Source organism: Arthrobacter sp. NPDC055138, assembly GCF_053607305.1.
In genome coordinates, this window is sequence record NZ_JBSGTH010000002.1 from 365464 (window position 1) to 423134 (window position 57671).

The 57671-nt window shown below is 66.5% G+C and carries 50 protein-coding genes (2 of these 50 only partly in view); 20 read left to right on the forward strand and 30 right to left on the reverse strand.

The genetic code is table 11. From position 1 onward, the window contains the following. The 3 genes in view from zwf to pgl are tightly spaced (each overlapping or abutting the next) and all read left to right on the forward strand, a layout consistent with a single transcriptional unit that may run on beyond the window. Window positions 1-1527: the 3' portion of a glucose-6-phosphate dehydrogenase gene (gene zwf / locus ACWF5H_RS06860; protein ID WP_452035760.1), read on the forward strand. 33 nt of this gene lie to the left of the window's left edge; 1527 of the gene's 1560 nt are visible here — the last part of the coding sequence; its start codon lies off the left edge, out of view; its stop codon occupies window positions 1525-1527. Next, complete coding sequence (locus tag ACWF5H_RS06865; protein ID WP_364647841.1) at window positions 1524-2465, forward strand: glucose-6-phosphate dehydrogenase assembly protein OpcA; 942 nt, start codon at window positions 1524-1526, stop codon at window positions 2463-2465. The genes zwf and ACWF5H_RS06865 overlap by 4 nt, the downstream gene beginning before the upstream one ends. Beyond that, the gene (gene pgl / locus ACWF5H_RS06870) at window positions 2455-3246 is read left to right on the forward strand and encodes a 6-phosphogluconolactonase (protein ID WP_452035762.1); all 792 of its coding nucleotides are present in this window, start codon (window positions 2455-2457) and stop codon (window positions 3244-3246) included. Before ACWF5H_RS06865 ends, pgl begins: the two co-directional genes overlap by 11 nt. A gap of 9 nt (window positions 3247-3255) precedes the next feature. On the opposite strand, the gene ACWF5H_RS06875 is transcribed toward pgl, so the two are convergent. From ACWF5H_RS06875 to ACWF5H_RS06940, 14 genes are all read right to left on the reverse strand, one after another. Next, window positions 3256-3678 (reverse strand): RNA polymerase-binding protein RbpA, encoded by a 423-nt coding sequence (locus tag ACWF5H_RS06875; RefSeq protein WP_241912970.1) that lies wholly within the window; start codon window positions 3676-3678, stop codon window positions 3256-3258. 153 nt (window positions 3679-3831) lie between these two features. Next, the gene (secG, locus tag ACWF5H_RS06880) at window positions 3832-4083 is read right to left on the reverse strand and encodes a preprotein translocase subunit SecG (protein ID WP_127515609.1); all 252 of its coding nucleotides are present in this window, start codon (window positions 4081-4083) and stop codon (window positions 3832-3834) included. 46 nt (window positions 4084-4129) lie between these two features. Further along, complete coding sequence (gene tpiA, locus ACWF5H_RS06885) at window positions 4130-4945, reverse strand: triose-phosphate isomerase (RefSeq protein WP_452035764.1); 816 nt, start codon at window positions 4943-4945, stop codon at window positions 4130-4132. Window positions 4946-5052: 107 nt separating this feature from the next. Next, a complete protein-coding gene (locus ACWF5H_RS06890; protein ID WP_452035765.1) occupies window positions 5053-6291 on the reverse strand; it encodes a phosphoglycerate kinase in 1239 nt (412 codons plus the stop codon). Between the two features lie 35 nt (window positions 6292-6326). Beyond that, window positions 6327-7337 carry a type I glyceraldehyde-3-phosphate dehydrogenase gene (gap, locus tag ACWF5H_RS06895; protein WP_364647855.1) on the reverse strand — a complete coding sequence of 337 codons (1011 nt, stop codon included), beginning with the start codon at window positions 7335-7337 and terminating at the stop codon, window positions 6327-6329. Window positions 7338-7420: 83 nt separating this feature from the next. Beyond that, window positions 7421-8050, reverse strand: coding sequence for a superoxide dismutase (locus ACWF5H_RS06900; protein ID WP_452035767.1), 630 nt, complete (start codon window positions 8048-8050; stop codon window positions 7421-7423). 136 nt (window positions 8051-8186) lie between these two features. Continuing rightward, window positions 8187-9167, reverse strand: a complete 981-nt coding sequence (whiA, locus tag ACWF5H_RS06905) for a DNA-binding protein WhiA (RefSeq protein ID WP_353917920.1) — start codon at window positions 9165-9167, stop codon at window positions 8187-8189. Between the two features lie 15 nt (window positions 9168-9182). Next, entirely contained in the window at window positions 9183-10223 is a 1041-nt protein-coding gene (locus ACWF5H_RS06910; RefSeq protein ID WP_452035769.1) for a gluconeogenesis factor YvcK family protein, read from the reverse strand. Further along, window positions 10223-11122 carry an RNase adapter RapZ gene (gene rapZ / locus ACWF5H_RS06915; protein WP_364650196.1) on the reverse strand — a complete coding sequence of 300 codons (900 nt, stop codon included), beginning with the start codon at window positions 11120-11122 and terminating at the stop codon, window positions 10223-10225. The genes ACWF5H_RS06910 and rapZ overlap by 1 nt, the downstream gene beginning before the upstream one ends. 49 nt (window positions 11123-11171) lie before the next feature. Further along, complete coding sequence (gene uvrC / locus ACWF5H_RS06920) at window positions 11172-13304, reverse strand: excinuclease ABC subunit UvrC (protein ID WP_452035771.1); 2133 nt, start codon at window positions 13302-13304, stop codon at window positions 11172-11174. A 49-nt stretch (window positions 13305-13353) separates the two neighbouring features. Beyond that, window positions 13354-14019 carry a lysophospholipid acyltransferase family protein gene (locus tag ACWF5H_RS06925; RefSeq protein WP_364650163.1) on the reverse strand — a complete coding sequence of 222 codons (666 nt, stop codon included), beginning with the start codon at window positions 14017-14019 and terminating at the stop codon, window positions 13354-13356. Further along, the gene (locus ACWF5H_RS06930; protein ID WP_452035773.1) at window positions 14016-14732 is read right to left on the reverse strand and encodes an HAD hydrolase-like protein; all 717 of its coding nucleotides are present in this window, start codon (window positions 14730-14732) and stop codon (window positions 14016-14018) included. The genes ACWF5H_RS06925 and ACWF5H_RS06930 overlap by 4 nt, the downstream gene beginning before the upstream one ends. A gap of 74 nt (window positions 14733-14806) precedes the next feature. Then, the gene (gene uvrA / locus ACWF5H_RS06935) at window positions 14807-17653 is read right to left on the reverse strand and encodes an excinuclease ABC subunit UvrA (RefSeq protein WP_452036064.1); all 2847 of its coding nucleotides are present in this window, start codon (window positions 17651-17653) and stop codon (window positions 14807-14809) included. 302 nt (window positions 17654-17955) lie between these two features. Beyond that, window positions 17956-18312 carry a GntR family transcriptional regulator gene (locus tag ACWF5H_RS06940; RefSeq protein ID WP_452035775.1) on the reverse strand — a complete coding sequence of 119 codons (357 nt, stop codon included), beginning with the start codon at window positions 18310-18312 and terminating at the stop codon, window positions 17956-17958. 133 nt (window positions 18313-18445) lie between these two features. Between ACWF5H_RS06940 and ACWF5H_RS06945 the strand changes: the two genes are divergently transcribed. Continuing rightward, window positions 18446-19090 carry an MBL fold metallo-hydrolase gene (locus ACWF5H_RS06945; RefSeq protein WP_452035777.1) on the forward strand — a complete coding sequence of 215 codons (645 nt, stop codon included), beginning with the start codon at window positions 18446-18448 and terminating at the stop codon, window positions 19088-19090. Window positions 19091-19170: 80 nt separating this feature from the next. Here ACWF5H_RS06945 and ACWF5H_RS06950 read toward each other — a convergent pair whose 3' ends face one another. The 6 genes from ACWF5H_RS06950 to ACWF5H_RS06975 all read right to left on the reverse strand — a co-directional run bounded on the left by ACWF5H_RS06950 (window position 19171) and on the right by ACWF5H_RS06975 (window position 22708). Beyond that, a complete protein-coding gene (locus tag ACWF5H_RS06950) occupies window positions 19171-20181 on the reverse strand; it encodes a DNA topoisomerase IB (RefSeq protein WP_452035779.1) in 1011 nt (336 codons plus the stop codon). Continuing rightward, window positions 20145-20588 (reverse strand): hypothetical protein, encoded by a 444-nt coding sequence (locus ACWF5H_RS06955; RefSeq protein ID WP_452035780.1) that lies wholly within the window; start codon window positions 20586-20588, stop codon window positions 20145-20147. The genes ACWF5H_RS06950 and ACWF5H_RS06955 overlap by 37 nt, the downstream gene beginning before the upstream one ends. A gap of 176 nt (window positions 20589-20764) precedes the next feature. Further along, window positions 20765-21016, reverse strand: coding sequence for a hypothetical protein (locus tag ACWF5H_RS06960; RefSeq protein WP_452035781.1), 252 nt, complete (start codon window positions 21014-21016; stop codon window positions 20765-20767). A 287-nt stretch (window positions 21017-21303) separates the two neighbouring features. Further along, window positions 21304-21513: a hypothetical protein gene (locus ACWF5H_RS06965; protein ID WP_452035782.1), complete on the reverse strand. Its 210-nt coding sequence runs from the start codon at window positions 21511-21513 to the stop codon at window positions 21304-21306. A 146-nt stretch (window positions 21514-21659) separates the two neighbouring features. Beyond that, window positions 21660-21878: a CsbD family protein gene (locus ACWF5H_RS06970; RefSeq protein ID WP_364650136.1), complete on the reverse strand. Its 219-nt coding sequence runs from the start codon at window positions 21876-21878 to the stop codon at window positions 21660-21662. A 119-nt stretch (window positions 21879-21997) separates the two neighbouring features. After that, window positions 21998-22708, reverse strand: coding sequence for a PIG-L deacetylase family protein (locus tag ACWF5H_RS06975; protein ID WP_452035783.1), 711 nt, complete (start codon window positions 22706-22708; stop codon window positions 21998-22000). A 219-nt stretch (window positions 22709-22927) separates the two neighbouring features. Here ACWF5H_RS06975 and ACWF5H_RS06980 point away from each other — a divergent pair, with 219 nt between their 5' ends. Beyond that, window positions 22928-23824, forward strand: coding sequence for an SDR family oxidoreductase (locus ACWF5H_RS06980; protein WP_452035784.1), 897 nt, complete (start codon window positions 22928-22930; stop codon window positions 23822-23824). Between the two features lie 19 nt (window positions 23825-23843). On the opposite strand, the gene ACWF5H_RS06985 is transcribed toward ACWF5H_RS06980, so the two are convergent. Beyond that, the gene (locus tag ACWF5H_RS06985) at window positions 23844-24620 is read right to left on the reverse strand and encodes a trans-aconitate 2-methyltransferase (RefSeq protein ID WP_452035785.1); all 777 of its coding nucleotides are present in this window, start codon (window positions 24618-24620) and stop codon (window positions 23844-23846) included. A gap of 80 nt (window positions 24621-24700) precedes the next feature. Between ACWF5H_RS06985 and ACWF5H_RS06990 the strand changes: the two genes are divergently transcribed. From ACWF5H_RS06990 to ACWF5H_RS07010, 5 genes are all read left to right on the forward strand, one after another. After that, window positions 24701-27253 carry a DEAD/DEAH box helicase gene (locus ACWF5H_RS06990; protein WP_452035787.1) on the forward strand — a complete coding sequence of 851 codons (2553 nt, stop codon included), beginning with the start codon at window positions 24701-24703 and terminating at the stop codon, window positions 27251-27253. Between the two features lie 185 nt (window positions 27254-27438). Then, on the forward strand, window positions 27439-29658 hold the full coding sequence (locus ACWF5H_RS06995; protein WP_452035788.1) for a catalase: 2220 nt from the start codon (window positions 27439-27441) through the stop codon (window positions 29656-29658). 49 nt (window positions 29659-29707) lie between these two features. Then, complete coding sequence (locus ACWF5H_RS07000) at window positions 29708-30886, forward strand: zinc-dependent alcohol dehydrogenase (RefSeq protein WP_452035789.1); 1179 nt, start codon at window positions 29708-29710, stop codon at window positions 30884-30886. A 491-nt stretch (window positions 30887-31377) separates the two neighbouring features. Further along, a complete protein-coding gene (locus ACWF5H_RS07005) occupies window positions 31378-31869 on the forward strand; it encodes an N-acetyltransferase family protein (RefSeq protein WP_452035791.1) in 492 nt (163 codons plus the stop codon). Window positions 31870-31913: 44 nt separating this feature from the next. Then, complete coding sequence (locus tag ACWF5H_RS07010) at window positions 31914-33170, forward strand: alpha/beta fold hydrolase (protein WP_452036065.1); 1257 nt, start codon at window positions 31914-31916, stop codon at window positions 33168-33170. On the opposite strand, the gene ACWF5H_RS07015 is transcribed toward ACWF5H_RS07010, so the two are convergent. The 3 genes from ACWF5H_RS07015 to uvrB form a co-directional block, all read right to left on the reverse strand. Next, window positions 33167-34483 (reverse strand): MFS transporter, encoded by a 1317-nt coding sequence (locus tag ACWF5H_RS07015; RefSeq protein ID WP_452035792.1) that lies wholly within the window; start codon window positions 34481-34483, stop codon window positions 33167-33169. The two genes, ACWF5H_RS07010 and ACWF5H_RS07015, sit on opposite strands and share 4 nt — an antisense overlap. Window positions 34484-34522: 39 nt before the next feature. Next, entirely contained in the window at window positions 34523-35557 is a 1035-nt protein-coding gene (locus tag ACWF5H_RS07020) for a TerC family protein (RefSeq protein ID WP_452035794.1), read from the reverse strand. Window positions 35558-35814: 257 nt separating this feature from the next. Continuing rightward, window positions 35815-37911 (reverse strand): excinuclease ABC subunit UvrB, encoded by a 2097-nt coding sequence (gene uvrB / locus ACWF5H_RS07025; RefSeq protein ID WP_364650104.1) that lies wholly within the window; start codon window positions 37909-37911, stop codon window positions 35815-35817. Between the two features lie 127 nt (window positions 37912-38038). Here uvrB and ACWF5H_RS07030 point away from each other — a divergent pair, with 127 nt between their 5' ends. Further along, window positions 38039-38905: a VOC family protein gene (locus ACWF5H_RS07030; RefSeq protein ID WP_452035796.1), complete on the forward strand. Its 867-nt coding sequence runs from the start codon at window positions 38039-38041 to the stop codon at window positions 38903-38905. 44 nt (window positions 38906-38949) lie between these two features. Here ACWF5H_RS07030 and coaE read toward each other — a convergent pair whose 3' ends face one another. Both coaE and ACWF5H_RS07040 read right to left on the reverse strand, forming a co-directional pair. Beyond that, window positions 38950-40161 (reverse strand): dephospho-CoA kinase, encoded by a 1212-nt coding sequence (coaE, locus tag ACWF5H_RS07035; RefSeq protein ID WP_452035798.1) that lies wholly within the window; start codon window positions 40159-40161, stop codon window positions 38950-38952. Between the two features lie 57 nt (window positions 40162-40218). Next, window positions 40219-40449, reverse strand: coding sequence for a DUF6480 family protein (locus ACWF5H_RS07040; RefSeq protein ID WP_452035800.1), 231 nt, complete (start codon window positions 40447-40449; stop codon window positions 40219-40221). 152 nt (window positions 40450-40601) lie between these two features. Between ACWF5H_RS07040 and ACWF5H_RS07045 the strand changes: the two genes are divergently transcribed. Continuing rightward, entirely contained in the window at window positions 40602-41285 is a 684-nt protein-coding gene (locus ACWF5H_RS07045) for an IMPACT family protein (protein ID WP_452036066.1), read from the forward strand. After that, entirely contained in the window at window positions 41278-42444 is a 1167-nt protein-coding gene (locus ACWF5H_RS07050; RefSeq protein WP_452035801.1) for a class I SAM-dependent methyltransferase, read from the forward strand. The genes ACWF5H_RS07045 and ACWF5H_RS07050 overlap by 8 nt, the downstream gene beginning before the upstream one ends. 6 nt (window positions 42445-42450) lie before the next feature. Here ACWF5H_RS07050 and ACWF5H_RS07055 read toward each other — a convergent pair whose 3' ends face one another. After that, on the reverse strand, window positions 42451-42594 hold the full coding sequence (locus ACWF5H_RS07055; protein WP_452035802.1) for a hypothetical protein: 144 nt from the start codon (window positions 42592-42594) through the stop codon (window positions 42451-42453). Between the two features lie 337 nt (window positions 42595-42931). Between ACWF5H_RS07055 and sbnA the strand changes: the two genes are divergently transcribed. From sbnA to ACWF5H_RS07085, 6 genes are read left to right on the forward strand one after another with little or no spacing between them, the layout of a single operon-like run. Further along, window positions 42932-43999: a 2,3-diaminopropionate biosynthesis protein SbnA gene (gene sbnA / locus ACWF5H_RS07060; RefSeq protein ID WP_452035804.1), complete on the forward strand. Its 1068-nt coding sequence runs from the start codon at window positions 42932-42934 to the stop codon at window positions 43997-43999. Beyond that, the gene (locus ACWF5H_RS07065) at window positions 43996-47052 is read left to right on the forward strand and encodes a Pls/PosA family non-ribosomal peptide synthetase (protein WP_452035805.1); all 3057 of its coding nucleotides are present in this window, start codon (window positions 43996-43998) and stop codon (window positions 47050-47052) included. The genes sbnA and ACWF5H_RS07065 overlap by 4 nt, the downstream gene beginning before the upstream one ends. Continuing rightward, entirely contained in the window at window positions 47049-49664 is a 2616-nt protein-coding gene (locus ACWF5H_RS07070; protein WP_452035806.1) for a non-ribosomal peptide synthetase, read from the forward strand. The genes ACWF5H_RS07065 and ACWF5H_RS07070 overlap by 4 nt, the downstream gene beginning before the upstream one ends. Then, on the forward strand, window positions 49664-50671 hold the full coding sequence (locus ACWF5H_RS07075) for a TauD/TfdA family dioxygenase (RefSeq protein WP_452035807.1): 1008 nt from the start codon (window positions 49664-49666) through the stop codon (window positions 50669-50671). The genes ACWF5H_RS07070 and ACWF5H_RS07075 overlap by 1 nt, the downstream gene beginning before the upstream one ends. Further along, entirely contained in the window at window positions 50668-51735 is a 1068-nt protein-coding gene (gene sbnB, locus ACWF5H_RS07080) for a 2,3-diaminopropionate biosynthesis protein SbnB (RefSeq protein ID WP_452035809.1), read from the forward strand. Before ACWF5H_RS07075 ends, sbnB begins: the two co-directional genes overlap by 4 nt. 50 nt (window positions 51736-51785) lie before the next feature. Beyond that, on the forward strand, window positions 51786-52928 hold the full coding sequence (locus ACWF5H_RS07085; RefSeq protein ID WP_452035811.1) for a LuxE/PaaK family acyltransferase: 1143 nt from the start codon (window positions 51786-51788) through the stop codon (window positions 52926-52928). Window positions 52929-52940: 12 nt separating this feature from the next. Here the strand turns inward: ACWF5H_RS07085 and ACWF5H_RS07090 are convergent, their stop codons facing one another. From ACWF5H_RS07090 to ACWF5H_RS07100, 3 genes are all read right to left on the reverse strand, one after another. Continuing rightward, window positions 52941-53873 (reverse strand): M20/M25/M40 family metallo-hydrolase, encoded by a 933-nt coding sequence (locus ACWF5H_RS07090; RefSeq protein ID WP_452035812.1) that lies wholly within the window; start codon window positions 53871-53873, stop codon window positions 52941-52943. A 364-nt stretch (window positions 53874-54237) separates the two neighbouring features. After that, window positions 54238-55710, reverse strand: a complete 1473-nt coding sequence (gene rpsA / locus ACWF5H_RS07095; RefSeq protein WP_127514615.1) for a 30S ribosomal protein S1 — start codon at window positions 55708-55710, stop codon at window positions 54238-54240. A 227-nt stretch (window positions 55711-55937) separates the two neighbouring features. Next, window positions 55938-57248, reverse strand: a complete 1311-nt coding sequence (locus ACWF5H_RS07100) for a GNAT family N-acetyltransferase (protein ID WP_452035813.1) — start codon at window positions 57246-57248, stop codon at window positions 55938-55940. Between the two features lie 95 nt (window positions 57249-57343). On the opposite strand from ACWF5H_RS07100, the gene ACWF5H_RS07105 reads away from it, so the two are divergent. Next, window positions 57344-57671, forward strand: partial view of an ABC transporter permease gene (locus tag ACWF5H_RS07105; protein ID WP_452035814.1) — the start only. Its footprint extends 446 nt past the window's final position; only the first 328 of its 774 coding nucleotides appear in the window; it begins with the start codon at window positions 57344-57346; its stop codon lies beyond the right edge, outside the window.

Here is a 57671-nt window from a genome sequence, read left to right on the forward strand (position 1 = left end):
AATCCGCTGCGGGACCCCCGCGACCGCCGACTGGACCGCATTGCCGGCCCGTGTTCCCTGGTGCTGTTCGGCGTCACCGGAGACCTGGCGCGGAAGAAGCTGATGCCGGCGGTTTATGACCTGGCCAACCGCGGGCTACTGCCGCCCAGCTTCGCGCTGGTCGGCTTTGCCCGCCGGCCGTGGGACGACGCCGAATTCGCCGCGCAGGTGAAAGAGTCCGTGCAGCAGCACGCCCGCACTCCGTTCCGCGAGGACATCTGGACGCATCTGGCTGCCGGCATCCGGTTTATCGAAGGAGCATTCGACGACGACGACGCCTTCGAGCAGTTGGGCGCCACGTTGAAGGAGCTCGATGAACAGCGCGGGACCCAGGGAAACCACGCGTTCTACCTCTCAATCCCGCCCAAGGCCTTCGAGCAGGTGTGCCAAATGCTCTCATCGCACGGCCTCGCCCAGGCCACCGAAGATGCGCCGGGCACGCCGTGGCGCCGGGTGGTCATCGAAAAGCCCTTCGGCCATGATCTGCAGTCCGCGCGTGAGCTGAACAACATCGTTGAATCGGTTTTCCCGCCGGACGCGGTATTCCGGATCGACCACTATTTGGGCAAGGAGACCGTCCAGAACCTACTGGCGCTTCGCTTTGCCAATCAGTTGTTTGAACCGCTCTGGAACGCAAACTATGTGGACCATGTGCAGATCACCATGGCCGAAGACATAGGCATTGGCGGCCGTGCAGGCTATTACGACGGCGTCGGCGCGGCTCGCGACGTCATCCAGAACCACCTGCTCCAACTGCTGGCCCTGACCGCCATGGAGGAACCGATCTCCTTCAACGCGGAGGACCTGCGGGCGGAAAAGGAAAAGGTGCTGGCCGCCGTCAAGCTCCCCGAGGACCTCTCGACCCATTCGGCCCGGGGGCAGTACACCGGCGGCTGGCAGGGCGGGGAAAAGGTCACCGGCTATCTGGAGGAAGAAGGCTTCAACCCGGATTCGGTCACCGAGACCTATGCGGCGCTGCGGCTGGACATCCACACCCGGCGCTGGTCCGGTGTTCCGTTCTACCTACGCGCCGGCAAGCGGCTCGGCCGCCGGGTGACGGAGATCGCCGTCGTGTTCAAGCGGGCGCCGAATCTGCTGTTCCCGAACCACAGCGAGGACGACTTCGGCCAAAACGCAGTGGTGATCCGAGTGCAGCCGGACGAAGGGGTCACCATCCGCTTCGGTTCCAAGGTGCCCGGCACCCAGACGGAAGTCCGCGACGTCACGATGGACTTCGGCTACGGGCACGCGTTTACCGAGTCGAGTCCCGAGGCCTACGAGCGGCTGATCCTGGACGTACTGCTCGGTGAGCCGCCGCTGTTCCCGCGGCACCAGGAGGTCGAGCTCTCGTGGAAGATCCTGGACCCGTTCGAGGAATATTGGGCCGAGAGCCGGACCAGGCCGGAGCCGTACTCCCCCGGCAGCTGGGGGCCGGCGTCGGCCGATGAACTGCTGGCCCGCGACGGACGCACTTGGAGAAGGCCGTGATTAAAGACCTGAAAGACACCACCACGTCGAAGGTCTCGAAGGAGATCGTGGCCATGCGCGAGCAGGGCGGCGTTGTGGCGCTGGGCCGCGTGCTCACCCTGGTGGTGGTGACTCCGTTGGGCCATGAGGAGGAAGCCATCCTCGCTGCCAACGCAGCCAGCCGTGAGCATCCCTGCCGGATCATCGCGCTGGTGGATGCAGGTTCGAAGGAGAAGACCCGCCTCGATGCCCAGATCCGCGTCGGCGGCGACGCCGGAGCGGCCGAGGTCATCGTGCTGTACGGTTACGGCCAGCTGGCTGCCGAAAGCGAGTCCTTGGTGGCTGCCCTGCTGCTGCCCGATGCGCCGATCGTGGCCTGGTGGCCGCACGGCATGCCGAAGGATGCTTCGCGCACCTCGATCGGCCGGATCGCGCACCGCCGCATTACGGATTCCGGCAATGAGGCCGACCCGCAGCGGGCGCTGTTCAGCCTGCGCGACACCTACACTGCGGGCGATACGGACCTGGCCTGGACCCGGCTGACCAGCTGGCGCGTCCAGCTGGCTGCCGTCTTTGACCAACTGGAGCCAGCCCCGGTGACGGCCGTTGCGGTGGAGGGGGCGTCGGACTCCCCCAGCACCGTCCTGCTGGCGGCATGGCTGACGCTGGCCTTAAACGCGCCGGTCACCATCGTGGAGAACCTCGCGGGCACCGGCATCAGGGGTGTGGAGATCTCGCGCACCACCGGCGACATCCGCATCCTGCGTCCCGGCGCCAGTGTGGCCGAACTTCTGCTGCCCGGGCAACCGGTCCAGCGGATCTCGCTGCCGCGCCGGCCGCTGGAAGAATGCCTGGCCGAAGAGCTTCGCCGACTCGACCCGGATGATGTTTTCGGTGAAGTATTGACCGATGGATTGCCCCGGACCAATTTGAGGAGCGTGCGCCGCAGTGAACGCTGAACCACACGTCATAGTCCATTCCGACGTCGCCGCCGTCGCGGGCGCGACCGCCCAGAGGCTGGTGGAGCGGCTGGCCGCCGCCCAGGCCGAACGCGGCGAAGCCACCGTGGTGCTCACCGGCGGCAGCCTGGGCATCAACACCCTGAAGGCGGTCGCGGAGGTTGGACACCCTGCCGGCTTCGACTGGTCGAAAGTGAATATCTGGTGGGGTGACGAACGCTTCGTCGCGAAGGACAGCCCGGACCGCAACGAACGGCAGGCGCGCGAAGCGCTGCTGGACGGGCTTCCGCTAGACCCGGCCCGGGTGCATCCCTTCGGCGCCGCTGGCGAATACCCCGACCCGGACGCGGCCGCCGTTGCCTATTCCGCCGCCCTCCGACAGGCTGCGGCCGACGAGGGCACGAGTGGCCCGGTTCCGAAGCTGGATGTGCTGCTGCTGGGCGTCGGCCCTGACGCCCACATTGCCTCGCTGTTTCCCGAAATGGCCGGAATCCGGACGGAGGACCGCTCGGCCGTCGGAGAAAGCGATGCGCCGAAACCGCCGCCGGAGCGAGTGTCCCTCACGCTGCCCGCGATCAATGCGGCGGACGAGGTGTGGCTGGTGGTGGGCGGCAGCGACAAGGCCGGCGCGGTGGGGCTGGCCCTGGCCGGTGCCAGCCCGGTGCAGGTTCCCGCCGCCGGCGCACGCGGACGCAAGCGGACGGTATGGCTGCTAGATCAGGACGCAGCGTCCAAGCTGCCGGGGACGCTGCTCTCCCCGGCCGACAACGGCAACGACTAGTACGGGCCTCTAGTCGCCGCGGCGCTGGCGGCCTGACTCCGCCCGACGAAGTGCTTCCCGCCGGCGCCGCCGCAACTTCTCCAGGGCCTGTTCCACCACGGCCTCCGCCTCGTCCGGGCTGCGCCGTTCCTTGGCGTACTCCAGATGGCTCTTGTAAGGCTCGTCGCTGCTGCGGGCCTCGGCACCGCCTCCGCCAGGTTCCCTGGCCGCCGTCTGGCCGCAGTGCGGGCAGTCCCACGACGTGGGGATGTCAGCTTCGCTGAGATTGGCGAAAACCGGTGTGGTCTGGTGTCCCTTCGGGCACCAGTAGGTGACCGGGACTTTGGTGACCGGCACCACCGTCCGGCCGGTCACGGCCTGCCAACCGGCAAGCCCGGCGCCCGTTTCGGAACCGACCCGGACGGCCCGGAAGGAATTCGACGGATCAACCATGTTTGCCCCCGATTACCAGAATGGATGCCCCCTGCATCGGGCACCAGTCTACGGTGGGAACAGCGCAGGGTTAAGGGGTCGGGCCAAAGTCTCTAGGAATTCCGGCCCAGCCGAAACCGGTCCGGTGAGCGGCAGGGCCGGAAGAAAAGTCGCTTAGGATTCCGCGCTGAAACGCATCATCAGGCCCAGGGCCACGATGACCGTGCCCCAGACCAGTCCAAGAACCACCGTGAACCGGTTGAGGTTTCGCTCTGCGACGCCGGACGATCCCAGGCTGGTGGTCATGCCACCGCCGAACATGTCGGACATGCCGCCACCGCGCCCCTTGTGGAGCAGGATGAGCAGGGTCAGCAGCAGGCTGGTGATGCCGAGCAGGATTTGCAGAGTGATCTTCAGAGCTTCCACAGTGGCCTTTCGTCAGCTGTCGGGATATCCCAGTGGCGGGCAGACATCACTTTGTCAGCAGATGGTGTTCGAACCTGACAATATTAGCAAATTCGCCCGCGTCCAGGCTGGCCCCGCCAACCAACACGCCGTCCACGTCGCGTTCGTTCAGGATTGCCGCAGCGTTGCCCGCCTTTACGGATCCGCCGTAGAGCAGGCGGACGCCGGCTGCCACGCTCTCGTCGAACAACACGGCCATCTCGGCGCGGATGGCGGCGCACATCTCCTGAGCGTCTTCAGGGCCGGCCACCTCCCCGGTACCGATCGCCCAGACAGGCTCGTAGGCGATGACCAGTCGGGCCGCTTGCTCGGCATCGAGGCCGGCCACATCGGCACGCAACTGGCTGAGCGTGTGCTCCACGTGGTTTCCTGCTTGGCGCACGTCAAGCCCCTCGCCGACGCACAGAATGGGGGTCAGCTTGTGTCGGTAGGCAGCCTTCAGCTTCGCGTTCAGCAGGGCGTCGTTCTCGCCGTGGATTTCGCGCCGCTCGGAGTGGCCCACCAGCACATAGGTGCAGCCCAGCTTGGCGAGGAACTGTCCGGAGATGTCCCCGGTGTACGCGCCGGAGTCCTGCGGCGACAGATCCTGGGCGCCGTAAACAAGCTTAAGGTTGTCGCCGTTGACCAGCGTCTGCACGCCGCGCAGATCCGTGAACGGGGGGAAGACCGCGACCTCCACCCGGGTGTAGTCGTGCCGGGCATCGCTGAGCGTCCAGGCCAACTTCTGCAGCAAGGTGATGCCCTGGACGTGGTCCATGTTCATCTTCCAGTTGCCGGCGATCAGCGGTTTGCGGTCGAACTTGCCGTTGGTCGAAGTGGTCACTGCGGTCTCCATCTGTGGTGCTGGGCGTCGTTCTGCGCGGCCGGGCCGCGCTGTGGCTGGGCAATGCCGGAACCAACCGCCGTCTGGCGGCGAAGGTCCGGGCGGCGTCAGCGGTCCAGTGCGGTAAGGCCGGGCAATTCCTTGCCCTCAAGGTATTCCAGGCTGGCACCGCCGCCGGTTGAAATATGGCCGAAGGCGTCGTCGTCGAAGCCCAGCGTACGCACCGCAGCGGCGGAGTCGCCGCCGCCGACCACGGTGAAGCCGTCGCTTCCGGTTAGCGCCTTGGCCACGGTGCGGGTCCCGTTGGCGAAGGCATCAAATTCGAACACGCCCATCGGCCCGTTCCAGAAGACCGTATTGGCCGAATGGATCTGGTGCGCGAAGGCTTCGGCCGATTCCGGACCGATGTCCAAACCAATGCCGTCGGCGCCGAACGAGGCCGATTCGATGCCCTCGGCGGGCACCACTTCCCACGCCGCGTCGGCGGCGAACTTCTCCGCGACCAGGATGTCGGTCGGCAGGATGAACGTGCACCCCAGTTCCTTGGCTCGGGCGAGGTAGCCGCGCACCGTGTCCAGCTGGTCCTTTTCCAGCAGGCTGGCGCCGACCTTGTGCCCTTGCGCGGCGAGGAAGGTGAAGACCATTCCGCCGCCGACCAGCAGGTAGTCCGCCTTGCCCAGCAGGTTTTCGATCACGGCCAGCTTGTCCGAGACCTTGGAACCGCCCAGCACCACCACATACGGCCGCTGCGGGGCCTCGGTGAGGCGGTTCAGCACCTGGAGCTCCGTCCGCACCAGGTCGCCCTGGTAGGCGGGGAGCAGGCGGGCAATGTCGAAGACGGAAGCATGTTTGCGGTGCACGGCGCCGAAGGCATCGTCCACGTAGGCCCCGTCGCCGGCGGTGAGCCCGGCGAGTTCGGCGGCAAGAGCCTCACGCTCGGCGTCGTCCTTGCTGGTTTCGCGCGGATCGAAACGCACGTTCTCCAGCACCAGCACTTCGCCGTCCTGCAGGCCGGCAGCTGCCTCCCGTGCAGCCGGACCCACGGTGTCCTCGGCGAACTTGACCGTAACAGCGGCCAGCTCTTTCAGCCGGGCGACCGCGGGGCGCAGCGAGAACTTCTCCTCGGGCGCGCCCTTGGGCCGGCCGAGGTGTGCCGTCACGATGACCCGGGCCCCGGCCTCCGCCAGTTTGGTGATGACCGGCAGCGAGGCGCGGATGCGTCCGTCGTCGGACACCTTCAGCTGGGGCGATTCGCCTTCCAAGGGGACGTTCAGGTCCGAACGGACCAACACGTGGCGTCCGCGGACTCCGGCGGCCAACAGTTCATCGAGAGAATGTGCAGTCATTTCTACCTTCGTGCGGAGGACGGGTGGTGCCGTGCCTAGGACAGCTTTGAGGCGATCAGGACAGTCAGATCCAACAGACGGTTGGAGTAGCCCCACTCGTTGTCGTACCAGCCAACAACTTTCACCTGGTTACCCATAACCTTAGTCAGTCCCGAGTCGAAGATCGAAGACGCCGGGTCTGTGACGATATCGGACGACACGATGGGGTCCTCGGTATAAGTGAGGATTCCGGCCCAGTGCGGGTCCGCGGCGGCGTCCTTGAAGGCCTCGTTCACCTCTTCCACCGTCGCTTCGCGGGACAGCGTGACGGTCAGGTCCGTCATGGAGCCGGTGGGCACCGGCACCCGCACCGCGAATCCGTCCAACTTACCCTGCAACTCGGGGAGCACCCGCCCAATGGCCTTCGCCGCGCCGGTTGACGTCGGCACCAGGTTGATGGCCGCCGCCCGGGCGCGCCGCAGGTCCCGATGCGGGCCGTCCTGCAGGTTCTGGTCGGCGGTGTAGGCGTGAATGGTGGTCATGAGCCCGTGCTCGATGCCGAACTTCTCGTGCAGCACCTTGGCCAGCGGCGCCAGGCAGTTGGTGGTGCAGGAGGCGTTCGAAATCAGGTGGTGCGCATCGGCGTCGTACTCGCCGTCATTGACGCCCATCACGATGGTGATGTCCTCGTCCTTGGCGGGCGCGGAAACCAAGACCTTCCTGGCGCCGGCCTCCATGTGCTTGCGGGCGCCGCCGCTCTTGTTGAACCGCCCGGTGGATTCGATCACGATGTCCACGTCGAGTTCGCCCCACGGCAGGGCTGCCGGGTCCTTCTCGGACAGGACGCGGATCTTCCGGCCGCCGACGATCAGGTTGCCGGCGTCCACCTCCACCGTTTCCGGCAGGATTCCCAGCACGCTGTCGTATTTGAGCAGGTGGGCCAGAGTGTCCGCGTCGGTCAGGTCATTGATGGCCACGATTTCCAGATCCGGTTTCTGGGCCAGAGCTGCGCGGAAGTAGCTGCGGCCGATCCGGCCGAATCCGTTGATGCCAACTCGAGTTGTCATGTGCGTCGACCTCCTGGAGGAGATGGCGGCCGGTGCGGGGATTCCCATCTCCCCCGCCCGGCCGGTGCCAGATGGGTGCGGCCTTACCTGGCCGGGGTGATCAGTGCGGAAGCGCCGGTGCGGGCGGCGTCGAAGCGGGCGGCGACGTCGGCCCAGTTGACGATGTTCCAGAACGCCTTGACGTAGTCGGCCTTGACGTTGACGTAGTCCAGGTAGAAGGCGTGCTCCCACATGTCCAGCATCAGCAGCGGGATGGTGCCCACCGGGATGTTGCCCTGCTGGTCGTAGAGCTGCTCGATGACCAGATTGCCGCCCAGCGGTTCGTAGGCCAGCACGGCCCAGCCCGAGCCCTGCAGGCTCAGCGCTGCGGCGCCGAAGTGGCCGCGGAACGCGTCGAAGGAACCGAAGTACTCATCGATCGCCGAGGCCAGCTCGCCGGTGGGCTTGTCGCCGCCTTCCGGGGAGAGGTTCTTCCAGAAGATCGAGTGGTTGGTGTGCCCGCCGAGGTGGAAGGCCAGGTCCTTGGACAGCTTCGGCACGTTGCCGAACTCGCCCTTGGAACGGGCGTCGGCCAGCTGCTCCAGTGCGGTGTTCGCGCCGGCCACGTAGGTGGCGTGGTGCTTGGAGTGGTGCAGCTCCATGATCCGGGCCGAGATATGCGGCTCCAGGGCTGCGTAATCATAGTCGAGCTCGGGCAGTTCGTACGTGCTCATGGTTTCCTCCGTCTTCTCCCGGCCGCGGTCCGCGGCTGGGTCGGATTGTCCAACCGGACGGAGGTTTCCGTCCGGCAGCTCTCAAACCGGTCTTCGTTGACCGTACCGCCGGACCCGGCGGCTGCCCATCCCGTATCTAGTCGTCCAGCATCTCCGGCGTGACATTGGCTTCGGTCCCCGGGATGCGCAACTCTGCCGCCCGTTTGTCGGCCATGGCCAGCAGCCGGCGGATCCGGCCGGCGATGGCGTCCTTTGTCATCGCCGGGTCCGCAAGACGGCCGAGTTCGTCCAACGAGGCTTGCTTGTGCGCCACCCGCAGTTCGCCGGCGTAGCGCAAGTGCTCGGGCACATCCTCACCGAGGATCTCCAAGGCCCGCTCGACGCGGGCACCCGCCGCCACCGCGGCCTGGGCCGAGCGCCGCAGGTTGGCGTCGTCGAAGTTGGCCAACCGGTTGGCCGTGGCCCGCACTTCCTTGCGCATCCGGCGTTCTTCCCACACCATCAGCGCATCATGGGCGCCCATCCGGGTCAAGAGCGCCGCGATGCTGTCACCGTCCCGGATCACCACCCGGTCCACTCCCCGGACCTCGCGTGCCTTGGCCGCAATGCCCAATCGGCGGGCCGCGCCGACCAATGCCAGCGCCGCTTCCGGGCCGGGGCAGGTGACTTCGAGCGCGGACGAGCGGCCGGGTTCGGTCAGCGATCCGTGGGCCAGGAAAGCGCCTCGCCAGACTGCCTCGGCGTCGGCGGCGGAGCCGTTGACCACCACGGACGGCAGCCCGCGGACCGGACGGCCGCGGCCATCCAGCAGGCCGGTCTGCCGGGCCAGCGACTCCCCGTCCCTGACCACGCGCACCACGTAGCGGTTCCCGCGGCGCAGGGCGCCGCCGGAGACCACGATGATGTCGCCGCTGTGACCGTACACTTCCGCGATGGCAGTACGCAGCCGGCGGGCCGTCGCAGCCAGATCAACTTCCGCCTCAATAACGATGCGGCCGGAAATGATGTGAAGTCCGCCGGCGAACCGGAGCGTCGCGGAGACCTCCGCCTTCCGAACCTGGGACTTCTTGATGTCGAGGCGAGCAAGCTCATCCTTGACTGCTGCGGTCAGCGCCATGCACCTTGTCCTTACCTAATCCTTGCTGTCCCCGAAAATGTCGTGGTAGGCACTCGCCAGTCTCAACGGATCGTGTACGGGGCGTCCGCCTGAGCTACCTACTCTACCGAAGACCACACGCGCACCGAGCTCCCCGGCGGCTTCCTCGAAACGCTCCCGGTTTTCGATCACCCGCGGATCGGCCAGCACCACGTCGAAACGCATATCGGGGGCGCAACGTTTCACGGCCGCCAGGTGGTCCGCCGCCGTCATGCCTGACGTTTCCTTAGTATCCACCGAGAGGTTCATGGTCAGGCATCGCCTCGCCGGAGTGTTGCACAGCGCCTCGCGCATCTCCTTGAGCATCAGATGCGGCAGCACGGACGTATACCAGGAACCAGGCCCCAAAATCACCCAGTCGGCAAGTTCGATGGCGTTGAGCGCCTCGACGCAGGCCGGGGCGTCGTCGGGCAGCAGCCGCACGTCATTGACGTGGCTGTTCCGTCCGGCCGCGGCGAGCCTGGACTGGCCGGAGATCAGCGCACTTCGCAGCCGCCCGTCCTCGCCCTCGACCAGTACGTCGCCCTCGATGGTCAGCGGCACGGTGGCCATCGGCAGTACCTCGCCGCGTGCCCCCAGCAGCGCGCCGGCCCACTTGAGTCCGGCCACCGGGTCTCCCAGCAACTCCCACAACGTGACAATCAGCAAGTTCCCCAGCGCATGATTGTCCAGCGACTGCTCGGACCCCGGGGACGACTTGAAGCGGTGCTGCATCACGTCGCGCCAGGTCCGGCCCCAGTCGGTGTCGTCGCACAGGGCGGCCAGCGCCATCCGCAGGTCCCCGGGCGGCAGCACGCCGAACTCCTCGCGCAGGCGGCCGGAGGAACCGCCGTCGTCGGCCACCGTGACAATGGCGGTCAGCTCGGTGGTCAGCAGGCGCAGCGCACCCAGCGAGGCAGACAGCCCGTGGCCGCCGCCCAACGCGACGACCGACGGCGGTGCCCCGCCCTCCCCGGTCCGGTTGCGGGAGGTACCCGGGACCGGAACCAGCGGCAGCGGTCCGGTCAGGATTGCCACTATTCGCGCCCCAGGTCACGGTGCTGGACGGTCACCTTGACGCTGGGCAGCTGGGCCAACCGCTTGCCGATTTCCTCGGCCACCGCGACCGACCGGTGCTTGCCGCCGGTACATCCGATGGCGATGGTGCCGTAGTGCTTGTTTTCGCGGCGGTAGCCCTCCATCACCGGCTCCAGCGCATCCACGTAGCGGTTGACGAACTCTTCGGCGCCGGAATCCACCAGCACGTAGTCACGGACCTTCTCGTCCAGCCCGGTGTAGGGGCGCAGCGCGGGCACCCAGTGCGGGTTCGGAATGAAGCGCACGTCGGCCACGAAGTTGGCGTCCACCGGCAGCCCGTACTTGAAGCCGAAGCTGATCACGTTGATGCGCAGCACGATGGGACCGGAGTCGGTAAAGAGTTCCGTGACCGCCGTGGCGAGGGCATGCACGTTCATATCGGTGGTCTCCACCACCAGGTCGGCCGATTCCTTCAGGCTGCTGAGCAGGTCGCGTTCGGCGGTGATGCCGTCGGAAATGCGGCCGTCGCCCTGCAGCGGGTGCGGACGCCGGCCCTGTTCAAAGCGGCGGACCAGCACTTCGTCCGCGGCGTCCAGGAAGAGCACCCGGTAGTGGACCCCGCTGGCGGCCAGAGCGTGCAGAGCCTCGCGGATATCGCGGAACAGGCTCTGGCTGCGCACGTCCACCACAACGGCCAGCTTGGGCAGCGACTGCGGCATCCGCGAGACCAGCTCGGCCAGCGTGCCGAGCATTTGCGGCGGCAGGTTGTCCACCACGTACCAGCCATGGTCTTCCAACGCGTGGGCCGCCGTGGTCCGGCCGGCTCCTGACATGCCGGTGACGACCAGGAGTTCGGATTCCACCGGCTTCTCCGGCGTCAGGTCCTCGTCCACCGTCATCGTCATCCCATCCATCCCGACCACACCCCTCAATTCAGCTCTAGCCTAACTAAGATTCGATGATTTCGCCGGTTGCCATATTCACTGCCGGCGCGGCGTCATCCGCGGCACCGGGCGCCAACTGCCGTCTCAGCGAGGCCGCCATCGCAGGCCCGATACCCGGCACCTGCTGCAGCTCTTCGACGCTGGCCGCCTTCAGCTTCTTCGCGGAACCGAAATGTTTCAGCAGTGCCTTCCGCTTCGCCGGCCCCAATCCCTGAATGCCGTCCAGCACGGAGACCGTCATGGCCTTGCCGCGCTTCTGCCGGTGGTAGGCGATCGCGAAGCGGTGGGCCTCGTCGCGGATACGCTGCAGCAGGAACAGCCCCTCGGACGTGCGCGGGAGGATCACCGGGAAATCGTCGTCGGGCAGCCACACCTCTTCCAGCCGCTTGGCCAGGCCCACCACGTACACGTCGGTGATGCCCAGATCGGCCAGTGCCCGGGAGGCCGCGGCCACCTGCGGCGGCCCGCCGTCGACCACCACCAGATTCGGCGGATAGGCGAACTTGGTTCTCGGCGCCGGCGTCAACGTCTCTGCCAGCACGGTGTCCTGCGGCACTGTCTCCTGCGGCGCTGTCTCCTGCGGCGCTGTCTCTTTCGCCATGGTCTCCTGCGGCACTACTTCTTCCGGCACGACGGCGGTGTCCCCGCCATTCGCGGGGGGCTGCGGCTGCGCTGCGGCTGGTTCGGCGACGGCCCCGGCTGCCGCCTCGGCGGCCTCAGGGGCTGCTAGGCGACCCTGGTCAACCAGATAGTTACGGAACCGCCGGCTGATGACGTCATACATGGCGGAGGTGTCGTCGCGGGCGGCGTCGCCGGTGATCGCAAAGCGGCGGTAATCGGATTTCTTCGCCAGCCCGTCTTCCACCACCACCATGGAGGCCACCACGTTGGTGCCTTGGACATGGGAGATGTCATAGCACTCGATCCGGAGCAGCGCGACCGGAAGGTCCAACGCCTCCTGCAGCTGCTGCAGGCCGGCCGAACGCGTGGTGATGTCGCCGGCCCGCCGGCTCTTGTGCAGCGCCAGGGCCTGTTCGGCGTTCTCCCGCACGGTGGAGATCAAGGCGGCCTTGTCGCCGCGTTTGGGCACGTGGATCTGCACCTTGCTGCCGCGCAGCGTGCTCAGCCAGGCCTGCAGCTCGGCGGCATTCTCCGGCTCCTGCGGCAGCATTACCTGGCGCGGGATCCTGTCCGGCCCGTCGGCGTCGCCGTACACCTGCTGGAGCAGGTGCTCGGCCAAGTCGGCGGTGCTTTGGTCCTCGACCTTTTCCACCACCCAGCCCCGCTGGCCCCGGATCCGTCCGCCGCGCACGTGGAACACCTGGACGGCCGCCTCCAGCTCGTCCTGCGCCAGCGCGAACACATCGGCGTCGGTGTCTTCGCTGAGCACCACGGCATTGCGTTCGAAGACCCGCCGCAGCGCGGCGATATCGTCGCGGTGCCGCGCCGCCGACTCGTAGTCGAGTTCAGCCACCGCCGCCGCCATCTTCTTCTCCAGCGCCCGGATGAACCGGTCGGCTTCCCCGCCCATGAACGCACAGAACTCGGCCGCCAGCGCCTTGTGGTCCTCCGGCGAGATCCGGCCGACGCAGGGCGCCGAGCACTTGTCGATGTAGCCCAACAGGCAGGGCCGGCCGGTGCGCTGGGCGCGGTTGAACACGCCGGTGCTGCAGCTGCGGACCGGGAATACCCGCAGCAGCGTGTCCACGGTCTCGCGGATCGCCTTGGCCGGATAGTACGGGCCGAAGTACTTCACGCCCTTGCGCCGTTCCCCGCGCATCACCTGGACACGCGGGAACTTCTCCCCCATGGTCACGGCCAGGTAGGGGTAGGACTTGTCGTCCCGGAACATGATGTTGAAGCGCGGCGTGAATTCCTTGATCCAGGTGTACTCGAGCTGGATGGCCTCCAGCTCGCTGCCCACGATCGTCCACTCCACCGACGCTGCCGTATGCACCATCGCATACGTCTTGGGCAGCAGGTTCTTGGGACTGGCGAAGTAGTTGTTGAGCCTGGACCGCAGGTTCTTCGCCTTGCCCACGTAGACAACGCGGCCGTGCTCGTCCCGGAAGCGGTAGACGCCGGGATTCGTGGGGATCTCCCCCGTCCGCGGACGGTAGGACGCCGGATCAGCCATTGTCGGTCACTCCCTTCGTCATCTCAGTCCTGATCTGCCGTCCTTGAGGTCACTCCGACGGCGTCTTGTTGTAGCTGTGTGAGCGGTCCTGGCCCGTCAGGTCGGCGATCGCGTCCATGATCTGGTCCGTCGCCGAACGACGTGCCGGCAGCGAATGCTGCGGCCCGGTCCGCTCGAAGTACAGCGGTTTGCCGATCCGGACGGTGAAGTGTTTCGGCCGGACCATCATCTTTCCGGCGGGCTGAAGCTGTTCGGTGCCGATCAGCCCTACCGGCAGCACCGGTGCTCCGGTGGTCAGGGCCAGCCATCCCACACCGGTTCGCCCGCGGTAAAGCTTGCCGTCACGGGACCGTGTTCCTTCAGGATAGATCCCAAAGGCCTCGTTGCGCCCCAGCACGTCCACCGCGCTCTGCAGCGCCGCCACGCTGGCCGCCTGCTCGCCGCGTTCCACCGGAATCGAGCCCACACTGCTGAAGAACCAGCGCATGGCTGCCCCCTTGGGCCCCCGCGCGGTGAAGTACTCGGCCTTGGCAAAAAACGCGACCTTCCGCGGCATCATGGCCTGAATGATGATGCTGTCCAGAAAGGACAGGTGGTTCGGGGCAACAATCACCGGCCCGGCGTCGGGAAAGTTGTCGATGCCCTCTATGGTCGGCCGGCAACTGCCCCGCAAGGCGGCCCGGAACGAGGCACGGGTCACTTCGAAGGTCTTCATGCGGCCGGCACCGGTCCCCCGGCCGAGGCGGTCTCCGGTTGCGCAACCGCCAACCGTTTGATGACCGCCTCGAGTTCCTGCATGGAATGCACGACGGCGGACGCACCGGCGGCTTCCAGCTCGCCGTCGGCGGCGAATCCCCAACTGACGCCGATGCCCGGAATGCCCAGATGGCGCGCGGCAGCCATGTCGTAGAGCCGGTCGCCGACCATCAGCACCGGACCGAAGTCGTCCGCGGCCGCCAGAGCCGCCTGCAGGATCGGCACCTTGCCCAGTCCCGGATCGTCCGGTGCCGGATCGTCGCCCTCCGCTCCGTGGACGCCCTCGAAGAACGTGTTCAGGCCCTTCAGACGGAGGAGTTCGCGGGCCAGGCCGGTCGGTTTCTGCGTGGCAACAGCCAACGTCAGGCCGGCCGCCAGCAGCCGCCCCAGCAATTCGGGGATGCCTGGGTACACACGGCTTGCTGCCATGCCCTGCGCCCGGTAGCCGGCGCGGTACAGGGCGATGACTTCGCCGAGCCTTTCCTCCGGCACGCCCGCGGCGCGCAGCGAATCGCCCAGCGGCGGCCCCACCAGCGTGCCCAGCCTGTCCTCCGGCGGAACCGGGAGCCCGGCAGCCTCGAGGGCACCGGCAATTCCGTTGGTGATAGCTCCCGCGGGGTCAACAAGGGTTCCGTCAAGGTCGAACAAGACCAGCGCAGGCAATTGTGTCACCCGGGCATTTTCCCACAGGTCCGCGGATCGGCCGGAATCCATTCCTGCGGCGGAATATGTCATTCCGTCGCGGCTCACGGGCGACCGAGCGCCTCCGCCAGGAACCGGCCGGTGTGGCTCCCCTCGACTGCGGCAACCTGCTCGGGTGTGCCGCTGGCAATGATCTGGCCGCCGCCGGAGCCGCCTTCGGGGCCCATGTCCACTACCCAGTCGGCGCTCTTGATCACGTCCAGATTGTGTTCGATGGTGATCACCGTGTTGCCCTTTTCCACCAGGCCCTGCAATACCTGCAGCAGCTTGCGGATGTCCTCAAAATGCAGGCCGGTGGTCGGCTCATCCAGCACGTAGACGCTGCGACCGTTTGAGCGGCGCTGCAGTTCGCTGGCGAGCTTAACGCGCTGCGCCTCGCCGCCGGACAGCGTGGTGGCTGGCTGGCCCAGCCGGACGTAGCCCAACCCGACGTCCACCAAGGTCCGCAGGTGGCGGGCAATCGGGGTGAACGCGGCAAAGAAGTCCGCTGCCTCCTCGATCGGCATGTCCAGCACCTCGGCAATGGTCTTGCCCTTGTAGTGGACTTCCAGGGTCTCCCGGTTGTAGCGCGCGCCGTGGCAGACCTCGCACGGCACGTAGACGTCCGGAAGGAAGTTCATTTCGATCTTCAGCGTGCCGTCGCCCGAGCAAGCTTCGCAGCGGCCGCCCTTCACGTTGAAGGAGAACCTGCCGGGCAGGTAGCCGCGAAGCTTGGCCTCGTTGGTCTCTGCGAACAATTTGCGGATGTTGTCGAAGACACCCGTGTAGGTGGCCGGATTGGACCGCGGGGTGCGTCCGATCGGGCTCTGGTCCACGTGGATCACCTTGTCCAGCTGGTCCAGCCCCTCCACCCTGGTGTGCCGACCGGCCACATGCTTGGCCCCGTTAAGCTTGTTGGCCAGCACCTTGTAGAGGATGTCGTTGACCAAGGTCGACTTGCCGGAGCCGCTGACCCCGGTGACCGCGGTGAAAACGCCCAGCGGGAACTGCGCGTCGATGCCGCGCAGATTGTTCTCGCGCGCCCCGACCACTTTCAGCTGGCGTTTCTTGTCCACCTTCCGGCGCTTGCCGGGAAGCTCTATCCGGCGGCGTCCGGACAAGTAGTCGCCGGTGATGGAACGCGTGTTCTCCAGCAGTTCCTGCAGGGAGCCGGAATGGACCACCTCGCCGCCGTGTTCGCCGGCGCCCGGACCGATGTCGACAATCCAGTCGGCCTCGGCGATGGTGTCCTCGTCGTGCTCGACCACGATCAGCGTGTTGCCCAGATCGCGCAAGCGGGTCAAGGTCTCGATCAGCCGCCGGTTGTCCCGCTGGTGCAAACCGATCGAGGGCTCGTCCAGCACGTAGAGGACGCCGACCAGGCCGGAACCGATCTGGGTGGCCAGCCGGATGCGCTGGGCCTCGCCGCCGGACAACGTGCCTGCCGCCCGCTCCAGGTTCAGATACTCCAGACCCACATCCAGCAGGAAGCGCAGCCGGGCCTGGATCTCGATGAGCACCTGGTGGCCGATCTGGGCTTCGCGAGCCGTCAGGTCCAGTCCGTCCAGGAAGGAACTGGCCTCGCGCAGCGGCAGGGCGGAAACGTCCGCAATGGACTTGCCGTTGATCAGTACGGACAGCGAGGCGGGGTTCAGCCGCGCGCCGTTGCACTCCGGGCACGGCACTTCCCGCATGTACTCCTTGTAGCGGTCCCGGGCCATTTCGGACTCGGTTTCCTCGTGCTTGCGGTGGATGTACTGGAAGGCGCCTTCGAAGCCGGTGGAGTATTTACGCTCCCGTCCGAAGCGGTTGCGGTACTGCACCACCACTTTAAAGTCCTTGCCGAGCAGCACGGCATCGCGGACCTTCTTCGGCAGGTTCTTCCACGGCTCGTCCATCGAGAAGCCGAGCTCGTGCGAGAGTCCTTCAAGCAGCCGGGTCCAGTACTCCTGGGTGGCCTTGCCGAGCGACCACGGGGCGATGGCGCCGTCGGCCAGGCTTCGGTCCGGATCCGGGACCACCAGATCCACATCCACCTCGAGCTTGCTGCCGATGCCGGTGCAGGCAGGGCATGCGCCAAACGGATTGTTGAACGAGAAGGAGCGCGGTTCGATCTCGTCGATCGCCAACGGGTGCTCGTTCGGGCAGGCCAAGTGTTCGGAGAAAGCACGGGTACGGCCCGGGTCCTCCTCGTCGAGGTCCACGAAGTCGGCCAGCACCCGGCCTTCCGCCAGCGCCAGCGCGGTCTCCACCGAGTCGGTCAGGCGCTGGTGGATACCGTCTTTGGCCACCAGCCGGTCCACCACCACCTCAATGGTGTGCTTGTACTGCTTGCCCAGCTTCGGCGGTTCGGACAGCTGCACCTGCTTGCCGTCTACCTTGGCGCGGGAAAATCCCTTGGCGCCCAGCTCCTTGAACAGGTCCACAAACTCGCCCTTGCGGCCACGCACCACGGGTGCCAGAACCTGGAAACGCGTCCCGTCTGGCAGCTCCTGCAGCTGATCCACGATCTGTTGCGGAGTCTGTTTCTCCACCGGCTCGCCGCACTGCGGACAGAAGGGACGGCCCACCCGGGCCCACAGCAGGCGCAGGTAGTCGTAGATCTCGGTGATGGTGCCGACGGTGGAGCGCGGATTCCGGCTGGTTGACTTCTGGTCGATCGACACCGCGGGCGAGAGGCCCTCGATGAAATCGACGTCGGGCTTGTCCACCTGGCCCAGGAACATCCGCGCATACGATGACAGCGATTCCACGTACCGGCGCTGGCCCTCGGCAAAGATCGTGTCGAAGGCCAGGGACGACTTCCCGGAGCCGGACAGCCCGGTAAAGACGATCATGGAGTCGCGGGGAAGATCCACGCTGACGTTCTGGAGGTTATGCTCGCGGGCGCCTTTGACGACCAAGCGTGACATATCCGCGGGGTGGGAAACGGGGGTGGCGGACTCCGAATCGGTCGCCGGGACGGACGTTTCACTCGCTTTTAGCACGGTATCTACTCTAATCGAAAATTCGTTCGAACTTGTATTACATCGGTCACGGCCGCTGGCTACTGCGGACAACCGCTGTCCGCATTTGCCGCCCCGCGTCCTCGCTCAGCACGACGGCGAGGCCTGGCAACATTCTTAAGCCGGCTTCGGTCGGGCGCGGATCGGCTGGGCGTTGCTGCGGCACTTGATGCAGCGGCTACTCAATGCAGTGGCTACTTGATGGGGCGCTATTTGATGCCGTGGCGCTCCATCGCTGCCTTGGCGGCGGCGAGGGCTTCCTTGGTGCCGATTCCCTGACCGTGGACCGCCTGCGCGAAGGCTTCGGCGGCGTCGCCCAGTTGCTGCCGGGCCTTGCCCGCTCCGGCGCTGACCACCGTACCGGCGCGGCCGTGCGTCTCCACCCGGCCGGCGGTTTCCAGCTCCCGGTAGGCGCGGGCCACCGTATTCGGCACCACGCCCAAGTGATCGGCCAGCCGCCGGACGGGCGGCAGCTTGGTGCCCACCGGCAACTCCCCGGCGTCCGCCGCTTCAATGATCCGCAGCCGCAGTTGTTCGAACAGCGGCACGGCGCTGTCGCGGTTCATCCGCCAGTCAAACCCACTCGCTTCCATCGCCCGCGCCCGCTCCTCGTCGTGTCCGCAGCAACCGGCCTGTCCACTGCTACAACCAGAATGACATCCGGAGCCGTCCGGGTCGACTGTCGGTAGGCTGGAACGCATGTTGCTTCATGAAGATCCTGCAGTCACTATCCGCGGCATTTCGGTTTCCGAAATGGACAACAACGTTTATCTGCTGACAGCCAAGAATTCCGGCGCCCAGGTACTGATTGATGCCGCCGATGACTTTCCGGCCATTGAACAGCTCCTGCGCGACGGGGCCGCGGATGCGGCCGGCCCCGCCAAGGTCGAGTTGGTCATCACTACGCACAGCCACTGGGACCATGTCCGCGCCTTGGCGGATACCGTAGCCGCCACCGGGGCCAAGTCGGCCGCCGGCGCGGAGGATATTCCTGCGATCGAGGTGCCGACCGATGTTTCGCTCGAGCATCAGGACGTGGGCCGGTTCGACGGATTCTCGCTGGAGGCCATCAAGCTACGAGGCCACACCCCAGGCTCGGTGGCACTGCTCTACCGTGCCCCGGACGGGCCCGCGCATGTATTCACCGGCGACTCGCTGTTTCCCGGCGGAGTGGGCAATACGGAGAAGGATCCGGAGCGCTTTGCTTCCCTCTTCAACGATGTCCGCGACCGGTTGTTCGGCTACCTGCCCGACGACACCGTGATCCATCCCGGACACGGGAAGGGAACTACGCTTGGCGCTGAACGGCCGCATCTGGACGAATGGAAATCCCGCGGCTGGTAGGCAAGGGTCAACAACCCCGACAGGCGTGGACGTTGGGGGGAATCCCGCCTGCCGGGGCTCTCTCATTCTAGCGCCGCGGACTATTTCTGTTCCTCGTTGCCAAGGAAAGCCGGCAGGCTGCGCTCGGCCGCGGAATACGTGACGGCTTCTGGAACCTGCCCGTCCATGAAACGGTCGACAAGCCGCGGATCCACGTATGATGAGCGGGCAACGGCGGGCGTGTTGCCGAGCCGCTCTGCCACGGCTTTGATGGCGGCAGCGACTGCCTTGCGTCGGGCCGTGATGCCGGGCTTGCCATCGTAGCGGGCCAGTTCAACCGCGGCGGCAACGGTCCCCTGCCAAGTCCGAAAATCCTTGGCGCTGAAACCCTGCCCGCAGAGCCCATGGATGAAATCGTTCAGCTCGGAGGCCGCCAGTCCGGACCAGCTTCCGTCGTCGTTGCAGTAGCCGATGGCCGGATCCCCCGCCTTCCTCCCTCTGCCCAGGGCCAGCCAGCCGGCGAGGTCAGGATCCTTCACTTCCACGTCCCACTGCAGACCGCTCTTGCCCGGAAAATCGAGCCGGATGGTGTCCTGATGCACCTGGACGTGGCTGACCAGCAAGGTGGTCACTCCGTAGGACCCGTTTTCCTCGGCATAGACGTCGGAGCCGATTCGCAGCGACGCGCTGTCCAGCAAGCGGAACGCGGCGGCGCAGGCCACCTCCCGGGTCATGTCCCCCGACCGAAGCAGCAGCGTCACCCTCCGCCGTGCGGCCGTCAGGGTACGGCCGAAGGCCAGCGCGCGGTCGAACTTCTCCCGGTCCCTGAGTTCGCGCCATCGGGGATGGTAGATGTATTGCCGCCGCCCAGCGTCGTCCGTGCCCGCCGCCTGGATATGGCCATTTTCCGCCGGGCAGATCCACACGGCGGACCAGGCCGGTGGAACCGCCAGCGCCTTGACCCTGCGGAGCTCGTCGCTGGAAAGCTTCGAACCATCGGGGTGGCGGTAGGAGAATCCGGTCCCGTGCCGCCGGCGGGATATACCGGGAGCCCGGATATTGCTCCGCCGTAGCCTCAGACGGGCACCTCCATCTTGAAGCCGCAGCGGCAACGCAGAATTTCTACGTTCACGCGCACCGTTGGGAGCGGGCCGGTCTCCGGCGAGCCTTCGTCAACGGGATCCTGGATGGCTTGATCGACTCGTTCCACCGGCTGCATGGGCTCCCCGCAGTGCATGTAGCCATCGGCACCGAAATCGATCCCCACCGTCTCTGTTTCCGACGTGGGTACCTTGTAGGTCTGGTGGCCGTAATAGCTCTCGCAGTGGCTGCACCAGTAGCTAACGTCCCACCGCGGCAGCGCGGGAGCGCCCGGCCCCGGCGGGAGCAGCGTGACAGCGTCGAAAACCAGATACTCGTCGCTGTTGCAGGCGGAGCACCACGGATCCGGCAAACCTCCTCCGGCTCCGCCGAAATCGTACTCGCCAGCATGGGCACGTGAACTGTCGTTGGCGATCATGATCGTCTGCCCTTTCGCATCAACATCATTATTGGTAAGGCTACTGTCTATAACTATACCGAAGCCCGGGCATGCGACGCGCGAGGTGGCATGCATCAGGGAAATGGCAGGCGTGGTGGCGAAGTGGGCGGCCTGGTGCAATCACTGGCGGATGTGGCGGGGGGCTCAGAGCGTTTCTAGAAGTCCCCGCCGTACAGCGAGTCAGGCGGCTGGCTTTCGGTTTCGCCGTAGAGGCAGCGGATTCGACGCTTGCTGGCCTTGAGCGCGTCCCTGCTGTCCCGCCGGTCCAGCTCTACCCGCAGCTCCTCAAGGCGGAACTCGGTTTCCGGCTCCGCCGCCCCGAATTGGATACTCTCGCGCTCGAGTTGCCGCATGGCCCTGCCGTACAACGCCAGCAGTTCCGGGTCCCCGAGCAGAGCCAACTTCACCGGAAACTCGTCTGCGGGAGGCAAGTGGCGGTGCCGCATTAGGTTCCCCCCGAACCTAAACGTGCCACCCCTGACCGACCGGCAGTTGACCCGTCCATGCGCTCTGCCTCCAGGTAGCCCGGGAGCCGATTCGGCTCCACTGCAGTGAGCTTACAAGCGCTTCTGCCCTGCGGCAATGAATCACGGAACATCGCAGGGCTATCTTTTGGGTCGTCACGCCAGTGGTACGCAAAAGCGCGGCTTACGGCAGCCCTTCCTACCCGAAAACGTCCGACCGGAGCCGGATTCTAATCGTCGTAACGTTCTTCCTTGACGGTCCCGAAGGGGACGTCCTCGGACGCCATGGCATTGACTTCGTTCGGAAGGAATCGCACCAGCACGCCTCGCTCCCCGTCCGCAGCAGATTGCCTCAGCACCGGGAGGGTGGCGTCAGCCTGGCTGTGCTCCAGCCCGGCCACGTAGCGGGCATACGCCTCGGACAGTTGTTCGGTCATCATCGCGGGTCCTGTCAATAGGAATGAGGAATGGGGTGCGTCCCGGCATCAGGGTCTTTCATCGTCCGCAGCCAACACGAGGTCTGCCTCTTGACGCCGGAAGCCTCCGCGGACAGTGGTCCGCGGAGGCTTCCGAATCGGCAAAACGCTTAGCGCCTGCCGCCACCCTCGGTGTCATCGGTGGCCCGGTCGGCGTCCTCGTTCAGATGGGCCTTGGCATCGGCCAGCTTGTCTTTGGCTTCGCCCTCGACCTGCTGGGCCTTGCCTTTCATCTCGCGCGACTTGTCATCGGTCGCGTCGCCGACGGCTTCGTTTACCTTGCCCGTGACCTTGTCTTTCGCAGCATCGAACTTATCGCCCATACCCATGACAGCACCTCTTTCGGTTCAGGTTTTCAACAGGTGCAGCCAGACTACCTCGCCTCACGCAAAGTACAAAGCTTGCTGACCTTTTCCGCGAATTGATGCCGGAAACCTCCACGCTCCTACTACAGCCCGAACAATTCGAAGGCTATTCGCGGCCTGCCGCCGGTCACCAGCGCGAGCTGTTCGGCCGCCTGTTCCTCCACCGGCCGGTCGCTCAGCGCCTCCAGATAGCGGCGGTGCGCCGTCAGCGAGCGCAGCGCAGAGTCCAACGCATGCTGGCCGACGTCCAGATAGTGCGTGGGCCGGGTGGAGGCAACCGCAGTCCACGAAACGGTGTGCGGCCGATGACCTTGCGCCGCCAAATCCGGGAAGATCCATTCATTGCCGGCATCCGCCACCGCATTGAGGACCGACCGGCCCATGACCTGGTGGTCCTGCGAATTCCACGCCCCTGGACCCCAGACATCTCGATGGTTCAGTGTCACCACCACGTCCGGCCGAAAGGTCCTGATCTCGCGTGCCAGGTCGCGGCGCAACTGGAGCGTTTCCTCGAGTCGGCCGTCCGGATAGTCCAGGAACGACACTTTCTTGACCCCCACCGCCCGGCAGGCGGCCCGCTGTTCTTGTTCGCGCAGCGGTCCGGCCTCGCGGGGAGGCAGCCCGGCAATGCCGGCCTCTCCCCTGGTCGCCAAGACGTACGCGACGTCCTTTCCCTGTCCAATCCATTCGGCGACAGCGGCGGCGATCCCATACTCCGGATCATCAGGATGTGCCATCAGGACCAGCGCCCGGTGCCAGCCGGCCGGGAGGGGTTTCAGGTCATCCGGAGCCATGGCAGCGCCCCTTCCTGTTACTGCGGTTTCCTGTTGCTACGGTCCACCCCGGCGCCGTCCGGTTCCGCTTGCCGGGCTATGCGGTCAAATGCCCGACGGCGTAGGGTGGCATCACGATCAGCATACTGACCATATTGGCCGTCCGGACCACTCCGTTCCGCTTCAGCGCAGCCATTGCTGCCGGATGCCTCCGGAACCGGCCGCCAGAAGGAGCCACACATGACGTCCGATCAGTACACGTTCCAGAATCCCGTTGACCGCTACCCCAGCATCTCGCCGCCGAAGCAGAGCCAGCCGGAGCCCGGGCTGGATAAGGAATTGGAACCAAAGACCGACCGAGGCGAAGAGTCATACCGCGGCACCGGCAGGCTGACCGGCCGCAAGGCCCTCATCACCGGGGCCGACTCCGGCATCGGTGCAGCCGTTGCCATCGGCTTCGCCCGAGAAGGCGCCGACGTCGCCCTCTCCTACCTGCCGGCTGAAGAATCCGACGCCCAGCACATCGCGTCCGTGATTGAGAAAGACGGGCGGAAGGCGGTGCTGCTGCCGGGCGACATTTCGGATGCCGCCGCCTCCCGGGATCTGGTAGCCAAGGCGGTGGAGCAACTGGGTGGCCTGGATATTCTGGTCAACAATGCCGGGCGGCAGATCGCCGTCGAACAGATCGAAGACATCAGCGACGAGCAGTTCGAGGAGACCTTCCGGACGAACATCTTCGCCATTTTCTGGATCACCAAGGCGGCGGTGCCTCACCTGCAGCCCGGTTCGACGATCATCAACACCACGTCGGTCCAGGCCTACAACCCGTCGCCTTTCCTGCTGGACTACGCCTCCACTAAGGCCGCCATCAACAACTTCACCAAGGGCTTGGCCCAGCAGTTGGCCAGCCGGGGCATCCGGGTCAACGCCGTGGCCCCCGGGCCCTTCTGGACTCCGCTGCAGGTCAGCGAAGGACAGCCCAAGGACAAGCTGCCCGAGTTCGGCAAGAACGTGCCGTTGGGCCGCGCCGGTCAACCCACTGAACTCGCTCCGGCCTACGTCTATCTGGCCTCGCCGGAGTCAAGCTACGTGTCCGGTGAAACCCTGAACGTCAACGGCGGGACGCCCACGCCCTGAAGCCTGGGGCCCGCGGGCCTCAGCCGAGCTTGCGCCCCACCGCGAAGATCCTGCGGAAGCCAAAGACGGTGCCATGTTCGGTCTCCGGGTAGGCATCACGCAGCAGCGTGGCGTACTCGGATTCGAACTTGGCCGCTTCGGCGGCCGGCAAGGCCGCCAGGACCGGACGAAGCCCGGTGCCCCGGACCCATTCCAGGACCGGATCCGGGCCGTGCAGCAGTTGCTGGTAGGTGCTCTCCCAGACGTCGGCCTCACAGCCTTCGTCCAACAGCAGCTGCAGGTAGTCCCGCGGTTCGGACACCGCGTCCTCATGCCGGAGCACCCCGTCCAGTCGACGGTGCCAGTGCGGCGCGCCGGCCAGCGTCCGCATCAGCGCGTGCGACGGCGCAGCAAAGTTTCCCGGCACTTGCACGGCCAGCCACGCGCCGGGCTTCATGGCGCGCAGCCACGAACGCATCAGGGCTTGGTGGTCCGGCACCCACTGGAGTGCGGCGTTGGAGACCAGCACATCCAGCCCGGCCGGCGGGGTCCAGTCGCGGATATCCCCGGACAAAAACTCCACGTTGACCGCATTGTTCCGCTGCTTGGCCTGGCGGATCATCTCAGCCGAGGAATCCACGCCCGTGACAGTGGCGCCCGGCCAGCGGTCGGCGAGCGCGGCGGTCAGATTGCCGGGGCCGCAGCCCAGATCCACCACCATGGCCGGCTCGGTGGCAGCAATACGGCCGGTCAGGTCGAAGAACGGACGGTTGCGGTGGTCGGCGTACTCAACGTACTTCTGCGGGTCCCAGTGCATGGGCAGTACGTTACGCCAGGGATGACGACACCCGGTGCCCCTCATGGTCCCGCTCCGTCAGCGCCTAAGCTGGAGAGAACATGAATCTTCTCCAACTCCTGCCGGACACCGGCACTGCCTCAGATCCCGACGACGTCTATACCTGGTTCACCGAGTGGGTCGAAGCCCGCGGCATGTCGCTCTACCCTGCCCAGGACGAAGCCGTCATGGAACTGGTCACCGGAAACAACGTCATCCTGGCCACCCCAACCGGGTCCGGAAAGTCGATGGTGGCGATCGCAGCCCACTTCCATGCCATGTCCACCGGGTCCGTCAGCTACTACACGGCCCCGATCAAGGCGCTGGTGTCGGAAAAGTTCTTCGCCTTGTGCGACATTTTCGGACCGGAGAACGTCGGCATGGTCACCGGCGACTCGGCGGTCAACCAGGATGCTCCAATCATTTGCTGCACCGCCGAGATCCTGGCCAACATCGCACTGCGCGAAGGCTCCGCGGCGAACCTCGGCACGGTGATCATGGATGAGTTCCACTACTACTCCGATCCGCAGCGCGGCTGGGCGTGGCAGGTCCCGCTGCTCGAACTGCCCCAGGCGCAGTTCCTGCTGATGTCCGCCACGCTGGGCGATGTCACCCGGTTCGAGAAGGAACTGACCGACCTGACCGGCCGGACCACAATCACCGTGAGTTCTGCGGAGCGCCCGATTCCGCTGCACTACTACTACGTGCAGACCAGCGCGCAGGAGTCGCTGGAGGAACTGCTGTCCACCAAGCAGGTTCCGGTCTACGTGGTGCACTTCAGCCAACTGGAGGCCATCGAGCGCGCCCAGAACCTGATGAGCGTCAATGTCTGCACCCGGGAGGAGAAGGACCGTATTGCCGAGCTGATCTCCGGCTTCCGCTTTGCGGCCGGCTTCGGCAAGACACTCAACCGCCTGGTCCGGCACGGCATCGGCGTCCACCACGCGGGCATGCTGCCTAAATACCGCCGGCTGGTGGAGCAACTGGCCCAGGCCGGTTTGCTCAAGGTCATCTGCGGGACGGACACCTTGGGCGTGGGCATCAACGTGCCCATCCGCACCGTGCTGCTCACTGCGTTGAGCAAGTACGACGGCGTGCGCACCCGCCTGCTCAACGCGCGCGAGTTCCACCAGATCGCCGGGCGCGCAGGGCGTGCCGGCTACGATACGGCGGGCACCGTCGTCGTGCAGGCCCCGGAACACGTGGTGGAGAACACCAAGGCGATGGCCAAGGCCGTGGCGAAGTTTGGCGACGACCAGAAAAAGCTGCGCCAGGTGGTGAAGAAGAAGCCGCCGACCGGCTTTGTGAGTTGGGGGGAACCGACCTTCCACAAGCTGGTGGAGAGCGACCCCGAACCGCTCACCTCCAGCTTCACGATCAGCCATGCGATGCTGCTGAACGTCCTGGAGCGGCCCGGCGACCCGTTCGCCGCCGCCAAGCGGCTGCTGACCCACAACCACGAAACGCGCGCTTCGCAGCTCAAGCTGATCAAGAAGGCGCTGGGCATCTACCGGGAGCTGGTGGTTTCCGGGCTGGTGGAACGGCTGGACGCCCCGGATGAGAACGGGCATCTGGTCCGGCTGAAGGTGGACCTGCAGCCGAACTTCGCCCTGAACCAGCCGCTCTCTCCGTTCGCCGTGGCCAGCCTGGACCTGCTGGACCCCGACGGCGGCGGCTATTCCCTGGACGTGGTTTCGGTCATCGAGGCCACGCTGGAGAAACCCCGCCAGATCCTCTCGGCCCAGGAAAAGAAGGCCCGCGGCGAAGCGGTGGCCGCCATGAAAGCTGACGGAATCGAGTACGACCAGCGGATGGCCCTGCTGGACGAAGTCACCTATCCGCGGCCGCTGGCCGAGTTGCTTGAGGCGGCCTTCGAGACCTACCGGCACGGAGCCCCGTGGCTCGGCGATTTTGAACTCGCGCCGAAATCGGTCATCCGGGACATGTACGAACGGGCGATGAACTTTGCCGAATTTGTGCAGTTCTACGGCCTGGCCCGGAGCGAAGGGATTGTCCTCCGCTACTTGACCGACGGATACAAGGCGCTGCGCCAGACGGTGCCTGCGGACGCGCTGCGCGAAGACCTGGCGGACATCATCGCGTGGCTGGGTGAACTGGTGCGCCAGGTGGACTCCAGCCTGCTGGACGAATGGGAAGAACTGGCCGCGGGCAAGGGCGCAGCCGACCTGGCCGCCGAACACGCCGCCGAATCGGTGCTCACCAAGGAGCCGCCAAAGCTGACCGACAACATCAGGGCCTTCCGCGTGATGGTACGGAACGAGCTGTTCCGCCGGGTAGAGCTTTTTGCCGACGAGCAGGAAGAAGAGCTGGGCGCCCTGGACGCCGAGGCAGGCTGGGACGCCGACCGTTGGGCCGACGCGATGGACGCCTACTTCGAGGAATACGATGACATCGGCACCGGGCCCGACGCCCGCGGGCCGGCGCTGCTGATCATCGAGGAGCAGCAGGCCGTCTGGAAGCTGCGGCAGATCTTCGATGACCCGGCCGGCAACCGGGACTGGGGCATCAGCGCCGAGGTGGACCTGGCCGCTAGCAACGAAACCGGTTCTGCGGCGGTCAGGATTCTCGACGTCGGCCCCGTCGGCGGAGCCTGAGCCGGGCGGCAGACGGGCTGTTCCCGGACTCATTCGGGGCGACTGGGATTCACCGCCAGCCGGGGGCCGAAGCCACTCCGCCCCTTGCGGGCCCCCACGACCCTACCTAGGGTGATAAGCACACTTACCTTATTTTGAGCCGACGCTTGCCCGTAGGGCCGGCAGCCGCATCCAGAGGAGCAACTGTGCCTGATCCAGCCGACCGCCCGAACCCCGCCGACCGCACGCCCGGCGCCCCCGGCCCCGTGCCGCCCGACGTCCAGGAGCCCACGACCCCGCGCGAGCCGTTGCCGCCCAAACCCGACCAGCGTGGCGCCTACCAGGTCTCGCCGACCGGCAGGCCCATCGAGGCCGCCGATGATTCGCGGACGCAGGCGGGCAGCTACCTGACCACGGCGCAGGGTGCCCGCCTGAGCGACACCGATCACTCGCTGAAGGCAGGCCGGCGCGGCCCCACCCTGCTGCAGGATCACCACCTGCGCGAGAAGATCACCCATTTTGACCACGAACGCATCCCCGAACGAGTGGTGCACGCCCGTGGCGCCGGCGCCCACGGTGTCTTCGAGTCGTACGGAACGGCAGCCGACATCACCCGGGCCGGCTTCCTGGCGCCCGGTGTTAAGTCACCCGTGTTTGTCAGGTTCTCCACGGTGGTCGGTTCGCGCGGATCCGCGGACACGGTCCGTGACACGCGCGGTTTTGCCACCAAGTTCTACACCGAGGATGGCACCTTCGATCTGGTCGCCAACAACATCCCGGTCTTTTTCATTCAGGACGGGATCAAGTTCCCCGATGTGGTGCACGCGGTCAAGCCCCACCCGGACCGGGAAATACCCCAGGCGCAGAGCGCCCACGACACGTTCTGGGACTTCGTTTCGCTGCACACCGAGGCACAGGCACACACCATCTGGTTCATGGCCGACCGGGGCATCCCGCGTTCCTACCGCATGATGGAGGGCTTCGGAGTCCACACTTTCCGGCTGATCAACGCCGAGGGCAGCACCGTGCTGGTCAAGTTCCATTGGAAGCCGAAACTGGGTGTCCATTCGCTGGTCTGGGAAGAGGCCCAGCTGATCAACGGCATGGACCCGGACTTTCACCGCCGTGATCTGGCCGATGCCATTGAGGCCGGCCACTTCCCCGAGTGGGAACTGGGCCTGCAGGTGTTTCCGGACACCGAGGACGAGACGTTCGAGGGAATCGACCTGCTGGACCCCACCAAGATGATCCCCGAAGAGCTGGCACCGGTGCAGACCGTTGGACGGATGACGCTGAACGCCAATCCGCGGAACTACTTCGCCGAGACGGAGCAGGTGGCCTTTCACCCCGGGCACTTGGTCTCCGGCATCGACGTCACCAACGATGCCCTGCTGCAGGCCCGGTTGTTCTCCTACCTGGATACCCAGATCAGCCGGCTGGGAGGCCCCAACTTCGCCCAGCTGCCGATCAACCGGCCGCATGCAGCGCTCAACGATATGTTCCGCGACGGCATGCACCAGACCGCAGACCATGCCGGCGTGGCACCCTACCGGCCGAACTCGCTCGACGCCGGCTGCCCGTTCCACGCCGGCGCCGACACCGGCGCGTTCATTGATGTCCCGCAAGCCCTGCCCGCCGGCGCCAAGGTCCGAGAGCAGCCGGCATCTTTCGATGACCACTTCAGCCAGGCCACTCTGTTCTACCGCAGCCTCAGTCCGGTGGAGCAGGAACATGTCATCGGCGCATACACCTTCGAACTGGGTAAGTGCTATGAAACGGCGGTCCGCGAACGCCAGCTGAAGGCCTTGGCCAACATCGATGCCTCGCTCTGCGCGGGCGTCGCTGCCGGGCTGGGTCTCCCCGTTCCGGAAGCCGACCAGCCGCCGGCCGAGCAGATGGCCAGCCCGGCCGTTTCGCAGGTCGGCAAGACGTGGCCCGTCGACGGTCGGATGATCGGCCTCGTCGTCGATGCTGGAAGCGATGGGCAGTTGGTGGCCGGGCTGAAGGATGCGGTCACCGCCGCCGGCATGCAGCCGCTGATTGTGGCACCCACCGGCGGCCCGATTGACGGGGGCCTCCCCGCCCAGCGCAGCTACCTCACCGCCCGGTCTACCGAGTTCGACGCCATCATTTTCTGCACCGGGGCGGGGTCAGGCGGGGCGGACACCCCGGGCACCGACGCCAAGACCGCCGCTCCCCCGGTTTCCGGAGCCGTGGATCCCCGGCTGGTCCTGCTGGCCTCGGAAGCCTACCGGCATGCCAAAGCCCTGGGAGTTTGCGGTTCCGGCGCCGAGGTCTTGACCGCAGCAGGAGTTGACGCCGATGCCCCCGGGATCGTCCGCGGCGGCCCCGGCGAAGTCGTGGACGCGCTCGCCGACCTGTTGGCCACACACCGGGTCTGGGACAGGTTCCCCAGCTCGGTCTGACCACCACGTCCTCGAACACGACCCCACGGAAACGACGGGAGCACCACCGATGAAAGCACTGACCTGGCAAGGCAAGCGGAAGCTCAGCGTGGAGGAGGTACCGGACCCGGTTCTGCAGGAACCCACCGACGCCATCATCAGGGTCACTTCCACCGCCATCTGCGGCTCCGATTTGCATCTCTATGAACTGCTGGGCCCGTTCCTGGCCGCGGGCGATGTGTTGGGCCACGAACCGATGGGCATCGTCGAGGAGGCCGGAAGCGCGGTACCGGGGCTCAAGCCCGGCGACCGGGTAGTTGTCCCCTTCAACATCGCCTGCGGGCGCTGCCATATGTGCAGCCGCGGCCTGCAGTCCCAGTGCGAAACCACGCAGGTCAGGGACAAGGGCTCGGGCGCAGCGCTGTTTGGCTATACGGAGCTCTATGGTTCAGTGCCGGGCGGCCAGGCGGAGTTCCTGCGGGTCCCGCACGCGGACTACGGTCCGGTCAAGATCGAGGACAGCCAGGCACCGGATGAGCAGTATCTGTTCCTCTCCGACATCCTGCCCACCGCGTGGCAGGCGGTGGATTATGCCCAGATCCCGGACGGCGGCACGCTGGCCGTCTTCGGTCTGGGCCCGGTTGGGCAGTTCGCCGCCCGGATCGGCCGGCACTTGGGCCACCGCGTGATCGGTATCGATCTCATTCCCGAGCGGCTGGAAATGGCCCGCCGGCACGGCATCGAGACCCTGGCCTGGGGTTCGACCGTTGCCGACGAACTGCGCGACGCAACCCGGGGCCGCGGTCCCGAATCAGTGATTGACGCGGTGGGAATGGAAGCGCACGGGGCGCCGGCAGCGGCCACGGCCCAGTTCGCCGTCGGCCTGTTGCCCGACCCCGTCGCCAAGAAGTTGATGTCGACGGCAGGCCTGGACCGCCTGTCGGTGCTGCACACCGCAATCGACGCCGTGGCCCGCGGCGGCACCATCTCGCTGTCCGGGGTCTACGCCGGAGAGGCCGACCCGATGCCGATGCTGACTCTCTTCGACAAACAGGTCACGCTGCGGATGGGACAGTGCAATGTCCGCCGCTGGATCGACGACCTGATGCCGCTGGCCGCCGATTCCTCCGATCCACTGGGTATCGGCGACCTGGTCACGCATACCGCCGCACTCAGCGACGCACCGGCGATGTACGAGAAGTTCCAAAAGAAGGACGACGGCTGCATCAAGGTGGTGCTCAAGCCGTAACGGCCGCGGCAGCTGGCGCCTAGGTTTCGTCCGGGTCCAGTTGCAGCTCGCTGCATGCCGAGGACCAGCGACTGCCGCTGCTGCGCGGGTCCGACGGCCAGGTTGGTGTAGTCCGGCTGTCCTACCGGGAAGCCTCCGTACTGCGAAGCGTGCTGGAGGATGTCGCTCAGCGACATGTGGTGGCGTTGATCGCCGCCGCCGATTCCAATCAGTCCGCTCGCCGGGTCGTCGGTGGCGAAGGCGGCCAAGATGATGCCGGCGTCCGCCAATCGATGCGCCGGGATCTCCTCCACGTCCGTGGGCAGGTCACGGACATCGGTTTCCAGGTACGTGCCCAGCCGGCCCAGGAGGATCTCCCCGCGGACCGTGGCCTGCTGTGCCTGTTGTGCCAGTGCCACCAGCGCAGCGAATTCATCAACGAATTTCCCCAACGTCCCGTCCATGGCCCGCCCCTACCAACGGGGCCAGCTTCCGGACGATAGGCTCAGAACATGTCTACGATCCGTCCTGCCGAAGAAGCCGATGTCCCCGTCATCCTCGAATTGATCCACGATCTGGCGGTCTATGAGAAGGAGCCGGACGCGGTCAAAACCACCCCGGACCAGCTGCGTGAGGCGCTGTTCTCGGCTCAGCCGTCGGTGTTCGCACATGTCGCCGAAGACGACGGCGGCGTGCAGGGTTTTGCGCTCTGGTTCCGGAATTTCTCCACCTGGGAGGGCGTCCACGGTATCTACCTGGAGGACCTCTACGTGCGGCCTGAGGCCCGCGGCCGCGGCTACGGCAAGGCCCTGTTGCAGACCTTGGCCAGCCACGCGGTGGAGTCCGGCTACGCCCGGGTGGAGTGGGCGGTGCTGAACTGGAACAGCCCGTCCATCGATTTCTACCGCAGTCTGGGCGCCCGCCCGCAGGAGGAATGGTCAACGTTCCGGCTGACCGGCGATGCCCTGTCCGCCTTCGGGACGGCGGATCGAGTGTCCCTGTGACCGGGCAGCCGCACCGGGTGGCCGGCGCGTACCGCCTCCGCGGGATGCGGACAACTGAGCATTTCTTCACCGTTCCGCTGGACCATGCCGATCCCGGCGGCGAAACCCTTGAAGTCTTTGCCCGCGAGTATTCATCCTTGGAGCACGACGACGAGGCGGCCTCCCGGCTGCCCTGGCTGCTGTTCCTGCAGGGCGGGCCGGGCGGCCGCGGCAACCGGGTCACCTCGCTGAGCGGCTGGATGAAGGAAGCGGCCAAGTCCTTCCGGATCCTGATGTTGGACCAGCGCGGCACCGGCCTGTCCGCTCCGGTGAACCGTCAGACCTTGCCGCTGCGCGGAGGCGCCGTGGAGCAGGCCGATTTCCTGACGCATTTCCGTGCGGACTCTATTGTCCGGGACGCCGAACTGATCCGCCGGCAGCTTGGCAGCGGTCCGTGGAGCATCTTCGGCCAAAGCTACGGCGGTTTCTGTTCCCTGACCTACCTGTCGCTCGCCCCGGAGGGCCTGCAGGAAGTCCTGATCACCGGCGGCCTGGCTCCGCTGGCGGGAGGCGCAGATCAGGTCTACCGTGCCACCTTTCCCCGCGTGGAGGCACGCAACCGGGAGTACTTCGACCGCTATCCGAAGGATCGTGAGCGGGTCACCGCCGTCGCACGGCATCTGGACGCGGTGCCGGAGTACCTGCCCTCCGGCGAGCGGCTGACCACCGGCCGCTTCCAGATGGCCGGGCAGTTCCTGGGCGGCAACACCCGGGTGGATGCGCTGCACTACCTGCTGGAAGAGGCCTTCGTACAGACTCCGGCCGGCCAGCGGCTCTCGGATTCCTTCGTGGAGCAGGTTGCCGCCCTGGTCAGCCGGGCGGCCAACCCGCTGTACGCGCTGATGCACGAGTCGATCTACGCGCAGGGCGAGGCCACCGGCTGGGCTGCGTGGCGCGTCCTTCAGGATTTCCCGCAGTTTGCCCCGGAAGCCGCGGAGCCGCTGCTGACCGGTGAGATGATCTACCCTTGGTACTTCGAGCAGGACCCGGCGCTGGTCCCGCTCGGTGAGGTCGCCGAGCTGCTGGCAGCCAAGTCCGACTGGCCCGCCCTCTATGACAGGGCCCGCCTGGCCCGGAACACCATCCCGGCGGCAGCGGCCGTGTACCGCGACGATATCTACGTAGAGCGCGGGCTGTCGCTGGAGACGGCCGGCCAGGTCAACGGGCTCCAGGTCTGGGAGACCGATCAGTTCCATCATGACGGCATTGCCGACGACGGCGAAGCCATTTTCGCCCGGCTGCTCGGCATGGTCCGGAACTAGCCGGCGGCTCCCGCACGAACATCCCGCCGCCAGGCAGCGGAGGCGGCACCCAGCAGGACCACGGCGACGACTGCCGCCGCCGCGTTCAGGCCCGCGAATCCCAGAGCGGCCAGCACCGGTCCGGAGAATGCGGCACCCAGGGCCCCGGCCGCGCCCATCAGTGTGTCGGACAACCCCTGGGCGGGGACGCGTCCCGACTCCGGGACCGACTCCGCCAACAGCGTGGATCCGGCGATCACCGAGGCGGACCAGCCCAGGCCCAGCAACACTAATCCGGCCCCCACCAGCCAGGCGTCCCGCTGCCCCACCCCGGCCAGGGCGGCGGCGGCCAGCAGCATCAGCTGTCCAACCATGATGGTCCGGGTGCGGCCGAGGCGGTCGGTCAGCCAGCCCATCAGCGGCGAGAGCGCATACATCCCGGCCATATGCAGGGAAATGGTGAAGCCGATGATCGCGAACGTGTCGGTCTGGCTGTGCTGGTGTCCGCCCGCCTGGTCCAGCTCCTGCAGGTGAACCGGCGTCATGGACATGACCGCCACCATCACCAGGTGCGCGCCCACCACCGCGGCCAGCGCGAGCATAGCCATCGGATGCTGGCGCACTGCTGCCAGACCGGTGCGCAGCGTTCCGCGGCGTTGGACCGGGAGGGATTCGCCCGGGCCGGTGCCGTGTGAGCGCGCATAGCGCAGCGGATCGGGCCGCAGCCCCACCAGCAGCAGGGTGGCGCCGACGGCCATGCCGGCCATCGAGAACAGGAAGGGGCCCGACGATTCCGGCAACCCGAGTGCGGCGCCCAGCTCGGCGCCTGGCCGGATCAGGTTCGGCCCCGCGACTGCGCCCACGGTGATGGACCAGACGACAAAGGCCAGATCCCGGCCCCGGTGCTGGGGCTCGGCAAGGTCCACCGCGGCAAAGCGTGCCTGCAGGTTGGCTGCGTTGCCGACGCCCAGCAGGGCCGAGCCGACCAGCAGCACCGCAAAAGACCCGGTGACCGGCGCGAGAGCCATCAGCGCCGAACCCAGCAGCGCCAAGAGCAGGCCGGTGACCAGCGCGCGCCGGCGTCCCGAGCGCGCGGCGGCACCGGCCAACGGTAGGGCGGCCAGCGCGGCGGCCAGCGAAATCGCCATGGTGGACGTACCTGCCAGCGCCTCGCTGCCGCTCAGCTCTACCGCGAGCAGTGAGCCGATGGCCAGGCCCGCACCGTGGCCCAGGCCGCTGAAAAGCTGTGCCAGGGACAGGGAAACGACAACGCGGCGCTGGACGGCCCTCGTGCGAGGGTCTGCGTTCAGCGCCGCGTTGCTTTGTTCAGTCACACGCCGAGCCTAGTCGACGGAGAACCGGTGATGCGGGTGTTACTCCGAGTCGGACTTGGCCCGTTCTGCGTCCTTTTCCAGCCGCGCGTCGATGGCGGCCTGGCGGCCGGCCGGGCTGAGCAGGCTGGCAACCGTGGCGATCACCAGCGTGCCGATGATCACGGCCAAGGACAGGCCGGTGCTGATCTCCGGGATCCACTCGATGTGCTGGCCGCCGTTGATGAACGGCAGCTCGTTCTCATGCAGTGCGTGGAAGATCAGCTTGACGCCGATGAAGGCCAGGATCACGGACAGCCCGTGCTTCAGGTAGACCAGCCGGTCCATCAGTCCGCCGAGCAGGAAGTAGAGCTGGCGCAGGCCCATCAGCGCGAAGATGTTCGCGGTGAAGACGATGAAGGCGCTCTGGGTCAGGCCGAAGATCGCCGGGATGGAGTCGACCGCGAACAGCAGGTCGGTCATGCCGATGGTGATGAAGACCATGACCATCGGGGTGAACAGGCGCTTGCCGTCCACCGTGGTCCGCAGCTTGTTGCCGTCGTAGTGCTCGCTGACCGGAAGCTTCTTGGTCAACCGGGCCACCAGCCCGGACTCGGCCCCTTCTTCCTCGTCTTCGCCGGAGTCGGTGGCCTGCTTCCAGGCGGTCCAGAGCAGGAAGGCGCCGAAGATGTAGAAGACCCAGCTGAAGTGCGCAATCACGGTGGCACCCAGCAGGATGAAGATACCGCGAAGGATCAGGGCAATGATGATGCCGAACATCAGCACTTCCTGCTGGTATTTCCGCGGCACGGAGAACCTGGCCATGATGATGATGAAGACGAACAGGTTGTCCACGCTGAGGCTGTACTCGGTGATCCAGCCTGCGACGAACTCTTGGCCGTAGTCCGGCCCGGCCTGCCAGAACAGCATGCCGGCGAAGATCAGGGCCAGGGTGACGTAGAAGCCCACCCACAGTCCGGCTTCCTTCATGGAGGGTTCGTGCGGCCGCTTGACCACGTAGAGAAGGTCAAACAGCAGGATGACGCCCAGGACCACAAACGAAGTGATCTCAAAGGGCAGCGATAATTGGTCCGACACGGAACCTTGCCTTTCACAGAAGATGCCGCGCGCGTGCGGTGCGCGGGTGCGAGTGTTCGCCGCAAGTCTCTCCGCCTGCCCTGATCGGCCAGGCCACTGCGCCCGGCGGGGCTTCGATGCCTCGCGTGTTGACGTTCACAGTGTTCGGGATACTCCCCTACGCTCGGTCAAGTGTAGCGCAAGGAAGGACGACGACGGCGGTGAATGCCGCCGTCGTCGTCCCTAACACCCGCTCTGCACAGGCGGGCAACTCCGCATCAGGCGTGGCCGGCGGCCCGCATCTGCCGCAGGTCCTTCTTCAGGTCGGAGACCTCGTCACGCAGCCGGGCGGCCAGCTCGAACTGCAGTTCCGCTGCCGCGGCGTGCATCTGCTCGGTCATCTGCGCGATCAGCTCGCCCAGGTCCTCGGCCGGCGCTGCGGCCAGCCCGTCGCGGCGGATCTTGTCCTTCGAGACGGCCGCGGAAATCCCGCGTTTGCCCTTGCCATAGTCGAAGTCCTTCAGCAGCTGCTGGGTGTCGGCGTCTTCGCGGGCCAACTGGTCGGTGATGTCCGCGATCCGCTTGCGCAGCGGCTGCGGGTCCACACCGTGCTTCTTGTTGTGGGCCACCTGGATCTCACGGCGCCGGTTGGTCTCCTCGATGGCGTTGGCCATCGAGTCCGTGATCTTGTCCGCGTACATGTGCACCTGGCCGGAGACGTTGCGGGCGGCACGGCCGATGGTCTGGATCAGCGACGTGCTGCTGCGCAGGAAGCCTTCCTTGTCCGCATCGAGGATGGCCACCAACGAGACTTCGGGCAGGTCCAGGCCCTCGCGCAGCAGGTTGATGCCCACCAGGACGTCGAAGGTGCCCATCCGCAGTTCCCGGAGCAGTTCCACGCGGCGCAGCGTGTCCACGTCCGAGTGCAGGTACTGCACCTTCACGCCGTGCTCGTTGAGGTAGTCGGTCAGGTCCTCGGCCATCCGCTTGGTCAGCGTGGTGACCAGGACGCGTTCGTTCCGCTCCACCCGTGCGTTGATCTCGCCCAGCAGGTCGTCGATCTGGCCCTTGGTCGGCTTGACGATCACTTCGGGATCCACCAGGCCCGTGGGCCGGATGATCTGCTGGACATAGCCGTCGGACTTGGACAGCTCGTACTTGCCGGGCGTGGCCGACAGGTAGACCGTCTGCCCGATCCGCTCCAGGAACTCGTCCCATTTCAACGGCCGGTTGTCCATCGCGGACGGCAGGCGGAAGCCGTAGTCCACCAGGTTGCGCTTGCGGGACATGTCGCCTTCGTACATCGCGCCGATCTGCGGCACGGTGACGTGCGATTCGTCGATCACCAGCAGGAAATCGTCCGGGAAGTAATCCAGCAGGCAGTGCGGCGCCGTGCCCGGACCGCGGCCGTCGATATGCCGCGAGTAGTTTTCGATGCCGTTGCAGAACCCCATCTGCTGCATCATTTCCAGGTCATAGGTGGTGCGCATCCGCAGCCGCTGCGCCTCCACCAGCTTGTTCTGCGACTCCAGCACCTGCAGCCGGTCGCGCAGTTCGTCCTCGATGTCCCTGACCGCCCGGCTCATCCGGTCCTCGCCGGCCACATAGTGCGATGCCGGGAAAACGTACATTTCCGTCTCATCGCGGATGATCTCCCCGGTGACCGGATGCAGCGTCTGGATCTGCTCGATCTCGTCGCCGAAGAACTCGATCCGTACGGCCAGTTCCTCGTACATCGGGATGATCTCCACGGTGTCGCCGCGGACCCGGAATGTGCCCCGGTGGAAGTCGACGTCGTTGCGGGCGTATTGCATGGCGACGAACCGGCGCAGCATGTCGTCCCGGTTCATTTCGGCCCCCTTACGGAGCGTGACCATGCCGGCAATGTATTCTTCCGGCGTGCCCAGACCGTAGATGCAGGACACGGTGGCCACCACGATGACATCGCGCCGGGTCAGCAGCGCGTTGGTGGCCGAGTGGCGCAGACGTTCGACTTCCTCGTTGATGGAGGAGTCCTTCTCGATGAACGTATCTGTCTGGGCCACGTAGGCTTCCGGCTGGTAGTAGTCGTAGTAGGAAACGAAGTACTCCACGGCATTGTTCGGCAGCAGCTCGCGGAACTCGTTGGCCAGCTGGGCAGCAAGCGTCTTGTTCTGCACCATCACCAGGGTGGGCCGCTGGACCTGTTCCACCAGCCAGGCGGTGGTGGCGGATTTGCCGGTGCCGGTGGCGCCGAGCAGCACCACGTCCTTCTCCCCGGCCTGGATCCGTTCGGTCAGCTCCTTGATCGCCGTCGGCTGGTCGCCGGCAGGCTGGAATTCACTGACCACCTCGAAGGGCGCTACGACGCGATTGATGTCCTGCGCAAGACTCATGCGATTAACCGTAGACCCGATTCCGGTCAGCGTGGGTCCTGAATCGCTCTGGGCCTAATCGGTCCCTGTGCTCCGCGCACCGTCCGTCTACCGTTGCCGCCCACGGCCGCGTGCGGTAGATCTGTCCATGCACTCGACCACCAACGGAAGGCACACCATGGACCCGTTCCGGAGCTACCCCGAGGGCGTGACGTCGTGGATCGACGTCGAACCTCAGGACATTGAGAAGGCCAAGGACTTCTACGGCGGGCTGTTCGGCTGGACCTTCGCCGACGCGACGCCGCCGGGTGTCTCCCCGCGCTACGTGATCGCCCAGTTGGACGGGCGCGACGTCGCCGGCCTTGGCGAAGGCGCGGCGGGCGGCACCGATCCCACGTGGAACACGTACGTGGCGGTCGATGATTCCGAAGCGGCGGCAGACAGGATCCGCGCCGCGGGCGGACGAGTACTCTCCGGCCCGGCCGATGCCGGGGAAGGCGGCCGCGCCACGTTCTGTGCCGATCCGGCCGGCATCTTGTTCCGGCTCTGGCAGGCAAGGCGCCGGCCGGGTGCCCAGATTGTCAACGTGCCGGGAGCGTGGAACTTCAGCGACCTGCATACCGCCGATCCTGCCGCGGCCTCAGACTTCTACGGACAGGTTTTCAGCTGGCAGTTCGACGACGTCGGCTTTGGCAGCATGATTCGCGTTCCCGGCTATGGCGACCACTTGCAGGCGACCAGTGATCCGGACATTCGCGAGCGCCAGTCGGGTATCGCTGCTCCCCCGGGCTTCGCCGATGCCATCGGCTGGCTCTCGGACGTGCAGCCCGGGGAGGCACCGCATTGGCACGTGGCGTTCGCCGTCGCGGACCGCGATGCGACAGCGCTCGACGCCGAACGCCTCGGCGGGAAGGTACTTGACCGGACCGACACGGACTGGACGCGGGATGCCGTGATCAGGGACCCGTTCGGAGCCGTCTTCACCGCCAGCCAGTTCACCCCTCCGTCCGGCTGACTCGCCGCGCCGGCGACGAGCCGCGCCGGGGTTATCCGCCGAAGCTATCCGCCGAGGGCGGGCGGCTTCCATCCGGTGGCCTCGGCCCACCGATTCATCTGCGGGTCCGCCACCTGGCTGAACCAGTCTTCCTTTGCGCGTGCGTAGCGGCCAGCGGAGGCGTCGGAAGCATGCAGGCCGGCCAGCCGCCGCTTCTCGGCCAGGTAGGCCTCGGCCGCGCCGGGGTCGGCCCGCAGCCAGTCCCTGAACAGCAAGGCAAAGCGCCAACCCGGCGAGCCCGCCGCCCGGATATGAACATTCACGGGCCGGCCCGGATCGGCATTTCCGTGCAGCCGCTTGGCCCAGTCCCCCGGCTCCGGATGCTGCGGTTTCGCGGTGTCGCGCCAGCTGCCGGGCCAACGAGGGAAGCCCGCCGCGGCCAGTTCCTCGGCGGCGGAATCGGCGTCCGCCATGCTGGCCATCGTGACCTGCAGGTCCAGCACGTCCTTGGCCGGCAGGCCCGGAACCGCGGTTGACCCAATGTGGTCAACCGCCAAAATCCGCGGGTCGGTGCGCCTGATGCGTTCGGCGAGCAGGGCTGCCTGCGCCGGCCATTGCGGCTGCGGATCCAGCAGCACCGGTGGCCCGGTGCGCGGTGCCAGCCTGCCGGCCAGCAGGTTCTGGTTGAAGGGCACCAGCCGCTCCTCCCAAAGGAGGTCCAGCGAGGCCAGCAATTGCTCGCGGGTGCCGGTGTTGTCCAGCACCACGTCGGCGGCGGCCCTGCGGTCGGCAGAAGAGGCCTGTGCGGCCATTCGGGAACGAGCGTCCGCCTCGGTCATGCCGCGGTCTTCAACCATGCGCCGCAGCCGCTCTTCTTCGGGCGCGTCGATGACCAGGACCAGGTGGAAGGAAGGGCTCTGCCCGGTTTCCACCAGCAGCGGGATGTCCTGGACAAGGATTCCGCCCTCGCCTGCGGCGGCTGCCAGCTCGGCCGCCCGCGCGCGGACCAGCGGGTGCACAATCGCGTTCAGGCGTTCGCGTAGGGATGGATCGTTGAACACCATGGCGCCCAGCGCCGGTCGGTTCAGCCAGCCCTCGGCGTCCAGGATCTCCGGGCCGAAGGCTTCGACGACGGCCAGCAGGCCGTCGGTGCCTGGCCCCACCACTTCGCGGGCGATCGCGTCGGCATCGACCAGAGTGGCGCCGAGTTCTGCCAGCCGCAGGGCAGCCAGCGATTTTCCAGCGGCAATTCCACCTGTCAGTCCGATTCTCAGCACGACCTCAGTCTAGCCAGCAGGCCAGGCTGGGCCGGCACCGGAATGAGGCGGTCCGTGCTATTCCTCGTGCCCTTGGTCCGCGCTCATCTGATCCTCGGCGGGCGGCGTTTCGCCCGGCGGAACGCCGCCACCGGGTTCCAGCCCGGTGATGTTCTGGTTTTCGGGATCGGGATTGGCCGAGGCACCCTGGTCGGCCGACACCCGTTCCGCGTCGGTCTTGTCCGTGCCCGGACCATGGTCCTGCTCGTCCTGGATGCGCCGATCGAATTCGGGCTGGTTCTTCGCCATCGCTACACCCTTCGTTGCCGGGGCAGCCGCGCCGGTTCGGGCGGCCACCTCCCGCCAGACTAAGCACGGCCCGGCCGGCCGGACAAGGGCCGCGTGGACAACAGGGCGCCGTTCGTCGAAGCCGGGCTCCGGCCCTCCAGAAGGCGATTAGGCTGGAGGATGTGCCCCCTGAGTCCAACGCCAGCAGCTACACCACCATTGCCGGCGAACACCGCCACGAGATCGAGATAAAACGCTCGCGCTTCATCACCGTGCTGCGCCGTGCAGAGACCGAGGAAGAGGCCCGGAGCCTGGTGACGGATCTGCGCCGCGAATTCCACGACGCCAGGCACCATTGCAGCGCCTTCGTGCTGGGCCCCGATCGTGCCGTCCAGCGTTCCAACGACGACGGCGAGCCCTCCGGCACGGCCGGCATCCCCATGCTGGAAGCCCTGCTCAAACGTGAGACGGCATCCGGGGTGACGGACCTGAGCGACGTCGCCGCCGTCGTCGTGCGTTACTTCGGCGGGATTCTGCTGGGCGCCGGCGGACTGGTGCGGGCCTATTCGGAATCGGTGTCGCAGGCCGTTGGCACCGCCGAGATGGTGCGGCGGCGCCGGATGCGGTTGTTGGCGGCGCCGACCATGCACGCTGACGCGGGCCGCTTGGAGAATGACCTGCGGGCGTCGGGAACCGTTGTGCTGGGCAGCGACTATGGTGCCGCCGACGTGCGGATCCGGCTCGCCCTGGAAGACCAGCCTGATGTCATCGACCGGTTCAAGGACCAACTGGCAGCGCTGACCTCGGGCGGTCCCGCGCCCATTGAGCTGGGGACGGAGTGGGTGGACCTTGGCTGAACACAGCGACGACGCCGCCGACGCCGGAAACCTCCAGCCGACTTTCGACTTTGCCGTGCTCCGGCGCTGGCCGGATGTGGAAGCGGACAACCTGTTCGCTCACGACGCAGCCGACAAGCTCCTGCTGGACACCGCCCAGCCGCTGCTCGCCGGTCTGGAGGGAAGCCGGATCGCGGTGGTTAACGACCGCTACGGCGCGCTGACACTGGCCTTGGCCGCCGCCGGTCTGCAGGGAATCCACGTGGTGCAGGACGCCCGCAGCGCGGAGCGCGCGCTGGACAACAACGCCTCCCGGCTGGGGTTGACGGGCTACCGCCACCACGTGTTGGAGCCGGACGCCTTTGAAGGCGTCCGGCTGGTGCTCCTTCAGCTGCCGCGCTCGCTCGACGAACTGGAAGAGATCGCCGGCTGCATCGCCGCGGCCGCTTCCCCCGATGTCACGGTGCTGGCCGGCGGCCGGGTCAAGCACATGAGCACCGCCATGAACGCCGTGCTGGCCACATCGTTCTCCTCCGTGACTGCAGGCCTGGCGCGGCAGAAAGCGCGGATCCTCACCGCCTCCGGTCCGCTGCCGTCGGCAGGCGGGCGCTTCCCTCGCACCGAAGAGCACGGCGTCGGCCTCCCGGCTCCGCTGCGGCTGGTCGCCTTCGGCGGCACCTTTGGCGGGCCCAAGGTGGACCCGGGAACGCGGTTCCTGCTCCCCTTGCTCAACGGTGCCCGGCAGGCCGAGCGGGCGGTGGATCTTGGGTGCGGCAATGGCACGATCGCCGCCTACCTGGCCCTGTCCCGCGATGGAATGCGGGTGCTGGCCATGGACCAGTCGGCCTCCGCGGTCAGATCAGCGCGTGCCACCGCCGAGGCGAACGCGGTTACGGACCGGGTGGAGGTGCGGCGTGATGATGCCCTGTCCTCGCTGCCCGCCGCTTCCGAACAGCTGATTGTGCTTAATCCACCGTTCCATATGGGCAACACCGTCCATGCCGGCATTGCCCTGAAGCTCTTCGCCGACGCCGGCCGCGTCCTCGCCCCCGGCGGAGAACTGTGGACGGTGTGGAACAGCCATTTGGCCTACAAGCCGGCGTTGAACCGGTTGGTGGGGCCCACCCGGCAAGTGGCGCGCAACCCTAAATTCACGGTCACCGTCAGCACCAGGGACTGACGCGGCTTAGCGCTCGATGCCGTAGTAGCGGCGCAGCTCCGCCTCTTCCTCCGGGGTCAGGCCTTCGGCGGCCGCCGGCGAGGGCGAGTCTTTGATGATGTTGTCTGCAGGGCGTGGACGTCCACTTCTTCCGGCATGATGTGTCTCCAATCCGGCCAATGGCCTGCCGCGGGGCTTTCCCACACCGTAGTGCAGTGTCCCGTTTTTTTGATGGCTCGAGGGCGAAGCGGCCGCGGAAACCACCAAGACCCGCGCCACGGCCGCGGGTCGAAAGCGGCTTCCCCGGGCCCAGATCTCGATGAGCCGGAACGTGTGCCAATAACGGCGCAATAACGGCGCGATAACGGGGCCGGAGGTTCACTGAAAGGGCATTGCAAACTTGCAGCTTCATGGGGTTCTTGGGGAGAACAGCGATGCTCACTGATCCGACCCGCCATTCTGTGGCGACCCTCGTGACAAAGCTCATGTCAGGGGAACGAGGGATACCATGCCGATCATTAAGGATCCGCACCTGTTTAACGAGCAGAGTCTGTTCGTCGACTTGGAAGGGATGCTGGGCCGCCGCCTCTACCTGAAGATCGAGGGCTTCAACTTCGCCGGCTCGATCAAGCTCAAGCCCGCGCGGGAAATGGTCGAGCGCGCCGAACGGGAGGGGCTGATCGGCCCCGACTCCACCCTCATTGAGTCCTCTTCGGGGAACCTCGGCGTCGCGCTCAGCATGATCGCCGCCAGCAAGGGATACCGCTTCGTGTGCGTGATCGATCCGCGCTGCAACCCGGCGACCCGGCAAGTCATGGAGTCGCTCGGGGCACAGGTGGACCTGGTGACCGAACCGGATCCCGTCGACGGTTTCCTCGGGGCCCGGCTCAACCACGTCCGGGACCTGTGCGCGTCCGACGAGCGGTACATCTGGCTCAACCAGTACTCCAATCCCGGCAACTGGGGAGCGCACTACCGTTGGACCGCCCCCGAGATCTCCGATCAGTTCCCCGAACTGGACGTGCTGTTCGTGGGAGCCGGGACAACGGGAACCCTGATGGGTTGCGCGAAGTACTTCCGCGAGCACCGGCCCGATGTCCGGATCGTCGCGGTCGACGCCGTGGGATCGGTCTCGTTCGGTGGCAAGCCGGCCACCCGCCTGATCCCCGGCCTCGGCATGAGCGTGCGGCCGCCGCAGCTCGACGAGTCCTTCATCGATGAGGTGGTGATGGTCGAGGAGCTGGACACGGTGCGTGCCTGCCACCGCCTCGCGGCGGGCGGGTTCATGCTCGGCGGTTCCACCGGGACTGTGGTCCACGGCGCCTTGTCCTGGCTTGCCGACCACGACGCCCAGGACGCCACGGCGGTGGCCATCTCGCCGGACTTGGGCCGCCCATACCTGGAAACCGTCTACGACCCGGACTGGGTGCTCGACCACTTCGGGGCCGAAGCGCTCGCCACCGCCGAAATGACGGTGGCCCCGGACCGACGGTCCGAGCCGGCGTCGGGACGTCGGAACACGGCACCCGTGGCCGATTCCGTCGCCACCGCCTCACTAAGGAGCTTTGTGCAGTGAAACTGCCCGTAGACGACCTGAAGGGGTCTCCGCTGGCCACGGGCGCGGGCGTTGCCCTGGAGCGCCGGCTGGCGGAACTTCTCGCATCGGTCGTTCAGAAGGACGATGTCCCGGTGGACGCCAACTTCTTCCTGGAGCTGGGCGCGGACTCGCTGGTGATGGCGCAGTTCTGCGCCCGCGTGCGCAAGCAGCCGGACCTTCCAGCGGTGTCGATCAAGGACATCTACCAGCACCCCACTATCTCGGCGCTGGCCGCGGCCCTGGCACCGGCGGAAGAGCCGCCGGCGACGGGGCAGGGACAGGTGCAGAACCGGTTGGCGGAGGTGCTGTCCGGCGTGCTCGGCATCGAGCAGGTCCCGGTGGACGCCAACTTCTTCAACGATCTGGGCGCTGACTCGTTGGTCATGGCGCAGTTCTGCGCCCGCGTACGAAAGCAGCCGGACCTGCCAGCCGTGTCCATCAAGGACATTTACCAGAACCCAACGATCACGGCGCTGGCCGCGGCCCTTGCGCCGGCGGAAGAGGCCTCGGCAACGATGCAGGTGCAGCACCGGCTGGCCGAAGTGCTTGCCGGCGTGCTGGACATCGAGCAGGTGCCGGCGGATGCCGACTTCTTCCACGATCTGGGCGCGGACTCGCTGGTGATGGCGCAGTTCTGCGCCCGCGTGCGCAAGCAGCCGGACCTCCCCCAGATCTCCATGAAGGGGATCTACAGCAACCCGAATATCTCCGCGTTGGCAGCGGCCTTGCAGGTTCCTCCGCAGCAGGAGAAAGACCCGGAGCCCTCGCCCACCGTGGCCTCCGTGCCGGCCACGCCGCCGCCCATGGACGCGCGGACGTGGGAGTATGTCGCCTGCGGCGCCCTGCAGGTACTCGTCTACATCGGCTACTGCGTGTTCGCCGGCTTCATCATGGTCGTGGGGTATCTGTGGTTGTTCCCGGACGCGTCGTCGGGTAACCACGACTGGGTGAGCCATGGAACGCCCTTCTGGGAGCTCTACCTGCGATCTATCGCCTACACCGCTGCGACGTTCGTCGTCATGTGCATCCTGCCGGTGGTCGCCAAGTGGATTTTCATCGGGCGCTTCCAGCCCAAGGAGATCCGCATCTGGAGTCTGGCCTACTTCCGGTTCTGGCTGGTCAAGGCATTGATGCGCACCTCTCCGCTCTCGCTGATGGCCGGTTCGCCGCTGACGACCTTCTACTTGAGGGCCATGGGGGCGAAGGTCGGCCGCAACGTGATGATCATGACCAACCGGCTGCCGATCTGCACCGACCTGCTGACGATCGGCGAGGGGACAGTGATCCGCAAGGACGCCATGCTCAACGGATACCGTGCCCACGGCGGCGTCATCCAGTTGGGCGGGGTGACGCTGGGCCGGGACGTGATCATCGGCGAGGGCAGTGTCCTGGACATCGACACGGCGATGGGTGACCGCTCGCAGCTGGGCCACCGGTCCACGCTCTACACCGGCCAAACCGTGCCCGACGGCGAACGCTGGCACGGTTCGCCAGGCAGGCCCGGGGCTGCGGACTACGCCACGGTCGAGCCGACGCCCTACCGGCCGTGGCGCCGGGGATGGTTCGCCGTTTCCCAGCTGCTGGGCACGGTCGGGCTGGGCCGCACCATGTGGGGGCTGGTGATCACGCTGATTATCCTGGCGGACCCGAACGTCGCGGCCCTTCTGGCGACGCACGAGTGGGCGTTCGGCGGCTGGATCTTCTACGCGGACGCCGTGGCCTACGCCGGCCTGGGCGTCATCGGTGGAACGATCGTGGCGCTGGTCCTCATCACCACCGTGCCGCAACTGCTCCAGCTCGCGCTGAAGCCCGACAGGGTATATCCGCTGTTCGGGCTGCGTGACGCGGCGGCACGCACGGTCGGCAAGATGACGAACAGTCCCATGCTCGGGCAGTTGTTTGGCGACAGCTCCTACGTCGTGAACTACGTGCGGGCCATCGGGTACCGCCAGCCGGAGGTCCAACAAACCGGCTCGAATTTCGGCACGGGGTTCAAGCACGACAACCCGTTCCTTTCGACCATCGGCACCGGCACGATGATCGCCGACGGGGTGTCATTCATGAACACGGACTACTCGGCAACCTCGTTCAAGATCAGTGGGGTGGCGATTGGTGCCCGCAACTTCCTGGGCAACGCCGTTCTGTACCCCGCCGAAGCCAAGACCGGGGACAACTGCCTGCTCGCCACCAAAGTCATGGTCCCGGTCGACGGACCGGTGCGCCAGGACGTGGGCCTGCTCGGATCGCCGGCGTTCGAGATCCCGCGCTCAGTGCTGCGGGACACCCTCCCCGAGGAGCAGAGGAGCCGCACCGAGCTCCGCCGGGACCTGGCGGCCAAGAACGGCCACAACCTGCGCACCATGGCGCTCCTGATGCTGGCGCGGTGGTTCAACGCCACGGTGGCCCTGCTGGTGATGTTCGCCGGCCTCGAGTTGACCGACCAATTCGGTTTCCTTGCGCTCAGCGCGTCGTTCGTCGTGATGCTCGTGCTCGGCGTGCTGGTCCCCATCGGCCTCCAGCACGTTGCGACAGGATTCCGGCGGCTGCAGCCCCAGTTGTGCTCCATCTACAACCCCTACTTCTGGTGGCACGAGCGGTACTGGAAACTGCAGGCCCAGAGCCGGTACCTGGCCGTCTTCAACGGAACACCCTTCAAACCGCTGATCTGGCGTCTGCTGGGCGTTCGGATCGGCTCCCGGGTCTTCGACGACGGCCTGGGGATCGTCGAACGGTCCCTGGTGACCATTGGCTCCCGCTGCACGATGAACAACGGCAGCGGTATCCAGTCTCATTCACAAGAGGACGGGATGTTCAAGTCCGACTACAACGTCATCGGAGACGATGTCACGCTCGGCGTCGCAGCCTTCGTCCACTACGGCGTGACCATTGAAGACGGTGCCGCCGTCGCCGTCGACTCCTTCGTCATGAAGGGGACGACTATCCCTCGGGGAACCCTGTGGGGTGGCAATCCGGCCGAAGAGGCCCTTGCCGCCGCTACGTCCCCCGTCGCACTGGAAAGGCCCGTTTCATGACCACGACCACTGCGCAGACCTGCCGCACCGCCGCCGACCACGCGCCGGGCCCGGAAATCGACCGGACCGCGCCAGCGGGTGCCGCGCCGACCGCGATTCCCCGGTGGACGCAGGACCGCCGGCCGGGTCAGGGGCGGGTAGAAGTGGCGGTTCCCGAGGACCTGCGGCGGTCCGTGCGGACACTAACCCGGACGCTGGACGCGCCCTCGGCATCCATCTGGCTGGCGGCACATGCAAGGGTGCTCCAGGCGCTGTCCGGCGAAACAGAGGTCACCACTGGCTGCAGGGACGCGTCGGGAACCTGGGCCTGCGAACTCGATCTGGGACAAGGGTCATGGCGGGCTCTGGTCTCCGCGGCGCACAACCGCCAGGTCCGAGCCGGCGCGGAGCAGTCCGGTCCCGGGCAGGCTGGTTACCAGGCGGCCACGCCAAGCTACGAGGTGGTATTCGACGCCGTCCCGGACGACGATCCCGACCTGCCGGAGGGCCTCGTCCTGGGCGTGTCCATCCGCGACGCCGCGGGTGGCGACGCGTTGCGCCTGGACTACCGGCGCGACGTCCTCGACGAGGACGCAGCCCTCCGGATCGCCGGTTATCACCTGAATGCACTCCGCCATCTGGTCGCCGACCCCGAGGCGGAACCCAACGAGGCCGACCTGGTCGATCCCGACGAGCGGCGGCTGCAACTGGAACAGCTGGCCGGACCCGAGCGGCCCCGGCCCCAGCGGCGCTTCCATGAGCTGTTCGAGGAGCGTGCCCGGCAGCATCCCGAGCGCATCGCGGCTGTCCAGGATGAGCGCGAGTGGACGTACGCGGAGCTGAACGCCCGCGCCAACCGGATCGCCCGCTCCCTGCACGCGCACGGTCTTCAAGCGGAGGACATCGTGGCAGTGGTCGCCGAAAGGGACCTGGAGTGGATGGCCGCCGTCGTCGGCATCCTCAAGGCCGGCGGTGCCTACCTTCCGATCGAACCGCACTTCCCCGCCGACCGAATCGCCAGAACGCTCACCCGGGCCGGGTGCCGGGTGGTGCTGACCGAAAGTGGCAGCACCGCCACGCTCGACGAGGCACTCGACGGGATGCCTGCATTGACCAAGCTCCTGTTCGAGGACGTCGAGGCCGAAGGGCACACCGACGACGACCTCGGCGTGGACGTGCGGCCGGACCAACTCGCCTACGTCTACTTCACCTCGGGCTCCACCGGCGAACCGAAGGGTGCGATGTGCGAGCACGACGGGATGGTGAACCACCTGTACGCCAAGATCGAGGACCTGGGGATCGGCTCCGGCGACGTCGTCGCCCAGAGCGCCCCCCAATGCTTCGACATCTCGCTGTGGCAACTGGTCTCGGCCCTGCTCGTCGGCGGCCGCACACTCATCGTCGGGCAGGACCGTATCCTCGACGTCGAACGGTTCGTCGACACGGTGGAACGGGGTTCGGTGGCGGTATTCCAGGTCGTCCCGTCCTATCTTGATGCCGTAGTGGCGTACTTGGGCGGCAATCCCCGTGCCATGCCGCACCTCCGCTGCGTCTCGGCGACCGGCGAGGCCCTGAAACGTGAGCTGGTCCACCGCTGGTTCGAGGTGATGCCGAACGTCAAGCTGGTCAACGCTTATGGATTGACGGAAACCTCGGACGACACCAACCACGAGGTGATGAGCGCGGCGCCCGCAGGCGACTCCGTGCCGCTGGGTCCGCCGATCGCTAACGTCCGGATCCACATCCTCGACGAGCGGCAGCGGCTCGTACCGCTCGGGGCGCCGGGTGAGATTGCCTTCTCCGGGGTCTGTGTGGGTAGAGGCTACATCAACGATCCGGAGCGGACGGCTCAGGTGTACTCCACCGACCCCTATGCGGACGGAGCGCGGCTCTACAGTGCGGGCGACTACGGCCGCTGGTCCCCGGACGGCAAGCTGGTGTACCTGGGCCGGCGGGACAACCAGGTCAAGATCTCCGGGTTCCGCATCGAGATCGGCGACATTGAGAACGCGCTGTTGCGGGTGCCCGGCGTCCGCGACGGCGCCGTCGTCGTCGGTGAGGGCGCCGGACAGTCCAAGTTCCTGGTGGCGTTCTATTCCGGCCACCGGCCGCTCGAGGTCGACGAAATACGCAGCGAGCTGGTCGCGCGGGTGCCGGTCTACATGGTGCCGTCGGCCTACAGATGGCAAGAGAGCCTGCCCCTGACCGGCAACGGGAAGATCGATCGGAAGGCTTTGACCCGTATGGCACGGGAGGTCGTTCCCGAGGCCGGGGCTGTCACGGAAGCCCTCTCGGCCACCGAGCAGCGGCTCGCCGAGGCATGGGCGACGGTGCTCGGCCTCCCGGCAGGCCGGATCGGCGGACAGGATTCGTTCTTTGCGCTGGGCGGCACTTCGCTGTCCGCCGTGAAGCTCGCCGTCCTGCTCAAGCGTGCTGTGTCGATCAAGGACATCATGCAGACACCCGTCCTGGCGGACTTGGCGACTCTGCTCGAGGCCTCGTCGCGGGCGGACCTTACTGTTCCGCCCGCCCCGCGTCCGGCGGAAGCCGGCACGGAGCCCCGCTCCATGGCGCCTGCGGCAGGACAGGTTGGCCACTCCCACCCGCTACCCGTGAAAGGAAAGGACCTCTGATGTCGTCTCAATCACCCAGGATCCAATTCGACGTGGAACGCCAAGCCGGCCGGACGCCGATGCTCACCGTCGAGTACGGCCACGACCCCGTGCTGTGGGCCGAACAGAACCGTGAGGCGCTGCGCGCGGCGGTGGATGATCAAGGCGCAGTACTGGTCCGCGGCTTGGGCCTCCGTGATCCAGCCGAAGTGGCCGATGCCTTCCAGCGGCTGGTCTCAGGCGGCCTCATGCCGGACCGGGAGGCTTTCGCCACCCGGCAGCCCTACCTGGACGGCGTGTATTCATCCCTCACCTGGCCCGCGAACCAGCCGATGTGCATGCACCAGGAACTCAGCTATGCGCTCGAGTTCCCCGGTCTGATGCTCTTCGCCTGCCTACGGGCACCCAGCGTCGGTGGGGTGACCGGTGTGGCGGACGCCAGCGCCGTGCTCGACGCCATACCCACGGACATCGTCCGGCGCTTCGAAAGCGAGGGGTGGCTGCTCGCCCGCAGCTACAACGAGGACATCGGCGCCTCCTACGAAGAGGCGTTCGGGGTCTCCGACCGCGCCGACGTCGAGAGCTACTGCCGCGCGCACGAGATCGAGTTCGAGTGGCAGCCAGACGGGGAACTGCGGACCAGGCAACGGCGCCCTGCCGTGGTTCGGCACCCGGCGACCGGCCAACGCTGTTGGTTCAATCAAGTCGCATTCCTAAACGAATGGACGATCGCGCCCGAGGTGCGGGAATACCTGGTGGACGTCTACGGCCCCGACGGTCTGCCGTTCAACACCCGCTTCGGCAACGGCGATCCGATCGGCGAGGACATCGTCGCCCTCCTGAACGAGATCTACGAGGCCCACACCCTTCGGACCCCCTGGGAACCGGGGGACCTCATGCTGGTCGACAACGTCCGCATGGCCCATAGCCGCGAGGCGTACGAGGGACCTCGGGAGATCCTCGTCGGCATGGCCGAGCCCCGCAACATCTTCGATCTCGATACCCACACCCAGGACGGTGCACCATGACAGAGTTTGCCACTCCCCCGGTCACAGCGGCCTCCGAGCCGAAGACGGTTCCGCCTTTCGCGGTCATTGCAGGGGCCCAGGTGCAGCAGGTGCTCCAGGGGCGGGAGAAGCAGGTCGTCGAGTTGGTCGAGCAGACCTACCGGGTGCATGCAGCCGGAGACTCGGTGAATCCCCCGTCCTACTTCCTGCGCTTCCCGGACCGGCCCACCTCGCGCATCATCGCTCTGCCGGCTTCGGTCGGCGGAGAGGTGGAGGTTGACGGCATCAAATGGGTCTCCAGCTTCCCGGACAACGTGGCGTCGGGGATTCCGCGGGCCTCGGCGGTGTTGATCCTCAACGACCAAGCGACGGGCTACCCCTTCGCGTGTATGGAGAGCTCCATCATCAGCGCCTCCAGGACTGCTGCATCGGCCGCCGCCGCTGCGGACTGGCTGAGCCGCGGCCGCGGGCGCCCCCGGCGCATCGGGTTCTTCGGCGTTGGCCTCATCGCCCGCTACATCCACACCTTCCTGAATGCGACCGACTGGTCCTTCGACGAGATCGGGGTGTTCGACCTCTCGGCCGAGAGCGCGGAGGGTTTCAAGGGTTATCTCGAACGCAGCGGAACCCAAGCCAGGGTGACCGTGCACGGCGGCCCCGAGCAGCTGATCAAAAGCAGCGACCTCGTCGTGTTCGCCACGGTGGCGGGCGAGCCGCACGTGCAAGACCCCACGTGGTTCGCGCACAACCCGCTAGTGCTGCACGTATCACTGCGCGACCTCGCCCCGGAGATCCTGTTGGCGTCCACCAACATCCTCGACGACGTCGACCACTGCTTGAAAGCCGGCACGTCGGCGCACCTCGCGGAGCAGATGGTCGGCCACCGGGACTTCGTCGACGGCACCTTGGCCGACGTCATGGAAGGAAAGGTCTCACCGGCGGACGACCGTCCCGTGGTGTTCTCGCCGTTCGGCTTAGGCGTGCTCGACTTGGCGGTCGGCAAGTACGTCTACGACGAACTTGCCAGCAGGGGGCAGCTGCAAGTGGTCGAGGACTTCTTTTCCGAACTGCGTAGGTATGGCTGACCCGGCGGCCAACCACGTTCATCGATTCGCACCCACCGAGGAGTAACACAATGCTCTCGTTAGCGCAGATGCTGGGGAATGTGTCCCAGGCACACGCCCAGTCCCCTGATGACTGGGCTCAATCGGTCACAGATGTCCTTCGGGACGCCGCGATCTACCATCAGGCCAGAAACGGCTTCTACCGTGCCCAATGTGACGCGTTGGGAGTCGATCCCGCCGCAATCAGCGACATCAATGACCTGCGCGACCTGCCCCTGTTGCCGGTCGGCATGTTTAAGCGTCCCGACTCCCAGGTGCTGCTCACCTGCTCCCTGGCCGACGTCGAGACCGAGACCCGCTCCAGCGGAACCCACGGGGTCCAGTCCGTCGCGCGCCGCAACAGCGAGACTATGACTCGGGCGCTGGTTGGCCTGATCGGGACCTATCGGGAGTTCTTCAACTTGTCCGGCGGCGCCGGCCTTTTCTTGAACCCAACGGACGCCGAAGCCTCGGAGATGGGTCTGCTCAAGGACTTCAACATCCTGAACAGCGTCTTCGACTACCACGCCTACCTCGTTGCCGACCAGGCGTTCGACGCCAGAGCGGCCTTGGAGCACTTGCACCGGTGGAAGGGCCATATGACCCGGCACATCATCGGTCCGCCGTTCCTTATCGGGCGGCTCCTCCGGTTCCTCGAGCAGGAGAAGATCAGCGCGCGATTGGATCCATACAGCATGATCATCACTCTGGGCGGATGGAAGCGGCACACGGCCGAGGCCCTCCCTGCCGATGGCTTTTGGGAGCGCTGCCACGACCTGCTCGCCGTACGCCCGGGGAACGTGCGCGACATGTACGGGATGATCGAGTCGAACATGCTCGCTGTCGAATGCCACCTGCATCGCAAGCACGTCCCGCCGTGGTGCTACATCTCCATCCGGGACCCCGGTCAGGTCGGTAAGGAACTCGCTGCGGGGTGCACCGGCACCATCGCCATCCTGGACGCCCTCAACACCAGTTACCCCGGCTTCCTTCTCACCGACGACGTGGGCAACGTTGAGACCGGCACCTGCGGCTGCGGGCGAACCGGCCAGGTCATCAACTTCCGCCGTAGGGGGCAGGGCAGCGGGCTTGGCAACTGCCCCGTCAGCATCGAGCGCTACCTCGACTCTCGCAGCACCGCCAACGAGGAGGCACCGGCTCTCGTGAAGGCCTGAGTTTGCGTAGCCTCAGCCGGCGCCCTGCTCCGTTGCCGCGCCCGTGGCGAGGCCGCCCTCGATGCCGCCCAGCGAGAAGGTCGCGCTGATGAGCGTTTCGGTCATCTGCTCCAGCATGGCCATGTCCACATTGTCGATGGTGTCGCAGTCCTGGTGGTAGCACTCGTCGTACTGGTCCCCGGCCTGCCCGCCGAACGTAAGCGCCTCGGCCTCGCTCTTGGTCCCCGCGTCACCGGTGAACAGGCCTCCGGCCGGGATGCCGCGTTTAACGAACGCGTCATAGTCCGAATCCTCGATGAACCCAAACGGCAGCGCCTCGACCCCCTCGCCGCGCAGGATGTCCACGAACGCCTGTTCGACGGCGCCCGACCCCTCGGGCCCGGCCTCCTCGCTGTCCGAGCCGTCGCCGTCATAGACGAACACCACTCCGTTCGGCGAGCCGACCACGTCCACGTTCAGGTACGCCACGTGCGCGGCGGCCTCCGCGCCGGAGAGCTCCTCGACGTAGTGCTCCGATCCGTGCATTCCGTCCTCTTCGCCGCCCCAGAACGCGAACCGGATCCTATCCCGCGACACGGCGCCCTGCTCCCCGAGCCGCAGCGCGACCTCGAGCACCGCGGCGACCCCGCTGCCGTTGTCGTTCAGACCGGGACCCTCCTCGACCGAGTCCAGGTGCGCGCCGAGCACCAACACGCCTCCCGAGCCACTGCCTTTGTCGGTGTCGCTGCCTGTATCGGCCAGGATGTTGAACGCGTCCACCGGGTTGCGCCGGCCATAGCTGAACTCCTGCCGCCGAGGCTCGTACCCCGCCGCGCGCAACTGCTCCTCGACGTAGGCCGCTGACGCCTCATAACCCCCGGTGGCGTCGGCCCGGTTCCCGCCGTTCGCATCCGCCGCTGCCTGCAACGCCTCCAGATGCCGCGCCAGCCCACTGGGCTTTACCACCTCCCGCACGAACGACGGGTCCGGCGGGGTATCCACCTGCACAGGCGGCCGCGGCTCGTCCGCACAGGCGGCAACGCCGCCGACCAATGCTGCGCACAGCGCGACGGCCCACAGCTTGGTGCGGTGATGAGGATAATTCTGTAAACGCTGCGGAACGGATCCTGCACGGACCATGTTGACTCCCCCGAAGTCTGCGTCCTGACGGGCGCTGGTGGGCTCATGCTACGCCCCGGAGGTGCGCGGAGGAAGAACTAGTTGCCCGAATTAACCGCCGCCGAGCCGGCGCAACAGCAAGGAACCCCCGCACCTGACAGGTGCGGGGGTTCCTTGAGCGTCGGATGGTTCCGACGCCGTTGACGCAGTGTTACGCGCCGGTCAGCTTCTCGCGCAGTGCAGCCAAGGCTTCGTCGGAAGCCAGGGTGCCGCCGGTGGAGGCCGGAGCCGCCGGGGCGTCGGAGGAGTAGCTGGTCGGAGCGGCCTCGGACTCGCCCGGAGCCTGGGCTTCCTCGGCCAGCGAAGCAGCAACCTGCTTCTTGTGCGCTTCCCAGCGGGCCTGGGCGTCAGCGTACTGCTGCTCCCATGCGGCGCGCTGTGCTTCGTAGCCTTCGAGCCACTCGTTGGTCTCCGGGTCGAAGCCCTCCGGGTACTTGTAGTTGCCCTGCTCGTCGTACTCGGCAGCCATGCCGTACAGAGCCGGATCGAACTCGGTGCCCTCGGGGTCTACACCCTCGTTGGCCTGCTTCAGCGACAGCGAGATGCGGCGGCGTTCCAGGTCGATGTCGATGACCTTCACGAAGACCTCGTCATTGACGGAGACAACCTGCTCGGCCAGCTCCACGTGGCGCACGGCCAGCTCGGAGATGTGGACCAGGCCCTCGATGCCGTCTTCGACGCGAACGAACGCACCGAACGGAACCAGCTTGGTGACCTTGCCCGGGACGATCTGGCCCAGGGCATGGGTGCGGGCGAAGGTCTGCCACGGATCTTCCTGGGTGGCCTTCAGGGACAGGGACACGCGCTCGCGGTCCAGGTCCACCTCGAGCACCTCGACGGTGACTTCCTGGCCAACCTCGACGACCTCGGAGGGGTGGTCGATGTGCTTCCAGGACAGCTCGGAGACGTGCACCAGGCCGTCGACGCCACCCAGGTCCACGAAGGCACCGAAGTTGACGATCGAGGAGACGACGCCCGGACGGACCTGTCCCTTCTCCAACTTGTTGAGGAAGGTGGAGCGGACCTCGGACTGCGTCTGCTCGAGCCATGCACGGCGGGACAGCACCACGTTGTTGCGGTTCTTGTCCAGCTCGATGATCTTCGCTTCGATCTGCTGGCCGATGTACGGAGCCAGGTCGCGCACGCGGCGCATTTCGACCAAGGAGGCGGGCAGGAAGCCACGCAGGCCGATGTCGAGGATCAGGCCACCCTTGACAACCTCGATGACGGTGCCGGTAACAACGCCGTCCTCTTCCTTGACCTTCTCGATGTCGCCCCAAGCGCGCTCGTACTGAGCACGCTTCTTGGACAGGATCAGGCGGCCTTCCTTGTCTTCCTTGGTCAACACCAGGGCTTCGACCTCGTCACCGACGGCGACTACATCGCCCGGGTCGACGTCGTGCTTGATGGAAAGCTCGCGGGAGGGGATGACACCTTCGGTCTTGTAACCGATGTCGAGCAGAACTTCGTCGCGGTCAACCTTGACGACAGTGCCTTCGACCAGATCGCCATCATTGAAGTACTTGATGGTTGCGTCGACGGCTGCGAGGAAGTCTTCAGCGGTACCGATGTCGTTGATGGCGACCTGCGGGGTACCGGGCTTCTCGGTGGAGGTGATGGTCATGTAGTAGGGGCTCCGATGTGGATAGTTTTCTGAGTTCCGTGACTGCCCTGCCTCCCGGCGCACAACAGCACTCAACCGCTGCTGCCCGTGGGATGCCTTGCCGTTTACGGAAACGGACTGATGTATTTTGGTGTAGCTGATGGAGCCTGCCCTCCATGGAAGGGGCTCTCCATACGCATTACGCGCCCAATAAGTCTAGCCGGTCAGCCCAATTCGGGCAAAGCCGGTCAGAAATGGGTGATGCAGTACGGAAGGGTGTCCGTGGCGAACAAGCTGTCCAGCCGGTCCACCGTCTCCGCGGATGCCCCGGAAAAGTGCCCGGCCGCCGCCAGCGTCCTGGCTTGGACCGCGCCGAGGAAGAGTGAGCCGAGCGAGTCCACCGGCAGTACGGCGTCGACGTCGGCGTCCGCGGCCAGCCGGTCGACTGTTCCGCGGCCGTCCTTTACGGTGAGCCGGTAGGCGCCGCCGCAGATGTCCAACGGATCGCTGATCCGCAGCGTGCAGGCGCCGTCGTGAAGGTATGGGCGGGCTTGCAGGACGGTCGCCGGATCCAGCACGCGCAGCCACAGGACGTCCTCCGCCGCCTTCACCTCGTATCCGCGGCTGTCCGTCAGGCCCCAGGCCAGCGGATCCTGCTCCGGGCAGAGCGGGAACTGGATCCGCTCCACCAGATCCAGTGATCCTAGGTAGCGCCATAGTTCCAGATAGGCGTCCTGGCTGGCGGCGACCAGGTCGATCACTTTCACGGTGTATGGCTTGTTGTCCCAGCCGGCGAAGCGATAGCTGACGTAGCCGTCCGGGCGACCATCGCCGTCGTAATGGACCGCCGTGCGCACAGACTTGTCCTCCGACGCACTGTCCTGGCTCCAGCGGCCCGAGACGCGCAGGGCGTAGCTGGCCTGGCGGCCAATGGAGCCCGGAACGCGGGCGTGGAACCGGTTGAACAGTTCCGGCGCCAATTCCTGGAGCGAAGCCGGCTCGGCCAGCTCCATGGTGCCGGTCGCCGGGGCCCGCAGGCCGAACCGCTCCCTGACGTCGATCTCCACCTCACGAGTGAACGTGGCGGCGCCGAAGCCGAACCGGCCGTAGATGGTGGCCTCGGAAGCCGTCAGCGCCGCCATCGCCAGCCCACGGTCGGCCGCCTGCTTCAGGTCGTCGGTGATCATCCGCCGCAGCAGCCCGCGGCGGCGGTGCGTTGCCCGGACGGTCACGGCGGTGATGAGATGTGCGTCCATCAGCCGCCCGCCGCCAACATTGAGGGTATTGACCATGGTGGCGTAAGTGGCCACGGGTACTTGGTTGTCCCACACGCCGGGGCGCGGCGAATCATCATAGGCGCCCCAGAGGACCCGCCGGTCGGTGCCGTAGGCCTTGCTGTACGCGGCGACGTCGGCCGGATCCGGCTTCTTGTCGTAGAAGCCGAAGCTGACTGCCTCGAACCAGCCGAGCGTCTTGGCGTCGGGTACTTCGCCGTCCAGCCCGGCGGCAAACTGCTCAATGCGGAGGTCGTTTCGGGTGTCCTGCATGCGGGTGGTCACGGTTTGTGAGCCTAGCTGCCAGTGCGCCGCTCCGCCAGAGCACACCGTGCTCCGCAGCCGCCGCGCCGACAAGCCCGAGGTGCAAGACTGGGCAGGTGCCGGATCATTCAACGCTGCTGAACACCGGTCCCGTTGTCTGGGTGCTACTGGTTGCCCTGCTGGGCGTTGCCGCCACCGTCGGACGGACCGTGCTGGGGATTCCCATCAGGCAGGTCCTGCTGGCCGGAACCCGGGCACTCGCCCAACTGGCCATCGTCGCCGTCGTCATTTCCCAGCTGGGCAGGTCTGGCTGGCTGGCCGCAGCCTTCCTGCTGCTGATGCTGGCCGTTGCCTCTTGGACCGCCGCACGCCGCATCGGTGACACCGCCGTCTGGCGGGCGGCGCTCCCCATTGCCGCCGGAACTGTGCCGGTTGTCGGTTTGA

Coding starts and splice junctions, on each gene's coding strand:
- ACWF5H_RS06980 (WP_452035784.1), top strand. CDS start 22,928: ATGACGTCCGATCAGTACACGTTCCAGAATCCCGTTGACCGCTACCCC.
- ACWF5H_RS07040 (WP_452035800.1), bottom strand. CDS start 40,449: ATGGCGAAGAACCAGCCCGAATTCGATCGGCGCATCCAGGACGAGCAG.
- ACWF5H_RS06990 (WP_452035787.1), top strand. CDS start 24,701: ATGAATCTTCTCCAACTCCTGCCGGACACCGGCACTGCCTCAGATCCC.
- ACWF5H_RS07085 (WP_452035811.1), top strand. CDS start 51,786: ATGCTCTCGTTAGCGCAGATGCTGGGGAATGTGTCCCAGGCACACGCC.
- rpsA (WP_127514615.1), bottom strand. CDS start 55,710: ATGACCATCACCTCCACCGAGAAGCCCGGTACCCCGCAGGTCGCCATC.
- ACWF5H_RS07010 (WP_452036065.1), top strand. CDS start 31,914: ATGCGGACAACTGAGCATTTCTTCACCGTTCCGCTGGACCATGCCGAT.
- ACWF5H_RS06945 (WP_452035777.1), top strand. CDS start 18,446: ATGTTGCTTCATGAAGATCCTGCAGTCACTATCCGCGGCATTTCGGTT.
- uvrA (WP_452036064.1), bottom strand. CDS start 17,653: ATGTCACGCTTGGTCGTCAAAGGCGCCCGCGAGCATAACCTCCAGAAC.
- whiA (WP_353917920.1), bottom strand. CDS start 9,167: ATGGCGCTGACCGCAGCAGTCAAGGATGAGCTTGCTCGCCTCGACATC.
- ACWF5H_RS06925 (WP_364650163.1), bottom strand. CDS start 14,019: ATGAAGACCTTCGAAGTGACCCGTGCCTCGTTCCGGGCCGCCTTGCGG.
- ACWF5H_RS06940 (WP_452035775.1), bottom strand. CDS start 18,312: ATGAACCGCGACAGCGCCGTGCCGCTGTTCGAACAACTGCGGCTGCGG.
- ACWF5H_RS06965 (WP_452035782.1), bottom strand. CDS start 21,513: ATGATGACCGAACAACTGTCCGAGGCGTATGCCCGCTACGTGGCCGGG.
- ACWF5H_RS06970 (WP_364650136.1), bottom strand. CDS start 21,878: ATGGGTATGGGCGATAAGTTCGATGCTGCGAAAGACAAGGTCACGGGC.
- gap (WP_364647855.1), bottom strand. CDS start 7,337: ATGACAACTCGAGTTGGCATCAACGGATTCGGCCGGATCGGCCGCAGC.
- rapZ (WP_364650196.1), bottom strand. CDS start 11,122: ATGACGGTGGACGAGGACCTGACGCCGGAGAAGCCGGTGGAATCCGAA.
- ACWF5H_RS06900 (WP_452035767.1), bottom strand. CDS start 8,050: ATGAGCACGTACGAACTGCCCGAGCTCGACTATGATTACGCAGCCCTG.
- sbnB (WP_452035809.1), top strand. CDS start 50,668: ATGACAGAGTTTGCCACTCCCCCGGTCACAGCGGCCTCCGAGCCGAAG.
- ACWF5H_RS06955 (WP_452035780.1), bottom strand. CDS start 20,588: ATGATCGCCAACGACAGTTCACGTGCCCATGCTGGCGAGTACGATTTC.
- ACWF5H_RS06875 (WP_241912970.1), bottom strand. CDS start 3,678: ATGGTTGATCCGTCGAATTCCTTCCGGGCCGTCCGGGTCGGTTCCGAA.
- ACWF5H_RS06890 (WP_452035765.1), bottom strand. CDS start 6,291: ATGACTGCACATTCTCTCGATGAACTGTTGGCCGCCGGAGTCCGCGGA.
- ACWF5H_RS07030 (WP_452035796.1), top strand. CDS start 38,039: ATGCACTCGACCACCAACGGAAGGCACACCATGGACCCGTTCCGGAGC.
- ACWF5H_RS07000 (WP_452035789.1), top strand. CDS start 29,708: ATGAAAGCACTGACCTGGCAAGGCAAGCGGAAGCTCAGCGTGGAGGAG.
- ACWF5H_RS07070 (WP_452035806.1), top strand. CDS start 47,049: ATGACCACGACCACTGCGCAGACCTGCCGCACCGCCGCCGACCACGCG.
- uvrC (WP_452035771.1), bottom strand. CDS start 13,304: ATGGCTGATCCGGCGTCCTACCGTCCGCGGACGGGGGAGATCCCCACG.
- ACWF5H_RS06975 (WP_452035783.1), bottom strand. CDS start 22,708: ATGGCTCCGGATGACCTGAAACCCCTCCCGGCCGGCTGGCACCGGGCG.
- ACWF5H_RS07075 (WP_452035807.1), top strand. CDS start 49,664: ATGTCGTCTCAATCACCCAGGATCCAATTCGACGTGGAACGCCAAGCC.
- uvrB (WP_364650104.1), bottom strand. CDS start 37,911: ATGAGTCTTGCGCAGGACATCAATCGCGTCGTAGCGCCCTTCGAGGTG.
- sbnA (WP_452035804.1), top strand. CDS start 42,932: ATGCCGATCATTAAGGATCCGCACCTGTTTAACGAGCAGAGTCTGTTC.
- ACWF5H_RS06985 (WP_452035785.1), bottom strand. CDS start 24,620: ATGCACTGGGACCCGCAGAAGTACGTTGAGTACGCCGACCACCGCAAC.
- ACWF5H_RS07005 (WP_452035791.1), top strand. CDS start 31,378: ATGTCTACGATCCGTCCTGCCGAAGAAGCCGATGTCCCCGTCATCCTC.